Below are 55506 nucleotides of genomic sequence, written 5' to 3'. Positions count from 1 at the left end.
TCGCCGGCGGCGTTGCGGCGATCAAGGACGAGACGTGGTTCGAGGAGACCCGTGCGCGCATCATCGCGAGTCGGGAGAAGCTGGTCCGCGACCTCGCGGGCCTGGGCTTCGAGGTGGTGCCGTCGATGGCGAATTTCGTGTTCGCGCGGCATCCCCGCCATGGCGGCGCCGAGCTCGCAGCCGGACTGCGCAAGCACGGCGTGCTGGTCCGGCATTTCGCCAAACCCCGCATCGGGGATTTCCTGCGCATCACGGTCGGGACCGAGGCGCAGTGCAGCCGCCTGATCGCCGTGGCGCGCGACCTGGTCTGATCCGCATGACCAATTGGCGGCCGCCTCCCTACATCCGACTCGTCGCGCTCGGCCTGCACTGGTGGGACGGGCGGCTGCTGGCGGCCGAGGTGCGCGACGATGCCGAGCGGGTCAAGGGCGTGCGCCCGCTCGGCGGCGAGATCGCGTTCGGCGAGAGCTGGCGGGCGGCACTGCTGCGCGAATTCAGCGAAGAGCTCGGCATTGACGTGACCATCATGGGCGCGCCGCTGGTGATGGAGAACATTTTCGTGCACGAGGGTGCAACCGGGCACGAGGTGATGTTCATCGCCGAGGTCGCGTTTCCGCAACGGGCATTCAGCGGCCAGGACCGCATCGATTTCCGCGAGGACAATGGCGACCGGATCGTCGCGCGCTGGTTCGACCTTGCGCAGCTCGATGTCGAGGGCGGACCGAGCCTTTATCCGACTGGGCTGAAGGATTTGCTGCTCGCGCAAAGGGTTTCTATCCCGTCATCCCCGCGCAACCGCTAAGCGGTTGTCGCTGGAGGTGCGAGCGGCGCAATCCTTACAGCATCGCGCCGGGAGCCTCGAAGGATGAACGGCCCGGATGCAGCCGGGCCGCCGCCCTTCGAGGGCCGCTGAAGAAGCGGCCACCTCAGGGGTGACGGTGTGAGAGCATCCGACATGGCGTGAACCAACGGATCCGTGATGCGGCGGTGACCGCTGATCATGCGAATCTGAAAAGCCGGCGAGGCGATCGATGGTATGTTCATCGTCATTCCAAAGAGAGGTGAACATGCCGCCGTCCAAGCTGTCTCGAAGCCCCATCGGATTCCGACGATTTTCGCGACGCGCCGCGACAGCCGCAGCGCTTCTCGCCGCGACAACGGTCTGGTCCGCCGGACCGGCGCTGGCCGCGGCGAATGACGCGGAGGCGCGAACCATCTTCGAGAAGTTCATCGCCGCGCAGAATGCGCACGACGCCGACGCGGTGAAGGCCCTGCTCTGGAATTCACCGGCGACGCTGTTGTTTGCGCGGGGCATCGAGACGCGCGGACGCGACGCGGTCGCCGCGCGCTTCAAGGACTATTACGAGGGGACCTGGCACCTCGAGCCCGACATGTCGAAATTTCGCAGCGCCGTGATCTCGAACGAGGTCATGCAGATCCTGGTGCCGATCGTCTTCACGCGCGGTCTTCCCGGCAAGCCGGCGCAACAAAATACGTTTCTGATCAGCCAGACCTATGTCCAGGATGCAAACGGGTGGTCGGTTGCGTCGATCATGCCAGTGGCGAACACGGAACTGAAATAGAGGGCTTGCCGAGCCGAAGCTCGCGGCAGCGACCGCCTTCGCCCTTTGGCTTCGGCCTTCGGAGCAAAACGCCCCAGTCCGTCTACGCTCTTCGAGCTACGCCGGACACGCTTCGCGTGATTTTCCAGGCTGTGCCACGCGAAGCCGGAGGCGAAGCGTGGTGGGCGCGACAGGGATCGAACCTGTGACCCCTACCATGTCAAGGTAGTGCTCTCCCGCTGAGCTACGCGCCCGAATAGTCCACTTGCGTTGGGTCGGGTCCCTATAACGGCTCAGGGGAGCCGGTGCAAGGACCGAAGGAGGGCGATTTAGGCCGCCAGCATCTTGTTCACTTCACTGACCAATTCTCGCAAGTGCACGGGCTTGGACAGCACCTTGGCGTTCTTGGGGGCGTCCGAATCCGAGTTCAGGGCGACCGCGGCGAAGCCGGTGATGAACATGATCTTGATGTCGGGGTCGAGTTCCGAGGCCCGGCGGGCGAGCTCGATGCCGTCCATCTCCGGCATCACGATGTCGGTCAGCAGCATCTCGAACGGCTCTTCCCGGAGCCGCTGATAGGCGGCCATGCCGTTGTCGTGGGATGAGACCTGAAAACCGGCGTTTTCCAGCGCCTTGACCAGGAAACGGCGCATGTCGTTGTCGTCTTCGGCGAGCAGGATCTTTGGCATGGCAGGAAACGTCGAATCCCCAGAGGATATCAGCAGAGGTCACTAAGCCCGACAGAGGGTAAATTTGGGGTGAAAATCTTAACCCTGGGACGGCCGCGCTGCCGGCTCCTTGTGAACCCGAACGGCCCGCGAATCAATCGAACCGCTGGGTGCCATCCCCGCCTCGCTGCCCCCAAGGTTAAGACATGTTCCAACGCGGATCACATCTTTTCGCTTGGCAGAATGGTTGTGATTCCGGACAATGACGACACATAAGAGCCGCCAGGCGGCCGAATCAGCGCCCGATCTTGCGGGGCCATGGGACGAAGCCTGAGATGATGGGACGTAGCCTGACAAGATGACCCGGTTTGATGGCGAAGTGTCGCCAGCCTTCGAGATCTTCGAGCCTGCCGAATGGCGCGCGCCGGTCATCTTCAACTCGCCCCATTCCGGCTCGACCTATCCGGACGAATTCCTGGCAGCCTCCCGGATCGACCTGCCGCAGCTGCGGCGGTCTGAAGATTCCTTCATGGACGAGCTGATCGGTCATTTGAGCGACCGCGGCTTTCCGACCGTGCGGGTCAACTTTCCCCGCTCCTATGTCGACGTCAATCGCGAGCCCTATGAGCTCGATCCGCGCATGTTCACCGGCCGGCTGCCGAGCTTTGCTAACACCCGCTCGATGCGGGTTGCCGGCGGCCTCGGGACCATTCCGCGCGTGGTCGGCGACGGGCAGGAGATCTATCGCGACCGCATCGCGGTGGATGATGCGCTGGCGCGGATCGAGACGCTGTACAAGCCCTATCATCGCGCGCTGCGCCGGCTCATCAACAAGGTGCACCAGATGTTCGGCACCGTGGTGCTGGTCGACTGCCACTCGATGCCCTCGGTCGGCGTCTCCAGGGACGAGCCGCGCCGGCCCGACATCGTGATCGGCGACCGCTACGGTACCAGCTGTACGCCGCTGCTGCCTGACCGGGTCGAAGAGACCATGGGCGGGCTCGGCTATTCGATCGGCCGCAACAAGCCCTATGCCGGCGGGTTCATCACCGAACATTACGGCAACCCGGCGAGCGGGCTGCATGCCGTGCAGCTCGAGTTCAACCGCGCGATCTACATGGACGAGCGGCGGCGTGAGCGCGGACCGCGCTTTGGCCAGGTCGCATCCGACTTCGGCGTGCTCGCCGACGTGCTGGCGACCACGATCCCGTTCGGCGATCTCGGCCCGTTCCAGGCCGCAGCGGAATAGACGCGAAACTTCTCTGCGATAGCCTGGATCGTCTGCGATTGGCGCGAACGTATTTTCGCTTCGCGCCTCGACGCGCCCAAACTGAAAACAGAGCGGACAGAAAAAAGGGCCGCTTCTGATGAAGAAGCGGCCCAAGTCTAGGGAGGAAACGCCCAAGGAGGGCAGCGGTAACGCAGAGCGCTACCGCACCGCAACAATATGCGGCCGCGCCGCACAAAGTGCAAGGGCTTTCGAGCCGTTTCCCATGCAATATGCACATGGCTCATTTGCTTCTAGAGAAACCCAGATTCAGTTTCTTTGATAAGGAAATTCAATGGGTTGATAGTCATTTGCATACCAACAAGGCATGTTCGGAACTAAGTTTTCAACTCAATGATCGATATTTGGCCAGCGGATGACTCGAATGAGGCAAGCCCTCGGGGCATCCAAAATACCAGGGTGCAAATGAAGACAGCGCTGCACGCGGCAAGCGAATTGAGCTAGGCAGATGACAGCTTCACCCGACTTTCGCTTTGAGGATACGCCGTGACGGTGATCGACTTCTCCGCCTTCATCGGACGACTGGCCACCGCCTCCGGCGAGACCATTTTGCCGTTCTTCCGCACCTCGCTGTCGATCGACGACAAGAGCAAGACCAAAGATTTCGACCCCGTCACGGAGGCCGACCGCGCCGCGGAAGCGGTGATGCGGCGCCTGATCAAGGCGAGCTTCCCCCAGCACGGCATCGTCGGCGAGGAGTTCGGCAATGAGCGCGAGGACGCCGACTATGTCTGGGTGCTCGACCCCATCGACGGCACGAAATCCTTCATCGGCGGCTTTCCGATCTGGGGCACGCTGATCGCGCTGCTGCACAAGGGCACGCCGGTCTACGGCATGATGCACCAGCCTTTCATCGGCGAGCGCTTTTCCGGCGACAACGGCTCGGCGAATTATAAAGGCCCCACCAGCGAGCGCCGGCTCCAGGTCCGCCGCTGCGCCGCGCTGGCGGAGGCGACGACCTACACCACCTCCCCGCTGCTGATGAACGAGCGCGACCGCGCGATTTTCGGCCGGATCGAGCAGGGCGCGCGGCTGTCGCGCTATGGCGGCGACTGCTACTCCTATTGCATGCTGGCGGCAGGTCACGTCGATCTCGTGGTCGAGACCGAGCTGAAACCTTATGATATCGCTGCCCTGATCCCGATCGTGACCGGCGCCGGCGGCATCGTCACCACCTGGGAAGGCAAGCCGGCGCAAGGCGGCGGCCGCATCATTGCCGCGGGGGACGCCAGAGTTCACGAAGAAGCACTGAAGCTTTTGAACCAATAACAAACGCGGGCGGGAGGCTTGCATGACCATCTCACGCAGGCTGCTCGTTGAATTGTTTCTTGGATTGTTCCTGCTGTTGCCGTCATTGGCGGCGGCCCAGAATTTCCCCGCAAAGCCGATCAAGCTGATCGTGCCGTTCCCGGCCGGCGGACCCAACGACATCATCGCGCGCGTGATCGGCCAGCGCATGTCGGAACTGTCAGGCCAGCCGGTGCTGATCGACAATCGCGGCGGCCAGGGCGGCGTGCTCGGCACCGATGCGGTCGCGAAGGCCGCGCCCGACGGCTACACCATCGCGATCTCCTCGGCCGGCGCGCTCGCGATCAGCCCGAGCATGGAGCGCGTCGCCTACGACACGGCGAGCGACCTCACGCCGGTCACGCTGGTTGCGACCGTGCCGGAAATGCTGGTCGTCGCGACCAATGTGGAGGCGAAAAACGTCGGTGAGCTGATCGCGCTCGCCAGGGCCCAGCCCGGCAAGCTCAACTTCGCCTCCTCCGGCCCCGGCAGCCTGCCGCATCTCGCCGGCGAACTGTTCAAGCTGACGGCCAGGATCGACATCGTGCATGTGCCCTATCGCGGGGCGGCGCCGGCCGTGAACGATCTGCTCGGCCAGCAGGTGCAGATGACGTTCCTCGATCTCCCCGTGCTGCTGCCGCAGGTCAAGGTCGGTGCGCTCAGGCCGATCGCGGTCGGCTCGCCCGAGCGCGCACCGACCGCGCCCGATGTGCCGACCCTTGCGGAAGCCGGCTTTCCCGATCTGCGCGTCGAGAACTGGTACGGCATGGTCGCGCCCAAGGGCACGCCGAAGGACATCGTCACCGCGCTGCATGGCCTCGCGACCAAGGCGATGGCGGACCCGGGCGTGAAGGCGAAGCTCGCCGAGCAGGGCGCAACGCTCGTTGGCGACGAGCCGGAGCATTTTCGCGCCTTCATCGCCGACGAGACGAAGAAGTGGGCGAAGGTGATCAAGGACGCGGGGGTCGAGACGGCAAAGTAAATCGCGTGAAGCGTGATCAGCGATCCACCTCGCCGAACACGATGTCCAGCGATCCCAGGATCGCGGAGACATCGGCGAGCAAATGTCCCCTGCAGAGGAAGTCCATCGCTTGCAGATGGGCAAACCCCGGCGACCTGATCTTGCACTTGTAGGCCTTGTTCGTCCCGTCCGAGACCAGGAAGACGCCAAACTCGCCCTTGGGCGCCTCGACCGCGACATAGATCTCTCCGGCAGGCACGTGAAAGCCTTCGGTGTAGAGCTTGAAGTGGTGAATCAGGGCCTCCATCGAGCGCTTCATTTCGCCGCGGCGCGGCGGGGCCACCTTGTTGTCCTGCACGAGAACGGGACCTCTTCCATCCGGCGACTTCAGCTTCTCGATGCACTGCTTCATGATGCGGACCGACTGCCGCATCTCCTCCATGCGGATGAGATAGCGATCGTAGCAGTCGCCGTTCCTGCCGATCGGGATGTCGAAGTCCATTTCGGCGTAGCAATCGTAAGGCTGCGCCTTCCGCAGATCCCAGGCCGCGCCCGAGCCGCGCACCATCACGCCGGAAAAGCCCCACGCCCAGGCCTGCTCCAGCGTCACCTTGCCGATGTCGACGTTGCGCGCCTTGAAGATGCGATTGAGCGAAAGCAGGCGGTCGAGGTCATCGACGACGCGCAGGAACGGATCGCACCAGGCCTCGATGTCGTCGATCAGCTTCGGCGGAAGATCCTGGTGCACACCGCCCGGCCGATAGTAATTCGCATGCATCCGGCTGCCGGACGCACGCTCGTAGAACACCATGAGCTTCTCGCGCTCCTCGAAGCCCCACAACGGCGGCGTCAGCGCGCCGACGTCCATGGCCTGGGTCGTCACGTTCAGCAGGTGAGACAGGATACGGCTGATCTCGTGATAGAGCACCCTGATGAGCTGTCCGCGCCGTGGCACCTCGATGCCCATCAATCTCTCGATGGCGAGGCAGAAGGCATGCTCCTGGGTCAGCGGAGCCACGTAATCGAGGCGATCGAAATACGGAATGGCCTGGAGGTAGGGCTTCGCCTCGATCAGCTTCTCGGTGCCTCGATGCAGCAATCCGATGTGAGGATCGACGCGCGCGACGACTTCGCCGTCGAGCTCGAGCACGAGCCGCAGCACGCCATGCGCCGCGGGATGCTGAGGACCGAAATTGATGGTGAAGTTTCTGAGGCTGGGAGACTGTTCGGGCATCCGGCTTCCAATCGAAGACCCCATCACCTTAGCTGCGATCTGCGCCGCACGGTTTCACACAGGTTAAGGAGTTCGCGCATGGCGCGGTGCCCGCGCGCTGCGCGGGGAATTTGGAACACCGCTTCGCAGCCGGCGTTCAATGTCGAATTGGAGATTCCGATGAAATATCGTGTGCTCATGGCCGCCGTCGCGATCGCGGCGAGCTTCGGCTCCTCGACAGCCGCAATGGCGCAGGACCGCTATTGCCTTCAGGGCCGCATTTGGGGCTATCCCGGCAACTGCCAGTTCGCCAGCTATGCCCAATGCATGGCGAGCGCATCGGGAACGAACGCCTCTTGCGGTATCAATCCGCGCTATGCTTATGCGCGCCGTTACCGGGGATACCGTTGACCAGGCGGCTGCTCGAAGTCGCGCCTGGCCTCGCTTTATCCCAGCACTGAGCCGTGCCATGGACGTCGAGCGATCCCTCACGGCTGCCGTGTTCTCCGGCGGCCTCGGCCTTGGTGCCTATCACGGCGGAGCATTCGAAGCCCTGAGCGCCGTTGCGCCTTCAATCGACTGGGTGGCCGGCTCGTCCGCAGGCGCGATCACGGCGGCGCTGATCGCGGGAAGCCCAAGCGCCAATCGGCTGCAGAATTTGCGCCTCTATTGGCATGCAGGTGGCCCGTCCGCAGGAGCGAACGACGCTCGCCATCTCTTCGCCTGGCTAAGCTCGATCAACACGCGCCTGTTCGGCCATGCCGGATTCTTCCATCCCCGGCTTCCGGTCCCGGCATCTCATTTCGGCGGCCTCTACGATCTCGGCCCGACACGCGAACGCCTCCGTCGGCTGATCGATTTCGACCGCCTGAACGGCGGCAGTCCCCGCATCACGATCTGCGCCACCGACCTCGAGAGTGGCGATGCGGTGCTGTTCGACTCCGCGTCGGCGCCGATCGAAATGGATCACATTCTGGCCAGTTGCGGCTTCCTCCCGGAATTCGCGCCGGTGCAGATTGCGGGCCGCTGGCTCGGGGACGGCGGGTTCTCGCTAAACGCGCCATTCGATCCAGTTCTCGAAACGTCCGCCGCGCTCCGGCTCTACGTCATCGATCTCTTTGCGCGTGACGGCAAGGTCCCGGACGGCCTCGAGGCCGCGGCCGAGCGCAAGAGCGACCTGACCTTCGGCAACCAGACCTTCCAGCGCCTGGGGCACGCCCTTCAAGCGCGTCAGCTCCGCGCCGAGCTTCAGGGCCTCGATCGCGACGACCAGGTCTATCTCCTGAGCTACCGACCGGGCCGCGAGGAAGCCGGCCCCGAAAAGTCCTTCGACCTGTCGGAAGCTGCCATGGCGCAGCGCTGGCGGGCCGGCTTCCTGGACATGCAGCATGCTGCAAGCGTCACTGCAGTTCGCAAGGGAATTCGCGCCGTGCGGCGATGATGAGGTTCTTCGCCGCGCCGCCGATGGATGTTCAGCAGCAGCCCTGGAGGCGCCGCCCCGGATCGGGAGCCTGCTACCGGCCGCTCGGCGGCAGGGACGCACTCTTTTCCGTTCGCGCCGCGAAGCGGGCGATCAACCGCCGCAGCTCCGCCTTGTGAACCAGACGCGCTGCCGTGTCCGCGGAGACCCAGATCGCCTGCCGCTCGCCTTTTTCGGGCCACCACCGCTCCTGACCCTGAACCTTCATGGGGAAGACGGCAACGTTCATGGTCTGCTTGCGGTCGCCCTTCCGCTTGCGATGCTTGAAGCTGCCCATCGCGCGCGTCGCAATGGCGCCGAAGAGGCCCGCTTCCTCGTAAGCCTCCAGCGCAACCGTGTGATGCGGCTCCTTGTTGCGGATCGGGGACCCCTTCGGGACACTCCACCTGCGCTTGCGCCTGGTCGTGATCAGCATCACCCGAAGCTCGGACTTGTCCAGACGAAACGGCAAGGCGGCGAACTGCTTCTTTCCCATCAAACTCCTCCGGTTCGGAGTTTGATAAGCGAAGGCCGCAGGCATGGTTCCTGCGTGCGGATTTGCGCAGCACCGGCCCAAGGAAGCGCTCGGAATTCCACCAGTAGCTCGGGCATGAGGTCGAGCAGCAGGCGCAGAGAATGCATTCGTAGAGGCCGTCCAGCTTGGCTCGATCCTCGTGGCTTTGCCGCCATTCCTTCTGGGGCATTGGCGAACGGGTCTGCAGCCATGGCTCGACCAGGGCGATCTGCGCATAGAAGTTCGTGAGGTCAGGGACCAGATCCTTCACGACGGGCTGATGCGGCAAAGGCAGCACACGGAGCGGCTCGCCTTCCGGAAGATCTTCGCTCATTGATTTGGTGCAGGCCAGCGTGTTCTGGCCGGCGATGTTCATCGAGCAGGATCCGCACACGCCCTTGCGGCAGGCGCAGCGACACCCATGCAAACGCCGTACGGAACGAGCCATTTCGAATCGGGTTGGTCCTCATCGCCGAGGCCGCGGCGCAACACACATCGTGCAATCTTAAAAGGCGAAGCTATGCCCAAGGCAGTTGAAAACGATCCAAGAGAGACTCCCGCCGACGATCCGCGGCAGCAGACCGACATGCCTACTCACCGGCAGACGAACGAACCCTGGCAGGGCAATCCTGAGAAAGACCAGATCGATCCCGAGCGCCCGCCGCTTGACCTGGAGAAATGGCAGAAATCGAACACGCACTGAAGCGCGATGAGGTGGGACGGGACATCGCTGTGCGCCCGAGGCGACTTCGTCACACCGCCTCCGCCCTCAAATGCTCCACCAGCATCTTGGCCGGCCTTGGCAGCGCCTTGAAACTCCGCGCGCAAATCACGAGCTTGCGGTTCGCCCAGGTGTCGCGCAGGCGGATCATGGCCAGCGGCATCAGTTTTGCGCAGCGGCGGGCGGCGGAGATCGGCACCAGGGCGACGCCGACGTCGGCGGCGACCATCTGGCAGATCGCGTCGAAATCGCGCATCCGCGCCCGGTAGTGCGGGCGCATGCCGAGCCGCGCAGCGTGCTTCGAAATATGCATCTGGAGCGCGGTGGCGCTGGTGAGCCCGACGAAATCGCAGGCCGCCGCCTCCTGGAAATCGATCTGGCGGCGGCCCGCAAACGGGCCGCGCCGCGACGTCACCAGCGTCAGATGGTCCTCGCTGAAAACGAAGCGCTCGATATGGTCGGGCAGCGCGTGCTCGGCGGCGAAGCCGAGATCGGCGGCGCCGGCCGTGATCGCCGCCGCGATATCGGTGCTCTCGCGCTCCTCGATGTCGACGGCGATATCACGATGCTCGCGCAGGAAGCCCGCCAGCGCCTTCGGCAGATGCTCCGACAGCCCCGACGTGTTGACGAGGAAATGCACGCTGGCGCGCACGCCGCTGGCAAAGCCGGCGAGATCGCCGCGCATGGCGTCGATCTGGTGAATGACCACGCGCGCATGGTCGAGCAGGCTCTCGCCCGCCGCGGTCAGTTCGACTCCGCGCCGCCCGCGCTTGAGCAGCGCGACGCCGAGTGCGTCCTCGAGGCCCTTGATGCGCGCGCTGGCGGAGGCCAGCGCCAGATGCGAGCGCTCGGCGCCGCGGGTGATGCTGCGCTGGTCGGCGACCGCGATGAAGAGCTGGAGGTCGACGAGATCGAAACGCATGGCAGGTTGCTCCTTAGCCTTCGTTCAAGACGTAGGCTGTCTCCGTAACCTTCAGATTGTGCCGACGCGCGGCTTCGGTCAATGTGCGCGGCATGATCGACCCTCTCCTCATTCTCATCGCCGCCGTGTTCCTCGTCGCCGGATTCGTCAAGGGCGTGGTCGGGCTCGGCCTGCCGACGGTGTCCATGGGACTGCTCGCGGTGAGCATGGCCCCGAGCCGCGCCATCGCCATCGTGATCGTGCCCGCCATCGTCACCAATATCTGGCAGACGTTTGTCGGCCCTTATTTGCGCGACATTCTGCGGCGGTTGTGGCCGCTGATGATCGGCACCGTGATCGGCTGCTGGCTCAATGCCGGCGCGCTGACCGGCCCGCATGCGCGCTACGGCACCGTGGTGCTCGGCATCCTGCTGGTGATCTACGCGGTCATCGGCCTCAGCAAATTCCAGTTTCGCGTCGCGCCTCGACACGAGAAATGGGTCGGCGGCGTCGTCGGCGTGGTCACCGGGATGATCTCGGCCTCGACCGGCGTGCAGGTCATTCCTTCGATGCCGTTCATGCAGGCGATCGGCATGGAGAAGGACGAGCTGGTGCAGGCGCTCGGCGTGTTCTTCACCACCGCGACATTGGCGCTCGCCTTCAACCTCACTGCCGGCGGATTGCTGACGCCTGCCAATGCCGTTCCGGGCGCAGTCGGCCTCGCGATGGGCTTTGCCGGCATGTTCATCGGCCAGTCGGTGCGGGCGCGGATGCCAGCGGAGGCGTTCCGCCGCTGGTTTTTGATCGCGATGATTTTGCTGGGGCTCTATCTCGCCGGCAGCGCGCTGGCGAAGGAGTTCGCGTGACGATGCGTAGGGTGGGCAAAGCGAAGCGTGCCCACGCATTTTTCATGACCGAGAGAGATGGTGGGCACGGCGCAAGTGCGCCTTTGCCCACCCTACGCGGCTCTCCCCGCATCATCCGTTCGAACGAGCTACCTCGTCTCTAGCATTGCGACGCGGATGCCGAGATAGATGAAGAGTCCGCCGAGCGCGCGGTTGACCCAGGCAATCGCGCCTTCCGAGCTGCGCAGCCGGTGCGCCGCCCGCGCCGCGAACGCCGCCAGCATCAGGCACCACAGCGTTCCCGTGAAGATGAAGATCAGGCCGAGCGTCAGGAAGGCGAGCGGCTTCTGTGGCGCATCGGCTGCGACGAATTGCGGCAGGAAGGCCAGGAAGAACAGTGCGACCTTCGGATTGAGCGCGTTGGTGAAGACGCCCTGGAGGAACACCCGCCGCAGCGAGCTCCGCTCGGCCTTGTCCCTGATAGAAGCCCGCACCGGCCGCGACCACAGCATCTGAAGTCCGGTCACGACCAGATAGGCCGCACCGACCAGCTTCAGGATCGAAAACGCAGTGGACGAGGCCATCAGCAGGGCCGAAAGGCCGACCGCGGCGCCCGCAACGTGGAAAAAACAGCCGCAGCTGATGCCGAAGGCCGCGGCAGCGCCGCCCCGCCAGCCCATCTGCATGCTGCGGCCGATCACGTAAACCGAGTCCGGTCCCGGCGTGATGTTCAGCAGGATGCCCGACAGGATGAAGAGCCAGATTTCGTGAATGCCCAGCATGAGAGCCGCCCCGCCGCCCCGTTCTTCGTCTCAAGCGGCTGGGCTTAGTCGGTCCGCCCGCCGGCGTCCACCACCGGGATTCGGTTAAGTTTACCTCGAATTTGCAATGCGGATCATACTTTCGCTCGGCCTCATCTGCTCTATAAAGGCAGGGTTCTTGCAGATGCGGGATTCGAGGCGACTGCCACGCCGTGGCCGGTCCTTAGGTCCCTTACCAAGTCCCCTTGGAGCTCCGGATTATGGAAAGACGCCTGGCCGCCATCGTCTGCGCCGATGTCGCCGGCTATTCGCGCATGATGGGCAGCGACGAAGCCGGCACCCATGCCGCCTTCAAGGCCCATCGCAGCGCGATCCATCCCATCATCCTCAATCACGGCGGCCGCGTCGTCAAAAACACCGGGGATGGCTTCCTGCTGGAGTTTCCCTCCATCGTCGGCGCCACCGAAGCGGCGGTCGCGATGCAGACGCTGATGGCGGAGCGCAACCGTCATCTGCCGGCCGAGCGCGCCATGCAGTTCCGGCTCGGCATCCACATGGGCGATGTCATCGCCGACGAGGACGAGGTGTTCGGTGACGATGTCAACATTGCCGTCCGCCTCGAATCCGTGGCGAGCCCCGGCGGCTTCGCCATCTCGGCCAAGGCCTATCGCGAGGCGAGCAAGCATCTCACCGTGCCGTTGACCGATGCGGGCAACCATCGCTTCAAGAACATCAAGGATGCGATCGGGGTCTGGACCTGGATGCCCGACGGCGCGCCGGCCCTCGCCCCCGAGCTGCGGGAGACCTCCGCCCTCTCGCAGCAGTACCGCACCGCGATCGTCGGCGTGCTGCCCTTTGCCAATCTCAGCGACGCCCAGGACGAATATTTCTCCGACGGCCTCACCGAGGACCTGATCCACGCGCTCTCGCTGCAATCCTTCTATCGCGTGCTGAGCCGCAACTCGACCTTCCCGTTCAAGGGCAAGAATGTGAGCACGCGCCTGATCGCGCGCGAGATCGACGCCACCTATCTGGTCCAGGGTTCGGTGCGGCGCGCCGGCGCCAAGATCCGCGTCACCGCCGAGCTGATCGCGCCGGAGACCGGCGAGCAGCTCTGGACCGGGCGCTACGACCGCGACATCGGCGATTTGTTCGCGATGCAGGACGAGATCACCACCAATCTGTCCGCCGCCATCGCCACCGAGATCGTCCGGGCCGAGGCCTCGGCACCGGCCCGGCTCTCGACCGACGTCAGCGCCTGGGACCGTTTCCTGAAAGGGCTGTCACACTACTACCGGCAGACCAAGGAGGACCTCGGCGCCGCCGTCGCCCTGTTCCGGGAGGCGATCCAGCTCGATCCTAAACTGTCGATCGCACACGCCTATCTCGCCACGATCCAGATCCAGAGCATCCAGTTCGGCTGGGTCAAGGGCACGCGGGAGATGTGGGCGGAGGCGATGAACCTCGCCGAGACCAGCGTCCGGCTCGACCCGCGCTCCTCGTTCGCGTTCTCGATTCTGTCCTGGGCCCATGCGATGGAAGGACATTACGAGGCGGCGATGGACGCCGCCAAGCGCGCAGTCGCGCTCAACCCGTACGACAATGGCGCGCGCGGCGTGCTCGGCATCTGCCATTTCGTGATCGGCGAGCACCGCGAGGCGATCGAGCTGTTTTCGATGGCCTCGCAGCGCGACAACAGCGATCCGCGCTACCAATGGGCGGCGCTGAACGCCTTCAGCCATTATCTGCTGAGGCAATATGACGCGACGCTGTCATGGGCCCGCGAGCAGCTCTACATCAACCCGAACCACATGCAGGCGCTGGCGATCCGCGCCGCGGCGCTGGCGCAGCTCGGGCGGAACGACGAGGCCTTCGAGGCCGCCCGTGTCCTGATGGGCAACTACCCGAGCCTGAATGTCGACCGCCATTTGCGCAATTTCCACTGGAAGCGGCCCGAGGATCTCGCCCATTACCGCGAAGGCCTGCTGAAGGCCGGCGTGCCGCTCGGCAAGCTGACCCTGGTCCAGAGCAACCTCAAACGCGCCGCCGAGTCCTGACACCTCGCGATCGCCGCCTCCGATCAATCTCGTGACCGCTTTTTCTGGCGACATCACACCGGCCTTTATTGACACGACAGTGAATTCGGCCACACTTCATTGCACGCTGAAGTAGTACAGCCTGCTGTCGGTTTGTTAGGACTTTGCGCGCTTGATCGGCGCGCTTTCATTTTGCGATTCGCTATTTTTCAGGAATCCGGGCCATGAACGACCCCGCGGCGAAGCCCCCCTTCAATCCCTCGATCCCGGTCTCGGCAGACAATCCCTGTCCCTTCCTGCGCGGCCTCGTCGGCGAAGGCTTCATCGACGGCGGCACCGTCCCGCTCCGGACGCTGTCACAGACCATCGCGAATGCGAGCGGCGAGGTCGGGCTGAAGAAGGTCTCGGCCCGCTTCCAGGTCCGCGGCATCGCGCTGATCGCCAACGGCGCCTGCCACATCCTGCAGAGCATCTTCTGGGGCGCGCAGCTCAATCGCCTGCGCGGCGGCCCGCTCGACAAGCTCGGCGCCGGCTCGCGCATCCTCGGCGTCGACGGGATCGTCAACGAGGACCAGATCGCGCGGCTTGCCGGTTTCGGCAGCACCTATGCCAACCCCGACGGCGGCACGGAGGTCGGGCTCAACGCCTCGCAAATCCAGACCTTCATGAAGGACAATCTCAAGCGCGCCGGCCATCAGGCGCGCTGGTATTACCCGATCCTGATGAAATTCGAATGGCCGGTCCTGCTCAGGATCATGGGCAAGGGCGAGGGTGACGACCGCTATCTCAGCGTGGCCGAGGTGAGGACATTGTTCAACGAGCGCAAATTCCCCGACAGGGTCACCCAGCGGATCGTAGCCCAGCCGGTCACGCCGCCTTCGCTGATCCTGCGCGCGATCGGCGGACTCGCCGCCGCACTCTTCATCTTCGGCGTCGTGGCGCTGCGCTTTCCCGATCAATTCCAGCCGATGCTGCCCCACTTCATCGGCCAGCTCGTGGCCCCACCCTTGCCGAAGCTGGTCGAACCCAAGGCGGCGTACTGGCTCGAGCAGAACTGGGCGCTGGAGGACCGGCACTGGTTTCATCACGCGAGCCAGGGCACCGCGACCTTTCCGGTGCCCTATACCTGGTTCATGGCACTCGAGCAGCCGCGGCTGCACTTCTTTGCCAAGCCCGGGATGCTGCACGACAGCGACCATCTGCAGCGCTTCGGCTTCATCCCGAGCCCGCAGACGATCGACACGGACGACACCACGCTGCGCCGGTTCGGCTATGCCAATGTCTACGACAAGACGAAGCCGGTGCCCGCGCGTCTCTGGGATCCGCCGGTCGACTGGGGCAAGCAGGCTGAAAACGTCGACGGCCTGCCCGTCGGCTTTGCCCGCATGACCGGCGTGCCCGATCCTGCCACCGGCCAGATCGGCGAGGACCGGATCGGCCTGACCTGCGCCGCCTGCCACACCGGCCAGATTCATTACAAGGGCATCGACATCCGCTTCGACGGCGGCCCGGCGATGACCGACCTCAGGAGGCTCGAGGTCACGACCGGGCTGTCGATCGCCTATACGCTCTTCGTGCCGGGCCGCTTCACGCGCTTCGCCGACCGCGTGCTCGGCGCCTCCGCCAGCGACGCGGATCGCGATGCGCTGAAGCAGAAGCTGAGCGCGATCGGCACCTTCCTGAAAGACTGGGAAGCGACCTACGACAAGACCATCGCGGGCAAGACGCGGTTCAACGAGAAGACGAAGCAGAACGAGCCGCAGACCGACACCGAGGAAGGATATGGCCGCCTCGACGCGCTCAACCGCATCGGCAACCAGGTCTTCTCGCAGGACATGGCGCTCAGCGGCCTCAGCGGTTTCGAGAAAAACCTGCATGCCAAGGACGCGCCGGTCAGCTTCCCGCCGATCTGGACAGTGCCCTGGCTCAAATACGCGCAATATGACGCCTCGATCGAGCAACCGCTGATCCGCAATGCCGGCGAAGCGCTGGGCGTGACCGCGCTGCTCAATTTGTCCGACAAGACGCCCGAGGACACGCTGTTCCGCTCGTCGATGGACATCAGGAATCTGAACTGGATCGAGGGACTGCTGAAGGGGTCGGCGCCCTATCCGAAAAAGCAGCTCTCCGGACTGACATCGCCGAAATGGCCATCGGACATCATCGGCGATGAAGCCTGGAAGATCGATGGCGACCGCGTCAAGAACGGCCGCAAGCTCTACGCGCAGATCTGCGCCGAATGCCATCTCGGGCCGGTCAACGATCCCGTGTTCGACGCCGAATTCCCGGAGCAGAGCATCTGGTCCTCGCCGCGCTGGAAGGCGATCGGGGACGACAAATTCCTGAATGAGGTCCAGAAGGGCGTCAAAGGCATGGGGACCGATCCCGCCCAGGCCAATGTGCTCGCGACGCGCACGGTCCAAGTGCCCGGCTTTCTCAAGCTCGATCCCACGCAGAAGCTCAATGCCTGGTGGGGCTGCAAGCTGAAGGACTATTCCTCGACCGACATGCCGTACTCGGTCGGCCTGATGGTGCTCGTCGACATCGTCAGCCGCAAGGCGATGAAGGATGCCAACATCAGTGGGAAGGAGCAGGAGGAATGGTGGGGCAAGCGCCAGAACTGCCCCAACCCCGGTCCGCAGCCGCCCGACAAGCCGGAGCCGCCGCCCTGGTATCGCGCCCGCCCGCTCAACGGCGTCTGGGCCACCGCGCCTTACCTGCACAACGGATCGGTGCCCTCGCTCTGGTGGATGCTGAGCCCCGCGGCCGATCGCCCCAAATCATTCTGCATGGGAGGCGGCCGCGACTACGATCCGAAGCAGGTCGGCTTCGCGGTCACCGACGGCGAAAGCTGCAAGACCGGGCAGTCGCGCTTCTCGACGCGCGCGGATGACGGCACCGAGCTGTACGGCAACAGCAATCTTGGCCATTCGTTCGAGGGCAATGGGCCGCCGCACAAGGACGGCGTCGTCGGCCGCAAGCTGGAAGAGGAAGAGCGCAAGGACCTGATCGAGTATCTGAAGAAGCTGTGAGCTGCCTTCTTACCTCGCCCCGCTTGCGGGGAGAGGTCGGATTGCATCGAAGATGCAATCCGGGTGAGGGGGTACAGGCATCACGACGATCTCATTTGCGGAGAGAGGCCCCTCACCCCACCCTCTCGCCGCATCCGCCTTCGCCCGAAGGCGGGCTTCGGCGAGACAACGGGGCGAGGGAGCGCACCCCCTTCGCGGATGTATCTCACCCGAACAGCGGCGTGCCCGGCACGAACGCATCGAACGCGGCCCAGAACTGGGAGCGGTAGCGGTCCTGCTCCTGGAGGATCTCGTGCTTGGAGCCCGCGATCACGAGATGCGAGCCGGCACGTAAGTGATAGGCGAACTCCTCGATCGCCGCGGTCGAGACCACGGTGTCGTTGGAGGCGGCCAGCATCAGGATCGGCTGGCGGATCTCGGAGGGGTAGTTTTTGCCCTTGAAAGTGTGCATCGCGCGGAAGGCGGTATCGGCCCAGGCGACCGTCGGTGACGCCAGCCCGAGCGTCGGGTCTTCCTCCAGGATCGCCGCGTTGCGCGCGTAGCGCACGGGATCGCTGGTCAGGGGATTGTTGATGAAGGGATTGAGCCCGGTGATCTGGTCGCTGCCGCCGGGGACATAGTTGCCGCCCATCCCCATCAGGCGCATCGTCTTCAGCAGCGCCCGCGCCGGCAGCGAGGTGGCGCGGCCGGGCAGGTCGATCATCGGCGCCGAGAGCACCATCCGGTCGAACCAGCGCTTGCCGGCATGCGCCACGCGCAGCATCACCGTGCCGCCCATGGAATGGGCGAGCGCGAAGAACGGCGGCGGGCAATCCGGCAGCACCACCTGCTGCACGAAGGTCTCGACGTCGATCTCGAACTCGGCGAAGTCGCGCACATAGCCCTTGCGCGGATCGCGCAGGCGGCGCGAGGAATGCCCCTGCCCGCGCCAGTCGATCATCGCCACCGCAAATCCGCGGTCGCGCAGGTCGCGCACGGTCTCGAAATATTTCTCGATCTGCTCGCTGCGCCCGGTGAAGACGCAGACCGTGCCCTTGCGGTTCGCCGGCGGCGCCCAGCGCGCGAAGCGCAGCTCGACGCCATCAGGGGTCTTGATGGTACCGCTGACGACGTCTTCAGGAACGGGATTGGACGGGATCGAGACCAGCGTCATGATTGGAAAGTGCCTGGGCCCAAAGTGCTGGGAATCAAGGGGCGGGAGCGCCGAAAAGGGGCCGATGCCGCCCTCTTGAACGCCGTCTGGACCCACCCATATCACCTCAGTGCAGGCCGCTACCAGTGTTTCGGAACCGGAACATCAGGCTGCACACAGACTAAAGCCCGGCCCGATTGGCGGGCGGGTTACCAGCAGTCGCTCAATGGAGGACTTGACCATGCGTACTTACGACCTGACTCCGTTTTACCGTTCCACCGTCGGCTTCGACCGCCTCTTCAACCTGCTCGACCAGGCCAGCTCGGACGGCAGCCCCGGTTATCCCCCCTACAACATCGAGCGCACCGGCGAGAACGCCTACCGCATCACCGTTGCGGTCTCGGGCTTCGCCAAGGACGAGCTCTCGATCGTCGCGAAGGAAAACACGCTGACGATCAAGGGCGAGAAAGTCGCCAATGAGAACTCGAAAGCCGAAGTGCTCTACCGCGGCATCGCCGCCCGCGCGTTCGAGCGCGCCTTCCAGCTTGCCGATTTCGTGCAGGTGAAGGATGCCTCGCTCGAGAACGGCCTGCTTCATGTCGACCTCGTCCGCGAGATTCCCGAGGCCAAGAAGCCGCGCCAGATCGCGATCAACACCAACGCGCCGAAGGCGCAGGTGATCGAGAACTCGGCCGCGCAAGCCGCCGCGTAAATTACGCGACGTCACTTACAGGTTTGAGAAAGCGCCCCGGTGCCCCGGGGCGTTTTTTCGTTTCGCAACGCATCACAGACCGGTGAGGAGGCGTAACGAGGCCGCCTCACGCGCCGTCCTTTGGGCATCGAACCCAGAATGAGACGGAGAATGATCATGACACTTTGGCGCAGCCTTTTCGTCGCCGCGAGCCTCTTGGCAGCCCCGCTCGGCCTTGCTCACGCGCAGACGCCGCAAACGGTGAAGGCGACGAATGTCGTGCTGGTGCACGGCGCCTGGGCCGACGGCTCGAGCTGGTCGGAGGTGATCCCGATCCTCCAGGCCGCCGGCCTGCACGTCACGGCGGTGCAGAATCCGCTGTCATCGCTGGCGGACTCCGTCGAGGCCACCAAGCGCGCGCTGGCCGAGCAGGACGGGCCGACCGTGCTGGTCGCGCATTCCTGGGGCGGCACCGTCATCAGCCAGGTCGGAAACGACCCCAAGGTCACCGGCCTCGTCTACATCGCCGCGCGTGCGCCCGACGCGAACGAGGATTTTGTGGCGCTGTCAAAACAGTTTCCGACCGGACCGGCACGCGCCGGCATCGTCGAGCGCGACGGCTATACGAAGCTGTCGGAAGACGCCTTCCTGAAATATTTCGCCAATGGCGTGAAGCCGGAGCAGGCCAAGGAGCTCTACGCCGTGCAATGGCCGACGGCGGCCTCGATCTTCGCCGGCCGCACCACGGAAGCGGCATGGCATTCCAAGCCGAGCTGGTACGCGGTGTCGAAGAACGACGGCACCATCAATCCCGATTTCGAACGCTTCCTCGCCAAGCGCATGAACGCGACCACTATCGAGCTCGACGCCGGCCACCTCTCGCTGGTGTCGCATCCGAAGGAGGTGGCGAAGCTGATTTTGGAGGCAGCGGGGTATCCGCGGAGCTAGGTTCAGCCGCAGTTACGCAAAAGCGCCCGAAGTTTTTCGGGCGCTTTTTTGTTGTGTCGCCTAGTCCAATCCCTGCGCTGCCGGCATCTCCTGCGTCGGCAGGATGGTTGCTGCCGGCTTGGACTGGCCGACGGTTGCTGGCGGCGTTGCCTCCGCGGGCTTCGCCTGCACGGCCGCCGTCTGCTGCGCGGGTTGAGCCTGCGGCGCCTGTTCGGCCGGCTTCGCGGCCGCGACCGGCGTCTCGGCCCGCTGCGGCGCTGCCTTCGGCAGCGGCACCGCGCGGCTGGCGACATGCGGGATCGGCGCGGGCGGACGCGGCGGGCCGCTGCGGACCAGGGTCGGCGGCGGCAGTGCGCTCTGCGGACGGTAAGGTGCGACCGCAGGCTCCTCATAGGCCGGCGCCATGCCATAAGCGTCGGCATTCGGCATGAAGCGGATGATCCGTCCGTCGCGAGCGTCGATCACGAGGCGGCCGTCGTCGCCGCGGCGGTCGATCACCGCGATGGTGTAAACGCTGCCGCGCAGGCGCGGGATACCGAGCGGCGAGAAACCGTTTTCGCGCAGCACCGCGTAGACCTCGGTCGACGGCAGCAGCGCCGGGGCGGGGCCGCGTTCGTCGTAGCCATAGCCGTAGCCGTAACGCGGCGGCGGTGGCGTGGCGGCCTCCGGAGGCGCGTAGGGTCCGTCGAAATCCGACACCGCGATCATGGCCCCGCCCGCGATACCGCTCGGTGGAACTTGTGCCTGAACCGCAGTCGCAGCCAGCACCAGCGCGGCGGCGGCCACACATCCTGTGAAAAACTTCATGGTCGAGACGCTCCTGTCAGGCCCCAATGCGGTGCGCTCTTTCGCTTCTTGCGGCGTGGCGCGCCTTTCGAAGGGGCGTTCCGAAGCTTCATTCGGGATTTCGGCGCCTGAAGGGCCGGATCAGGGCGCGTTTGCTTCAAAACCGGGGCTGCGCAACTTTCGGAAAGCGATCGATTGACAGATGAGGAATCGGGACTTTCGCGCGCTTGTGTGATAGACAAAAATTTGGCAAGGTGGTGTTTAGGACAGGAAGACTGTCTCAATTTTGCTTGCGGTTCCGGCATAGGGATTGCAACGAAAGTCGGTGCTTCCGAGCACCAAGAAGGCAACAGGCAAAGCCGTTCTCGGGGACGTAGAACGCCTAGGCCTGAATTTAAGAAAATGCGGCTCGCAACGGACGAGCGGTGACCCAGAGGCGGGTGCCGCGGAACGCCCAAGGTGCGCCGTAGGGAGCGGTGAGGCAGCTTGCCGCATGGAGAGGATTGGAACAATGAACGGGTCGCAATTCGAGCGCGGAAACATCGAGGCAGAGCAGCTGTCGGCGACGGTCGCCTCGAAAACGACCGATCCGATTCAGGAACACAATTCGCGCCCGCCGGCCGAAGGCCTCTACGATCCGAGCCTCGAGAAGGACAGCTGCGGCGTCGGCTTCATCGCCAACATCAAGGGCAAGAAGTCGCACGAGATCGTCGCGGACGCGCTCAACATTCTCTGCAATCTCGAGCACCGCGGCGCCGTCGGCGCCGACCCGCGCGCCGGTGACGGCGCCGGCATCCTGGTGCAGATCCCGCACGCCTTCTTCGCCCGCAAGGCCAAGGAGAACAAGTTCGAGCTGCCGGCTCCTGGCGAATACGCCATCGGCGCGCTGTTCATGCCGCGCGACACCGCCTGGCGCAACGTCATCAAGAGCATCATCGCCGACCAGATCAAGGAAGAGGGCCTGACTCTGCTCGGCTGGCGCGACGTGCCGACCGACAATTCCTCGCTCGGCGTCACCGTGAAGCCGACCGAGCCCGCCTGCATGCAGGTGTTCATCGGCCGCAACGGCACCGCCAAGACCGAGGACGAGTTCGAGCGCCGGCTCTACATCCTGCGCAAGTCGATCTCGCAGGCGATCTACCAGCGCCGCGACCGCGGCGGCGCCGGCTATTATCCCTGCTCGATGTCGTGCCGCACGGTCATCTACAAGGGCATGTTCCTCGCCGACCAGCTCGGCAAGTACTATCCCGACCTGCACGAGCCGGATTTCGAGAGCGCGCTCGCGCTGGTTCACCAGCGCTTCTCGACCAACACCTTCCCGGCGTGGTCGCTGGCGCATCCCTATCGCATGATCGCGCATAACGGCGAGATCAACACATTGCGCGGCAACGTCAACTGGATGGCGGCGCGCCAGGCATCGGTGAGCTCCGAGCTCTACGGCAAGGACATCAACCGGCTCTGGCCGATCTCCTATGAAGGCCAGTCGGACACCGCCTGCTTCGACAACGCGCTCGAATTCCTGGTGCAGGGCGGCTACTCGCTGCCGCACGCCGTCATGATGATGATCCCGGAGGCGTGGGCCGGCAATCCCCTGATGGATGAGAAGCGCCGCGCCTTCTACGAATATCACGCCGCGCTGATGGAGCCGTGGGACGGCCCCGCCGCGATCGCCTTCACCGACGGCCGCCAGATCGGCGCCACGCTCGACCGCAACGGCTTGCGGCCGGCGCGCTATCTCGTCACCAAGGACGACCGCATCGTCATGGCGTCCGAGATGGGCGTGCTGACGATCCCCGAGGACCAGATCATCACCAAGTGGCGCCTGCAGCCCGGCAAGATGCTGCTGGTCGACCTCGAGCAGGGCCGTCTCATCCCCGACGACGAGATCAAGGCCGAACTCGCCCGCAGCCATCCCTACAAGGAGTGGCTGGAGCGGACCCAGATCGTGCTGGAAGAGCTGCCGAAGGTGGCGACGACGGGCGTGCGCTCGAACCTGTCGCTTTTGGATCGCCAGCAGGCGTTCGGCTACAGCCAGGAAGACATCACCATCCTGATGACGCCGATGGCGGCTACCGGCGAGGAGGCAGCCGGCTCGATGGGCAACGACACGCCGATCTCGGCACTGTCGGACAAGGCCAAGCCGCTGTTCACCTACTTCAAGCAGAACTTCGCGCAGGTCACCAACCCGCCGATCGACCCGATCCGCGAGGAGCTGGTGATGAGCCTCGTCTCCATCATCGGGCCGCGGCCGAACCTGTTCGACCTGCAGGGCCTTGCGACCACCAAGCGCCTCGAAGCGCGCCAGCCGATCCTCACCGATGCGGACCTCGAGAAGATCCGCTCGATCTCCGATGTGGCGGACACGCACTTCAAGTCGCGCACGCTGGACACGACCTTCCACTCCGGCCTCGGTGCCGCCGGCATGGACCAGGTGCTCGATGAGCTCTGCGCACGCGCCGAAGCTGCGGTGCGCGAGGGCGTCAACATCATCATCCTGTCCGACCGCATGGTCGGCACCGACCGGGTGCCAATCCCGTCGCTGCTGGCCTGCGCCGCCGTGCATCATCATTTGATCCGCACCGGCTTGCGCACCTCGGTTGGTCTCGTCGTCGAATCCGGCGAGCCACGCGAGGTGCATCACTTTGCGTGTCTGGCCGGCTACGGCGCCGAAGCGATCAATCCCTATCTCGCGTTCGAGACCATCATCGCGATGAAGGACCGCCTGCCCGGCTCGCTCGACGACTACGAGATCGTCAAGCGCTACATCAAGTCGATCGGCAAGGGCCTGCTCAAGGTGATGTCCAAGATGGGCATCTCGACCTACCAGTCCTATTGCGGCGCGCAGATCTTCGACGCGGTCGGCCTCAAGGCCGATTTCGTCGCAAAGTTCTTCGCAGGCACGCATACCCGCGTCGAAGGCGTCGGCCTTGCCGAGATCGCCGAGGAAGCCGTGCGCCGTCATGCCGACGCGTTCGGCGAGGCGCTGGTCTACAAGACCGCGCTCGATGTCGGCGGCGAATACGCCTATCGCAGCCGCGGCGAGGACCATGCATGGACCGCCGAGTCGGTCGGCCTGCTGCAGCACGCCGCCCGCGGCAATTCGCTGGAGCGCTATCGCGCCTTCGCCAAGATCCTGAACGAGCAGTCGGAGCGCCTGCTGACGCTGCGCGGCCTGTTCCGGATCAAGAGCGCGGACGAAGAGAAGCGCAAGCCGATCCCGCTCGACCAGGTCGAGCCGGCCAAGGACATCGTCAAGCGTTTCGCCACGGGCGCGATGAGCTTCGGCTCGATCTCGCGCGAGGCGCACACCACGCTCGCGATCGCCATGAACCGAATCGGCGGCAAGTCGAACACCGGTGAAGGCGGCGAGGAAGCCGACCGCTTCAAGCCGATGCCGAATGGCGACAGCATGCGCTCGGCAATCAAGCAGGTCGCCTCGGGCCGCTTCGGCGTCACCACGGAGTATCTCGTCAACTCCGACATGATGCAGATCAAGATGGCGCAGGGTGCCAAGCCCGGCGAAGGCGGCCAGTTGCCCGGCCACAAGGTCGACGCGACCATCGCCAAGGTGCGTCACTCGACCCCGGGCGTCGGCCTGATCTCGCCGCCGCCGCACCACGACATCTATTCGATCGAGGATCTGGCGCAGCTCATTTACGATCTCAAGAACGTCAACCCGACCGGCGACGTCTCGGTCAAGCTCGTTTCCGAGATCGGCGTCGGCACGGTCGCCGCGGGCGTCGCCAAGGCACGCGCCGACCATGTCACCATCGCGGGTTTCGAGGGCGGCACCGGCGCTTCGCCGCTGACCTCGATCAAGCACGCCGGTTCGCCCTGGGAGATCGGCCTTGCCGAAACCCACCAGACGCTGGTGCGCGAGCGGCTGCGCAGCCGCATCGTGGTCCAGGTCGACGGCGGCTTCCGCACCGGCCGCGACGTCGTGATCGGCGCGCTGCTCGGGGCCGACGAGTTCGGCTTCGCCACCGCGCCCTTGATTGCGGCCGGCTGCATCATGATGCGCAAGTGCCATCTCAACACCTGCCCGGTCGGCGTCGCGACGCAGGACCCCGTCCTGCGCAAGCGCTTCACCGGCCAGCCCGAGCACGTGATCAACTACTTCTTCTTCGTCGCGGAGGAAGTGCGCGAGATCATGGCCTCGCTCGGTTTCCGCACCTTCAACGAGATGATCGGCCAGGTGCAGCTGCTCGACCAGACCAAGCTGGTCGCGCATTGGAAGGCCAAGGGCCTCGACTTCTCGAAGCTGTTCGTCAAGCAGAAGGAAGAGAAGGGCCAGAAGATCTATCACTCCGAGCGCCAGAACCATCATCTGGAGGCGGTGCTCGACCGCACGCTGATCGAGAAGGCGCAAGCAGCGCTCGACCGCGGCGCGCCGGTGAAGATCGAGGCCGCGATCAACAGCACCAACCGCTCCGCCGGCGCCATGCTGTCGGGCGCGGTCGCCAAAATCTACGGCCATGCCGGCCTGCCGCACGACACCATCCAGGTCAGCCTCAAGGGCACCGCCGGCCAGGCCTTTGGCGCGTGGCTCGCCCATGGCGTCACCTTCGAGCTCGAAGGCGAAGGCAACGACTATGTCGGCAAGGGCCTCTCGGGCGGCAAGATCATCGTCAAGCCGCCGAAGAACTCCGCGATCGTGCCGGAAGAGAGCATCATCGTCGGCAACACCGTGATGTACGGCGCGATCGAGGGTGAGTGCTACTTCCGCGGCATCGCCGGCGAACGCTTTGCCGTGCGCAACTCGGGCGCCGTCGCGGTGGTCGAGGGCGCGGGCGATCATTGCTGCGAATACATGACCGGCGGCATCGTGGTCGTGCTCGGCAAGACCGGGCGCAACTTCGCGGCCGGCATGTCCGGCGGCATCGCCTACGTGCTCGACGAGACCGGCGACTTCGACAAGCTGTGCAACATGGCGATGGTCGAGCTCGAGCCGGTACTGTCGGAAGAGATGATCAACGCCGACGCGTATCACGCCTCCGGCGATCTCGAGGCGCATGGCAGGGTCGACGTGTTCAAGAACCTGCTCGCCTCCGACGTCGAGCGGCTGCACGTGCTGATCTCGCGCCATGCGAAAGCGACCGGCTCCAAGCGCGCCGCGGACATCCTTGCCAATTGGAAGGACTGGCTGCCCAAATTCCGCAAGGTGATGCCGGTCGAGTACCGGCGCGCGCTGCGCGAGATGGCCGCCAACGCGGACGCCGAGCCGAAAATCGCGATCGGGGCGTAAGGCAACACACTCCGTCATTGCAAGCGAAGCGAAGCAATCCAGACTTTCTAACTCAATGCGGACTGGATTGCTTCGTCGCTTCGCTCCTCGCAACGACGAGAAGAAACAAAACGAATTTAAGCGGCAGGGACTTCGGGTTTAATGGGCAAGATCACGGGTTTTCTCGAAATCGAACGGCACGACCGCAAGTACACCCCGGTCGCCGAGCGCGTGAAGCATTTTGGCGAGTTCGTCGTTCCCTTGACCGAGAAGGAAACGCGCGACCAGGCCGCGCGCTGCATGAATTGCGGCATCCCCTATTGCCACGGCACCGGCTCGGTCGCGCCGGGCACGCCCGGCTGCCCGGTCAACAACCAGATCCCTGATTTCAACGACCTCGTCTATCAGGGCAATTGGGAAGAAGCCTCGCGCAACCTGCACTCGACCAACAATTTCCCGGAGTTCACCGGCCGCATCTGCCCGGCGCCGTGCGAAGCGTCCTGCACGCTCAACATCGACGACAACCCCGTCACCATCAAGACGATCGAATGCGCGATCGTCGACCGCGCCTGGGACAATGGCTGGCTGAAGCCTGAGGTCGCAGCCCACAAGACCGGCAAGAAGATCGCCGTGATCGGCTCCGGCCCGGCCGGCATGGCCTGCGCCCAGCAGCTCGCGCGCGCCGGTCACGACGTGCACGTCTACGAGAAGTACGCCAAGGCCGGCGGTCTTCTTCGTTACGGCATTCCCGACTTCAAGATGGAGAAGGGCATCATCGATCGCCGCGTCAAGCAGATGGAGGCCGAAGGCGTTACCTTCCACTACAACAGCCATGTCGGCGCCGATGGCAACGTCGATCCGCGCGAGATGCTCAACGAGTACGACGCCGTCGCGCTGACCGGCGGCGCGGAAGCCCCGCGCGACCTGCCGATCCCCGGCCGCGACCTCGCCGGCATCCACTACGCCATGGACTTCCTGCCGCAACAGAACCGCCGCGTCTCGAGCGAGCCGCTAGGCGGCGTCCAGGAGATCCTTGCCGGCGGCAAGCACGTTGTCGTCATCGGCGGCGGCGACACCGGAAGCGACTGCATCGGCACCTCGCTGCGCCAGGGGGCGCTCTCGGTGACCCAGCTCGAAATCATGCCCGCCCCGCCCGAGCGCGAGAACAAGGGCCTGACCTGGCCGAACTGGCCGCTGAAGATGCGGACGTCCTCGAGCCAGGCCGAGGGCGCGATCCGCGAATTCGCCGTGCTGACCCAGACGTTTTCCGGCGAGAACGGCCGGGTCAAGAAGCTGCACTGCGTGCGCGTCGACGACAAGTTCAAGCCGATTGCCGGCACCGAGTTCGAGCTGAACGCCGACCTCGTCCTGCTCGCGATGGGCTTTGTCCATCCCGTGCACGAGGGGCTCTTGAAGCTGCTGTCAGTCGAGCTCGACCCGCGCGGCAACGTCAAGGCCAACACGCTCGACTACCAGACCTCGCGCCCGAACGTTTTCTCCGCCGGCGACATGCGCCGCGGCCAGTCGCTGGTGGTGTGGGCGATCCGCGAGGGCCGGCTGTGCGCAAGGTCGATCGATACGTTTTTGATGGGAAAGACGGATCTGCCGCGGTAGGCGACGGCTCGCTCCATCTCCAGCTCAGCAAACGCTGTCATCGCCCGCGAAAGCGGGCGATCCAGTATTCCAGAGACCGTTGTGGTCAATTGAGTAGCCGCGGCGTACTGGATGCCCCGGTCAAGCCGGGGCATGACACCGGAGCGGGTGGCGAGAGCGGAGCGAGCTAAGCCGCACGCGCTCGAACGCAACCGACGGCGCCCGCTAATTCTGCAATCTCACCCCCAGCATCACCACCGTGCCCTGCGAGCTCGAGCCCGCCTGGTTCGAATCCAGGATGTCGTGGCGCAGCGTGCCCTTGATCCAGATGTTGCGGTTGAGCTTGTAGATCAGGTTGCCTTCGAGCGAGTAGGTTTTGTCGTTGCGGCCCTGGTTCTGGTAGTCGTAGGTACCGTAGGTGAACTTGCCCACTGCCGTGAGCCAGCGGCGGAAGTCGTGATCGACTTCGATGCCGTAGGTGTGCACCAGGACGCCTGAGGAGCCGGCGACGGTGGTCTCGGCGATCTGCGTGTCGGTGGCCAATTTCACCGTGGTCAGGCCGCTGGCGTTCCAGATCAGCGAGCCCGCGGTCAGGAAGCCGGAGAGCTGGCTGAGCCGCGGGTCGGTGTAGCTGCGCGCGGAATAGCCGACAGAGACTTCGCCGGTGAGGATGCGCGAGAATTCGAAGGACGAGCCGACCTTGGCGTAGCCGCCGTTGGAATCGCGGAAGTAGCCGTTGCGGTCGGCGGCCTGGTCGTGGACGCGGGTGTCGCCCTGGACCTCGACGAACGGTTTCAGCCCCGGCTTCAGCTCGTAGGAGAAGCGGCCGACGCCGCCATACTGGTTGAAGTCGCGATCGTTGTTGCTGAAGGTCGAACCGTCGGTGAGCTTCGAATCCGTGTAGGCGGTGCGATCAACGGTGGCGCCGGCGGCGACCTGGAAGCGGTTGAAGGTCTGGTCGAAGCCGAGCGTGGTGCCGTAGGCGGCGTAAACGGGGTATTTCTGCAGGCCGGCCTGCACGTTCGGGCTGCCGGGATTGTCGGTGGCGAGCCGCAGGCGCAGTTGCGAGGTCAGCTTGAGATCGCGGTTGACGTCGATGCGGCCGTCGACATGGCCGTTGAAATCGGGGCGGTCGACCTCGACCGGCGAGGGCGAGGCAAGGCCATCGATCGTCGCCGGCATGTTGTTGGTGTAGCCGTTGAACGAGCCGCGCAGATCCGCGACCAGCGCGTGACGCTCCCAATCGGACTGGATGAGCAGATCGGGCGCGACGACGTAAGCCGGCGAGCCCACGGGCTTGTTCAGGCGCGCCGGGTTGGTGTCATAGCCGGCGGATAGCTCGAGCCCGCCCTTGATCAGGAAACTGCCGGCGTAATCGCCGACCGCGCCGAACGCATCGTCATCGGCCTTGAGGCGGCGGCGGAGCGGCTGGCCGGGTACGTTGCCGGCCATCGCCGGGGCGACCGGCGTCTTGTGCGCGGTCTCGGACGGCGGCGGCGCAATGCGCGGCGGGCCGAGCGTCGTCACGGGTGTTCCGGGCGGCGGCGGCGAGCCGGGCCCGGGCGGGCGCTTCGGCTTGGGCTGGCCGGGATAGAGCTTTGGCTGCTGCCGTTTGCGATTGAGCGAATCGTAGCCAGAGCCGCTGGCGCCATTGGCCGCCGGCAACCCGTAGGTCGGGACCTGGCCGACGCGCGAGGTCGCGGGCGCCTGCTGCTGGCGCCTGCGCGGATCGGCATTGGGATCGGGCAGCGCCGGCAGCGCGTCCGAGGGCGCCTGCGGCACGCCCGCCGTGCGGCGAGTCGGCAGCGTCTCGGGCGCGGCAAAGCCGCCGCGGTTGGGATTGAACAGGTCGGGCGTGAGGCTCTGGGCAACCGCTGGAGCGCTTTCCAGGGCCGTCAGCGCGAGGCAGGGGACAAGACACGGCAAAACGGCGCGCAGGAATTGCGCGCGTTTGCTCCGGCCCGTGCCTGGAGACGACCCCACGATGGAATAACTCCAACGAAATCAATTACTTTCGAGATGGCCTGCGCCGGCTGGCGGGAACCATCGTTAATGGAGTTAAAACAATTATGGTTAATGACCCGTTGAGGGCCTTGGATGCCCTCGTCGCCTCGCCCGCCGGGCCGTGCTAAGCAGGCGCCACTCTCCGCCCCTTTCCTCCTGGACGTGATCATGCCGAGCTCGAAACCGCTGATGACCGCATCATCCGCCCCCATCCCTGACAGCGTCCAATCCGCGCTCCGCACGCTGGAGACGGAGAGCAGCGGCATCAACGCCCTCGCCGCGGCGCTGCGCGGCCCGCTCAGCGAGACCTTCGCCAAGGCGGTCGACCTCATCCGCAACGCCAAGGGCCGCGTCATCGTCACCGGCCTCGGCAAATCAGGCCACATGGCGCGCAAGATCGCAGCGACGCTGGCCTCGACCGGCACGCCCGCCTTCTTCGTCCACACCGCCGAAGCCGCCCATGGCGACCTCGGCATGATCACCACCGACGACGTCATCATGGCGCTGTCCTGGTCCGGCGAGCAGCCGGAAATGAAGACGCTGGTGAACTATTCGGCGCGGTTTGCGATCCCGATGATCGCGGTGACGTCGAATGCGGCATCATCGCTCGGCCAGGCCGCCGACATCGTGATCGAGCTGCCGAAGGCGCGCGAGGCGTGCCCGCACAATCTGGCGCCGACGACGTCGACGATGATGCAAGTCGCGATCGGCGATGCCATCGCGATCGCGCTGCTGGAGGGACGCGGCTTCACCGCGCTGGAGTTCGCGCATTTCCACCCCGGCGGCAAGCTGGGTGCGATGCTGAAATTCGTCCGCGACTACATGCGCACCGGCGCGGAGATCCCGCTCAAGCCCGAGGGCACGCTGATGTCGGACGCCGTGGTGGAGATGTCGGCCAAGGGACTGGGCTGTGTCTGCATCGTCAACGCGGCGAACGAGGCCGTCGGCATCATCACCGACGGCGATCTGCGCCGTAACATGCGGCCCGATCTGCTGACGGCGTCGGTGGACGACATCATGACCCGGCAACCCAAGACCGTGCCGCCCTCGATGCTCGCCAGCGAGATGATCGAGGTGCTGAACACGCGCAAGATTACCACGCTGCTGGTGACCGAGGCGAACAAGGTGGTGGGGATCGTGCACCTGCACGACCTGCTGCGGGCGGGTGTGGCCTGATTTCTTCGCCTCTCCCCGCAAGCGGGGCGAGGGAGCCTACTGTGGAAACCGCGCCGCCTGCTCCTCCAGCGGCAGCTTCAGCCCATTCGCCAGATACGACACCGTGCGGTAGAAGCCGCACAGCAGCATGATCTCCAAAATCTGCGCCTCGTCGTGATGCGCCGACAGCGCGGCGAACTCCTCGTCGCTCAATGCCGCACGAAGATGCAACGCGTCGACGGCGGCGATCAGCGCCTGCTCGCCCGGTGACCAGCAGGCTGAATTCGCATCGCCCAGCACGGTCGCGCGCACCTCGTCCTCCGTGAGCTTCGCCGCGCGTGAGAAGATCGCGACATGCACGCCCCATTCATACTCGCATCTGTTCAGCGCGCAGGTGCGGTCGATGACGATCTCGCGCTGGCGCAGCGAGAGTGGACCTGGATCGAGGAGCCCGCCGGCGCGGAACTTGTCCCAGGCGCGGGCATGGCTCGCCATCACCCGGAAGAGCAGCAGCGGCGGCGCGCCGCGCATGATGCGGTCGAATTGCTGCTGGATCTCCGGGGGATAAGGCGGGGCGAGCGGCGCCATGCGCGGTAAAGCCTCGGACATCAGCCGTCTCCGTCGCTACAATAATCGTAGCAATATGCTACATTATCTGTAGCACCACGCAAGAGGGATTTCGATGGCGAAACAGGCCGGCCAGACACGCAGCGTCCGCGGCTCACGCAGCGGACGGCCGATCATGGCGCTGCTCGACCTGCTCGGCCGCCGCTGGGCCTTGCGGATCTTATGGGAGTTGCGCGAGGCGCCCCTCACCTCGCGCGCCCTGCGCACGGCCTGCGACGAGGCCTCGCCGACGGTGTTGCAGGCGCGGCTGACGGAGCTGCGCGAGGCGGGGTTCGTGGAGCTGGGCGACGGCGGGGGTTACGGGCTGACGACGCTCGGGCGGGAGCTGTGCGAGATGGTGATGCCGCTGCACCGGTTTGCCGAGAGGTGGAAGAGGTAGCCTGAAGAAGCAATCGCGCACTATTTCTTCCTTCTCCCCTTGTGGGAGAAGGTGGCGCGAAGCGCCGGATGAGGGGTTCTCTCCACGAACTCAAGTGAGAGATGTGCTCGCGGAGAGAACCCCTCACCCGTCTCGGAGAGGGGAAGAGTCGTTACGCCGCCGCCACAGTCAGATTCGCGCCATCGACCCGCACCACCTTCACCCGCGTCCCGGCCGGCGTATCGGGCCCGGCCACACGCCAGACCGTGTCGCCGATGCGCACCGTGCCGCTGCCGTCGATGATCGGCTTCTCCAGCGTGAACTCGCGGCCGAGCAGCGCCTCGGTGCGCTTGTTGAGGAAGGGGCTGGCGCCGGCATCGCTCTTCGGCCGGGCGAGGCGGCGCCACACCGGCACGGCGGCGGCGGCGAAGATCGCGAACATCACGAGCTGGATCTGCCAGGACACGACCAGCCCGAACGAGACCAGGCCGACGAGCAGCGCAGCAAGCCCAAGCCAGAACAGGAACACGCCCGGCGCCAGCACCTCCAGCGCCATCAGGATGAAGCCGAAGATAAGCCAGTTCCAGTTACCGAGCGATACGAACATGTCGGTCATGACACGACCTCTCTCAATGATGCCGTCACGGCACCGCCGGCGGTGTCGGTGGCGTCGGACCTGACGGCGGCACCGAGCCAGTGCGGCGCGCGGCGGCAGCCGCGGACGCTGCACTCTCACCGAATGTCGCCTTCGCGATCTCACCGATACCGGCGAGCGAGCCGAGCATGGAGGTGGCCTCCATCGGCAGCATGATGATCTTCTGGTTCGGCGCATCCGCGAACTGGCCGAATGCCTTGATATATTTGTCGGCGATAAAATAGTTCAGCGCGGCGACGTCGCCCTTGGCAATGGCTTCGGAGACGGCCTGCGTCGCCTTGGCCTCGGCTTCGGCCAGACGCTCGCGCGCCTCGGCGTCGCGGAAGGCGGCCTCGCGGCGGCCTTCCGCCTGCAGGATCTGGCCCTGCTTAGCGCCCTCGGCCCGCAGGATCTCCGACTGGCGCTGGCCTTCTGCGGCGAGAATGTCGGCGCGCTTGACGCGCTCGGCCTTCATCTGCCGGCCCATGGCTTCGACGAGGTCGGCCGGCGGCACGATGTCCTTGATCTCGATGCGGTTGACCTTGACGCCCCAGGGCGAGACCGCAGCATCGACGACGCGCAAGAGCCGCTCGTTGATCTCGTCGCGATGCGACAGCACCTGGTCGAGATCCATCGAGCCCATCACCGAGCGGATGTTGGTCATGGTCAGCACGGTGATCGCCTGGTTGAGATTGGCGACCTCGTAGCTCGCCTTCGCGGCGTCGAACACCTGGTAGAAGGCGACGCCGTCCACCGTCACGGTGGCGTTGTCCTTGGTGATGACCTCCTGCTCGGGAATGTCGATCACCTGCTCCATCATGTTGATCTTGCGCCCGACGCGATCGAAATAGGGCACAATCAAATTGAGCCCGGGGCTCAGCGTCTGGGTGTATTTGCCGAAACGTTCGATGGTCCAGTCATAGCCCTGCGGCACCGTCTTCACGCCGGCAACCAGCGTGACGATGACGAGCAAGACGAGAACAATCGCGAAAATGTCGAAACCGCTCATAGCTCCTCCAAGGCGGGAAAGAAGCCGGGAAAGGCCCTTTCCGGCGCTGTCATTGGTCGGGATCACGACCCTACCGGTTCAGCGGTCGCAATTCACGTCGGTATCGACGCGATTCTGCACAAGACACAGCGGGAGGGAACGGCTGAGATATGTATTTGCGACGGGCTCTTGAAAGCGCGCGGCGCAGACCTACCGGCAAACGTTAAGAAATTGCAACGCTATTCGATGACGTCGTTCGCGATGGCGAGCAGGCCGGGAGACAGCGTGACGCCAAGCGCCTTGGCCGTCTTGAGGTTGACCGCGAGCTCGAACTTGGTGGGGTTCTGCACCGGCAGGTCGGCGGCCTTCGCGCCCTTCAGGATGCGATCGATGTAGCTCGCGGCACGGCGAAGCTGCTCGGCGCTGTCGGTGCTGTAGGACATCAGCCCGCCCTCTTCGACGAAGAGCCGGCTCCAGAACACCGCGGGCACGCGCGCCTCGCCGATCGCCGCAAGCAGTTGCGCGCGGTTGGCCATGGTGAAGAAGTCAGGCAGGACCAGGACGCCACCATCCCTGCGCGAGGCCAGCGCCGCGATGGAGGCGATGTCATCGACCGGCGCGGGCTCGACCGTCACGTGAAGGGTACGCGCGGCGTCCTCGATCGTGCGCAGCATCAGGGGCGCGAACGGCGCCGTGGCGGGATTGTAGACGACGAGCACGCGGGACAGTTTTGGCGTGACCTGCGCCAGCATCTCCAGCCATTTGCCGGCGAGCGGTCCGTCATAATCGGTGAAGCCGGTGAGGTTGCCGCCGGGATGGGCGAGGTTTTTGACAAAACCCTGGCTGACGGGATCGGTGACGACGGCGAACACGATCGGGATCGTATTGGTGCGCTGGCACAACTCCTCGACCGAGGGCGTGCCGATCGCGAGCAGGACGTCGGGCTTGAGCGCGATCAGCTCGTCGGCGAACCCGGCGATCCGCGCCCGGTCGCCGGCGCCACTGCGCCAGTCGATCTTGAGCTGCTCCTTCCAGTCATCGGCGGCAAGCGCCTCGGCGAGGCGGGCCTGCCCGATCACCTCGTCGGCGATCACCGAGAGCACGCCGAGCCGCCGCACTGGCTGCTGCGCCAGTACGGGAGCCGGCAGCGCGGCGATCGTCCCAAGAAGCGCCAGACAGTCGCGGCGGTTCATGGGAGACACCATCAGATCCAGCCCTGAAGCTCGCGCAGCACAAGGGTGCGGATCACGTCCATGCCGGGGTCGCTGTCGTTGAGGCAGGGGATCGCGGAAAACTCTTCTCCGCCACTGTGCTTGAAGATCTCGGCGTTCTCCTGCGCGATCTCCTCCAATGTCTCGAGACAGTCGGCGGAAAAGCCCGGCGTCACCACCGCGATCCGGCGCACGCCTTCTTTGGCGAGCCGCTCCATGGTCTTGTCGGTGTAGGGCTGCAGCCACTCGTCATTGCCGAAGCGCGACTGGAAGGTCAGCAGCAGCTTTGTCTCGTCCATGCCGAGCCGGCGGCGCAGCGCTTCCGTCGTGGCGATGCAGTGGCTCTGATAGGGATCGCCCTTGTCGACATAGGATTTTGGCATGCCGTGGAAGGACGCGACGATCAGCTCAGGCTTGAACGGCAACGTGGCCAGGTGCGTCTCGATCGAAACGGCGAGCGCCTCGATATAGGCTTCGTCCTCGTAGTAAGGCGGCGTCACCCGCAGCGTCGGCTGGTTGCGCAAGGTGGCGAGCACCCGAAACACTTCGTCACAGACGGTCGCCGAGGTCGAGGCGGAATATTGCGGATAGAGCGGGACGGCGAGGATGCGGTCGCAGCCTTTCGCGATCAGCGCGTCGATGCCTGATTTGATCGAGGGATTGCCATAGCGCATCGCCCAGTCGACGACGACATGCGCGCTGTCGGACAGCGCGGCCGCGAGCTTGTCGCTCTGCGAGCGCGTGATGGTCTTCAGCGGCGACTCGTTCTTCTCGGTGTTCCAGATCTTCAGATAATCGCGGGCCTTGGTCCGGGGCCGGGTACGCAGGATGATGCCGTTGAGAACCAGTTTCCAGATCAGGCCCTGGTCCTCGATGACGCGGGCGTCCGACAGGAACTCCTTGAGGTAGACCCGCACGCCCGGCGCATCGGCCGTATCGGGCGTGCCGAGATTGACCAGCAGCACGCCGGCGCGCTTCGGGGCGGATTGGGCGGCCGGTTTGGCGGTCTCGATGGGGACGACGTTGGTCATGGCTCTGTGGGTCGCGCGTTGGTCCGAACTTGTCAAGATCAGGCCGGAATCGCTAGGGTCGCACCCAAGCGGGAGGGGCGGATGACACTCGCGGAATGGTGCGTTCTTGGAACGCTGCTGCTTTACTTGTTTACGATCGTCGCGATCAAATGGATCAGGTTTCGCGGATTCGACAATTCACGCCCGCGCGATCCCGCTTTCTACCAGGACGCCATCGCCCAGCGCGCTCTGGGCGCCCACCAGAACGGCATCGAGACCTTCCCGTTCTTCGCCTTCGCGGTGCTGCTCGCCGAATTCAGGGACTCGCCGCAACGCCTGATCGACGAGCTCGCCGCGCTGTTCCTGATCGTGCGGGTCGCCTACGTGCTCACCTATCTCGGCAACCGCCCGACGCTGCGCTCGATCCTCTGGAGCATCGGCTTTGCGATCAATCTCGGCATCTTCTTCATGCCGATGTTGAAGAGGTTTCTGCCGGTGTAAGGCGGGCGGCCCCTCTCAATCCGTCATCCTGAGGTGCTCGGCTTGCGTTGCAAGGCGAGCACCTCAGGGTGACGGTGATGGATTGATCGTCGTTCGCTCAAAAACACGTCGTCCGTTCGGCCGCAATATAGCCGAACAACAGTCCGGCGCCGAACAGCAGCACGAGGGCGGCGGCGCCGAACTCGATGCCGCGCATGAACAGCGCACCGCCGCCGTCGCGCCCGGCGCTGAGGCGGGCGGCGATGTCCTTGGCGGAGACGGCGATCACTGCGATGACCGCGACCGTGATCGCGGTGCCCAATCCCATCAGGAAGGTCGCGGCGATGCCAGCCCAGAACAGACCCTGGGCGAGAGCGAACACCAGCACCAGGATCGCCCCCGAGCAGGGCCGGATGCCGACGGTCAGGATCGCCGCAAAGCCGCGCCGCCAGCCGCCGGGCCCCGCGAGCTCGCTCGGCGTGGGCCCGTGGGAATGGCCGCAATGCTCGTCATGGACATGATCGTGCGCATGGTGGTGATGGGCGTGCCCATGGTCGTGATGATGGTGATCGTGGTCGTGATGATCATGCGCATCATGATGGTGATGGCCGTGATCATGATGGTTATGCGGCACGCCCGCCATGGCCGGCACCGGCTGTGCCGCCTGGAGCGCGCGGAGGAAGGTACGGCCCTTGACCCAGACGAGACGCAGGCCAAACAGCGCGATCAGGGCGTAGCTTGCGATCTCGATCACCCCTTCCGCCTTGCACATGGTTTTCGCGGTCGCATTCAGGATCCAGGCCGAGATGCCGACGATCAGGATCGCCACCAGCGACTGCATCAGCGCGGAGGCAAACGACAGCGCGATGCCGCGACGCGCGGTCTCGCGGTTGGCGACGAGATAAGAGGCGATCACCGCCTTGCCGTGGCCGGGCCCCGCGGCGTGGAAGATGCCGTAGGCAAAGGAGATGAAGAGCAGCGTCCACACCGCCGAGCCGTCGGACTTGGCGGCGCGAATGGTCGAAGACATCTGACGATAGAATTCCGACTGTTTTGCGAGCAGCCAGCCAATCAAGCCACTGGCCTCGGGCTCGGCCGGCTGTGCCGACTTAGGCGCACCGAACGGATTCTGCGCAAAGACATCATGGAGTGCGGCATCAGCCACGCCGGCAAGGAGGAGAACAGCGGCGCAGACGATGAGCCCGCGCGCGAGAGGCGAGAGATGCGGCTTCAAGGGCAATCCACCGTGATCTTGTTGGCGAACATCATGCCGAAATTGGCGTTGGGGCCGTCCAGGAAGGTCTGCTCGTTGAGCTTCTGCGCGGTCGCCGTGCCGTCGCTGGGACGATCGAGCTTCATCTGGCAGCCGGCAGGCGCACCGACCAGCTTGACCGGATTGTCCTTGGCCATCTGGAAGTCGATGAAGAAGGAACGGTCGAACACCTCGAGCACCAATTGCTTCGGCTTGACGGGGTTCTTCAGCGGCAGCGTGAAGTGCAGCGTCAGCACCGTATCCTTGTAGTCGAGGAAATAGTCGATCGGCTCCTGGAAGCGTTCCTTCTTCCCGTCGGCTCGCGCGAAGGTGAAGTAGGCATATTCCTTCAGGGATTCGACATTGGTCTGCGCCAGTGGGACCAGCTCCTCGCGCGTATAGGTCCCCTTCTTCTTGCTCTCGAGCCCCTGCACCGCATAGGCCGAGAACATGTCGTCGAAGGTCCAGGCATGGCGCACGCCGGTGATGCTGCCGTCCTCGGCGTAGAGCAATTCGCTGGTCGCCGTGATCCAGACATGAGGATGCGCGCTTGCCGCCCCCGCCGCGAACATCATCGCGGCGGCGAGCAGCAGGCCGAACAGGGCACGCGTGCCCATCAGGCGGCCTTGGCGTCGTCGAGCAGGCCGCGACGGCGGAGCAGCGCGTCGGGCTCGGGCGGGCGGCCGCGGAAGGCTTCATAGGCCGCTTCCGGATCGACCGAGCCGCCGGTCGAGTAGATGTCGTCGTGCAGGCGTTTTGCCACGGCGGGGTCGAAGATGTTGCCGGCTTCCTCGAAGGCGCCGAAGGCGTCGGCGTCCATCACCTCCGACCACATGTAGCTGTAATAGCCCGCGGCATAATGGTCGCCGGAGAAGATGTGGCCGAACTGGGTGGGCCGGTGACGCAGCGAGATCTCCTCGGGCATGCCGATCTTCTCCAACTCCTTCTTCTCGAAGGCGCGAACATCCTGCGCGGCCGCAGCCGGCTGGGTGTGGAATTCGAGATCGATCAGCGCCGACGACACGAACTCGACGGTGGCAAAGCCCTGGTTGAACTTTCGCGCGGCGAGAAAGCGCTTGAGCAGGTCGTCCGGCAGCGGCTCGCCGGTCTGGTAGTGGCGGGCGAACTGCTGCAGCACTTCGGGCCGCTCCTGCCAGTGCTCGTAGAGCTGCGAGGGCAGCTCGACGAAATCGGTGAACACGGAGGTGCCCGACAGCGAGGGATAGGTCACGTTGGAGAGCATGCCGTGGAGACCGTGGCCGAACTCGTGGAACAGCGTGCGGGCATCGTCGGGCGACAGCAGCGAGGGCTCGCCATTCGCCCCCTTGGCGAAGTTGCAGACATTGATGATCAGCGGCGCGACCTCCCCATCCAGTTTTTGCTGATCGCGCAGCGAGGTCATCCAGGCGCCGGAGCGCTTTGACGGCCGGGCGTGGTAGTCGCCGTAGAACAGCGCCTTGTGCTTGCCGTCAGGGCCCTTGACCTCCCAGACTCGGACGTCCGGGTGCCAGGCCGGGACGTCCGTGCGCTCTTCGAAGGTGATGCCGAACAGCCGGGTGGCGCAGTCGAAGGCGGCGGCGATCATGTGGTCGAGCGTCAGATACGGCTTGATCGCGGCATCGTCGAAATTGGCGCGCTGGAGGCGGAGCTTCTCGGCGTAGAAGCGCCAGTCCCACGGCGCGAGCTTGAAATTGCCGCCCTCTTCCGTGATCAGCGCCTGCATCTCGTCGCGGTCGGCGAGCGCGCGGGCGCGGGCCGGCTTCCAGACCCGCTCCAGCAGGCCGCGCACCGCGTCCGGCGTCTTGGCCATGGAATCCTCGAGCCGATAGGCAGCGAAGGTCGGATAGCCCAGCAGTTGAGCGCTCTCCTCGCGCAGCTTCAGGATCTCGACGATGGTCGCGTTGTTGTCGTTGCCATTGCCGTTGTCGCCGCGCGCGGTGAAGGCCTTGTAGACCTTCTCGCGCAGGTCACGCCGCGCCGAGCTCTTCAGGAATGGCTCGACCGAGGAGCGCGACAGCGTCACGATGGCCTTGCCCGCCATGCCGCGCTCTTCTGCCGCAGCCTTGGCGGCGGCGACGAAGCTTTCCGGCAGGCCCTGGCGATCGGCCTCCCCCAGCTCCATGAACCATTCCTGCTCGTCGCCGAGCAGATGGTGGCTGAAGCTCGTGCCGAGCTGGGCGAGCTTTTCGTTGATCTCGGCCATCCGTTTCTTGGCCTCTTCCGAGAGGCCGGCGCCGGAGCGGTGGAAGCGGGTATAGGTGCGCTCGAGCAGGCGGAGCTGCTCAGGCGAAAGACCGAGCGCCGCGCGATTCTCGTGCAGCTGGGCGATGCGGCCAAACAGCACGGCGTTCATCATGATCGGGTTCCAGTGCCGTGCCATCCGCAACGAGACCTCCTTGTCGATCTCCAGGATGGCCGGGTTGGAATGCGCCGAGACGAGGTCGTAGAACACCGCGGCGACCTTGTTCAGCAGCTTGCCGGATCTCTCAAGCGCCGTGATGGTGTTGGCGAAGTCGGCCGCGGCGGGATCGTTGGTGATCGCCGCGATCTCGGCGGAGTGATCGGCGAAGGCCTGCTCGAAGGCCGGCAGGAAGTGCTCCGGCCTGATCTCGTCGAAGGGCGGGGTCGCGAACGGCGTCACCCAGGCCTTCAGCAGCGGATTGGTCTCGGAGTCCGTAGTTTGGCGGGGGTCTGACATCGCGCGTCTCGTTTTTGAGCCTGATTTGTTGCGGCCAGCTATAGCACGCGATGGGGCTTTTTTGGGCCATTTGGCCTTGCTCCCGCCCGGCTTTTCGGAGAGATTGCGGCCCTCGAAGACAGGACCCCTGAGCCTCATGAACGCGCCTTCCTCGTCATCCCGCCAGATCGCCTGGCCCAGCGTCATCACCGTCATCAGCGCCGCGATCCTGATCGGCGCCGAGGTGTTCGGCGCGGCCTTCGCCGGCGGCTGGGCGCTCGCGATCCTGTTCGGGCTCGGCGACCAGGGCACGCACATCCTTCAGGCCGTTCTGTTCGCACTCGGCGTGCTCGTGATGACCGCGTTCATCCGCGCCGCGCAGCGCGTCGAGCCTTTCACGAAGCGCGGCTGACGCGCGCACGACGCAGAAAACTTAACGCGCGTTCATCTTCCGCGTCGCTCGCGCAACACTGCGCAAGCAGATGTTAGGCAATTCTGTTCTCAGCCTAAAAAAATTCTTGCGAAGCAGAGTCAAAAGCCTTATGTGCGCTCTTGCCCAATTTCGCACGTGCCTGTGGTCGTGTGTCAGTCGGTAGGTATCCGGACAAGAGGCCGGACAGCCGCCAAGGGGTGAAGAAGCCGAGGGGCTCTTCGGAAGTGCGGAAATCGGAAGGCTCATAGCCGGACGACGAACGTAAACCCGGAGCGTCCAGCATCTCTCTCAAAGAGATGCCTTGTCGAAGGTGACTTCGCTCTTTGCAACCGTGACTGGCAGCCGGAGGCGAACCGGCGCACCCCGCTCTCAACGGGGGACGCGACTTAAAGCAACGACGGATCGGGCTTTTTTGGTCTCTACCGGCATTCCACCGCCGGCGCGGGCTACTGAAAAGGCTTGTCCTTCATTGCCAGGTGAGCGGGCGGGAAACTCTCCCAACCAATCCACGGCAGCACAGTCTGGTTTGAGTCTTTTGGCTTCAGCGCGCCTCCATCGCGCGATGTGGCCGGAGCACTCTTATCCGACGTCATGTTGATGCGGATCCCGTCGCTGGGACCGTTGGAGAGTGCCATGACCGAACGCATCCAGGAATTCCTGCGCAACCGCCGCAAGGAGGGTCTCGACACCGAGCCGTGCCTCGTCGTCGACCTCGAAGTCGTGCGCGACAATTACCAGACCTTCGCCAAGGCGCTGCCCGACAGCCGCGTGTTCTATGCCGTCAAGGCGAACCCGGCGCCGGAAGTGCTGTCGCTGCTGGCCTCCATGGGCTCCTGCTTCGACACCGCGACGGTCGCCGAGATCGAGATGGCGCTGGCCGCTGGCGCGACGCCCGACCGCATCTCCTTCGGTAACACGATCAAGAAGGAGCGCGACATCGCGCGCGCCTTCGCGCTCGGCATCCGGCTGTTCGCCGTGGACTGCGTCCCCGAGGTCGAGAAGGTCGCCCGTGCCGCTCCCGGCGCGAAGGTGTTCTGCCGTATCCTCTATGACTGCGCCGGCGCCGAGTGGCCGCTGTCGCGCAAGTTCGGCTGCGACCCGGAAATGGCCGTCGAGGTGCTCGACGCCGCCAAGCGTCTGGGCCTGGAGCCGTGCGGCATCTCCTTCCATGTCGGCTCGCAGCAGCGCAAGGTGAAGGCGTGGGACCGTGCGCTGGCGATGGCCTCGCAGGTGTTCCGCGACTGCGCCGAGCGCGGCATCAACCTGACCATGGTCAACATGGGCGGCGGCTTCCCGACCAAGTACCTGAAGGACGTGCCGCCGGTCGTCACCTACGGCCGCTCGATCTTCCGCGCGCTGCGCAAGCACTTCGGCAACCAGATTCCGGAGACCATCATCGAGCCGGGCCGCGGCATGGTGGGCAACGCCGGCATCATCGAATCCGAGGTCGTGCTCATCTCGAAGAAGAGCGACGAGGACGAGGTGCGCTGGGTGTACCTTGACATCGGCAAGTTCGGCGGTCTCGCCGAGACCATGGACGAGTCGATCCGTTACGCCATCCGCACCGCCCATGACGGCGCGGACATGACCCCGTGCGTGCTCGCCGGCCCGACCTGCGACAGCGCCGACGTGCTGTACGAGAAGACCCCGTATCCGCTTCCCGTCACGCTGGAGATCGGCGACAAGCTGCTGATCGAGGGCACCGGGGCCTATACGTCGACCTACTCGTCGGTGGCCTTCAACGGCATCCCGCCGCTGAAGACCTACCACATCTGATCCGCCTCTCTTTCGAGGCCTGACGAACCCGGGAGCCGGCTTGCCGGCTCCTTCCTCACATCTCCGATTTCTGACGACGCCTTGAACCGGCGCGCTGCGCGCACGCCGGGTCAAGCGGGGACTGACGCGCCATGACTGCTTTTCGGAAGCCACAAGTCGCCCTCACTTCGCATGCCGTTCCGTTCGTGATCCGTGCGGAACGTGCATCCGACGTCGCCGCCCGTGAAGCGCTGCTGGATGCCTGTTTTGGCGAGAACCGCCATGACCGCACCTGCCAGCGCCTGCGCGACGGACGCGCACCTGCCGCAGGCCTTGCGCTGTCGGCTGTGCGCGAGGGGACACTCGTGGGAACCGTGCGGCTGTGGCACGTCAGCGCCGGAGGCAGGCCCGCTCTGGTCCTCGGACCATTGGCGGTCGACCCTGCCTGCCGCGAGCTCGGGATCGGCGCCGCGCTGATGCAACAAGCGCTGGCCGCCGCCCGGGCGCGCGGGCATGAATCCGTGATCCTGCTCGGCGATGCGCCCTATTACGCCCGCTTCGGCTTCACGGCCGAGAAGACCGGCGCACTGATGCTGCCCGGCCCGTTCGAACGCGACCGCCTGCTGGCGGTCGAATTCCAGGCCGGCGCACTGGACGGCGCCGAGGGGATGATCGTTCCGACCGGCGCGGCTCTTTCCAAACGGAGGGTAGTTCGTCCCCTCCAGGCGCACGCGGCCTAAGACTTCGTCATGACCGCGACGACCGAAGCCGCGCCTTGCGGCGACGGTCGGCTGCGGCATTTGCTTTGGGGTTGCACCGCACCCGGAAACGCCCTTTAACCCACGAAATTCCCCCTTTCAGTCGAGGCCGAACCCATGTCCCGTCGCCTGATCTCCACCGGCTCCCCCCTCGAGAAGAGCGTCGGCTACAGCCGCGCCGTGGTCGACGGCGATTTCTGCTTCGTCGCGGGAACCACCGGCTATGACTACGCGACGATGACGATGCCTGATGATGTCACGAGCCAGTCACGCAACTGCTTCAAGACCATCGCAGCCGCCCTGAAGGAGGGCGGATTCGAGATGGCCGACATCGTCCGTGCGACCTACTACGTCACCGACGCCAGCTTCATCGATGCCCACTTCGCCGTCTGCGGCGAGGTTCTCGGCGACATCCGGCCGGCGGCGACCTTGCTGGTCGTCTCAGCCCTCGCCAAGCCCGAGATGAAGGTCGAGATCGAAGTCACCGCGAAGCGCCGCAGCCTCTGACAAGCGCCGCAGCGCCTGATACCCCTAACAATGGTCCGCCAGCACGTTCCGGAGAAACCATCCATGAGCCCTCCCTCGCAGATCTACGCGAAGATCACCGGTCCCATCGTCATGGTCGGCTTCGGCTCCATCGGCAAAGGCACCTTGCCGCTGATCGAGCGGCACCTCGATTACGACAAGTCGCGCGTCACCGTGATCGATCCCAAGGACGAGGGCCGCAAGGCGCATTGCGAGAAGCAGAACGTCCGCTTCATCCAGAAGGCCGTGACCAAAGACAATTATCGCGAATTGCTGACCCCGCTGCTGACCGAGGGCGGCGGCCAGGGCTTTTGCGTCAATCTCTCCGTCGACACCGGCTCGACCGACATCATGGAGCTCTGCAACGAGCTCGGCGCGCTCTATATCGACACCGTCAACGAGCCCTGGCTCGGCTTCTATTTCGATGCCTCGAAGGGTCCGGAAGCACGCTCCAACTACGCGCTCCGCGAAGTGACGCTGGCCGCCAAGCGGGCGCGCCCGGCGGGCTCGACCACGGCTGTCTCGTGCTGCGGCGCCAATCCAGGCATGGTCTCGTTCTTCGTCAAGCAGGCGCTGCTCAACGTCGCCGCCGATCTGAAGCTCAATGCCCCCAAGCCGAAGACGAAGGCCGAATGGGCCGACCTGATGCGGCAGGCCGGCATCAAGGGCATCCACATCGCCGAGCGCGACACCCAGCGCGCCAAGAAGCCGAAGGAGCCTGACGTTTTCGTCAACACTTGGTCGGTGGAGGGTTTCCTGTCGGAAGGCATGCAGCCGTCGGAGCTTGGCTGGGGCACCCATGAGAAGTGGATGCCCGAGAATGCGCATAGCCACGAAGCCGGCTGCGGCGCTGCGATCTATCTGATGCAGCCCGGGGCCAACACGCGCGTGCGCACCTGGTGCCCGACCCGCGGCGCGCAATACGGCTTCCTCGTCACCCACAACGAGTCGATCTCGATCGCCGATTATTTCACAGTGCGCGACGCCTCGGGCAAGGCGATCTACCGGCCGACCTGCCACTACGCCTATCATCCGGCCGACGACGCCGTGCTGTCGCTGCACGAGCTGTTCGGCCGCGCCGGGAAGATGCAGGAGAAGCACCACATCCTCGAAGAGGACGAGATCGTCGACGGCATCGACGAGCTCGGCGTGCTCTTGTTCGGCCATGACAAGAATGCGTACTGGTACGGCTCGCAGCTCTCGATCGAAGAGACCCGCGCACTCGCCCCCTACCAGAACGCCACCGCCCTGCAAGTGACCTCCGCCGTGCTCGGCGGCATGGTGTGGGCGCTGGAGAACCCGAACGAAGGCATCGTCGAAGCCGACGAGATGGATTTCGATCGCCTGCTGGAAATCCAGCTGCCGTATCTCGGCCCGGTGAAGGGTTTCTACACCGACTGGACCCCGCTGACGGATCGTCCGGGCCTGTTCCCGGAGGACATCGACACCAGCGATCCCTGGCAGTTCAAGAACGTTCTGGTGCGCTAAGGGGCGCGCTGCCAAAAAGCGAAAACAACCCCATGCACAGTAGACAGCGCAATGGCGGGCCACTGCGCGCCTGGGGCTAAAAGGCGAGTGCTGTCTACTGCTTGTCCTTGATCGGCGGCGCGATCTTCTCGGCCGGGGCCGGCGGCAGCGCGGGCTTGGCCGCTCCTGCCGCGCCCTGCGTCTGCGGATCCGGGCGCGCGGGCTCGGGCGCCGGCGTGGTCGGCCGGTCGCCGCCGGGTTTTGCCTCGGCGGGCGTCTTGTCCTGATCGTTGGACGGCGTGCCCTGAAGCGGCTGCGTCGCCTGCGCCAGCTCGGTCCTGCTCTCGGCGCGGATTTGCGCCAGCGACATCACGGACACCACGACGCCAGCTGCGAACAGCGAACAGGCGATTGTGAGGTCGAGCTTCAGGTTGCGCTTGTCGTTTGGGCCGGGCATGTCGATCACCGCCTTTGTCCGGGGATCAACGAATTTGTCCGGTTGCAGTTCCCTTGCCGGAGGGGAACCGCAGGCTTGCGGGCCGGAAGCCGGATCACTCAGTCGTGCTGACTTCCCAGGTGGCGTGGCGGACGCCCGGCATATGCTGGAGATCGGTCGCCACCGCGTTCAGCTCGTTCGGATCGACCGCGCTCGCCACCAGCTTGGCGGCGATCTCCATGACGTCCTCGCCGATCTCGGCGACCTCGATATCGGCGACCGGGTATTTCGCGGCCTCGAGCTTATCGACGAGACGGTCGCGCATGTCGGGCAGCGCGTCGGTCGCGACCGCCAGCTTGAAATAGTAGGTCGCCTCCAGCGCCTTCTCGTTCAGCGGGATGCGGTTGATGGCGTTGACCAGCGGGCGCAGCATGGTGTTGCCGGCGATGACGAACACGGTGAGCGCTGCCGCCTGCGCGACCATGTCGGCGCCGGCGCAAGAGCCCACGGCGGCCGAGGACCACAACGTCGCCGCGGTGTTGAGGCCGCGGACGTCCATGCCCTGCTTCATGATGACGCCGGCGCCCAGGAAGCCGATGCCGGAGACGACATAGGCGATCACGCGCACCGCGCCGTCGGCGCCGTCCAGATGCATCGCGAGATCGACGAACGCCGCGGCGCCGACCGCGACCAGCACATTGGTGCGCAGACCCGCAGTGCGCTGGCGATATTGCCGCTCGGCGCCGATCAGCGTGCCCAGCACGAAGGCCGTGAACAGGCTGACCAGCGTGTCGGCGAAGTCGGCAAGCTGGAAAGTCGTGAGGAACCGCATGGCGTCGTCATACGGTGGAATGCGACGACCGTCAAAGATCAAGGACCAGCGTTGCTGGTCTCATCGGCCTCATAAGGCTATAGGCGAGATGGCCTTGCTCGGTGCACCGGCAGCGGGATCCGAATGGAAGTCGTGTTACCTGCGGTGCTCCGGTTTGCTTGACGGCGCTGGAGGTACGGCGGAAACGGCAAAGGTCACCCAGGTGCTCCATGTCGAAGCCCGGTTATCGACCTCGACGTCCTTGTAGCCTTTAATGTTGAGATATCCCTGGTAGCCGTCCGACATCGGAATGATGAAGCCGACCTGGGGGCCGATCCCGATCGCGCGTCCGCGAAAGCCGCCCAGCTTGGCGCCCGGTCCGGAGTCATCGGTGAGCTGCTGATAGAAATAGCCAGCAACGCCGACCTGGAAATTCTTATTCAGAAACTGCGAAGCCGCCCAGTCGACGTGGAAATCGATGCCGTTCTGGTACTGCAGATATGGGTTGGGTAAACTGTAGGTCACGCCCGCAACCGCGGAAAATTCGTGCCCGGTTTTCGGGTCGAAATAGGTGTAGCCGCCGCCGACATCCCAGGCCACGAAGCCGAGATTGAGGTTCGCGAGCCGGTTCGGGTCGTAGGTGCCGCTCGGGATGTTGCTGGTGATGTAGACCATCTCGTTATGGACGCCTTGATTCCACTTCAGCGTGCCTTGATAAAACACGTCCGAGAGCGTGGTCCGATTGTCGGTTCTGCCTCCCGAAATAGCGTTTCCGGCAGGTCCGGTCAGCGTGGCGTCAATTCCGACGCCGACATTGCCAGGCGCGGCGATCAACGAGATCGCGGCCTGTCCGCCAAGCACGGGCGTCGGTGAGACGTAGGTGATTCCCAGAGCAAGAGCATCGGCGTGCGCGTTCAGCCCGGTAACCACGGAGCCGGTACCTCCGCTGCTCGTCACAAAATTCTTGGTGGCCCCCGCATTGGCCTGCAGGTGCAAATAGATCGAGGCGTAAGCCCAACCCGGCACGGTGGGCGCAGCGGCCAGGCTGCCGAAAATGCCCGGCAGCCAGAAGCCGACGCCGCCGGCGTCGGCCCAAGCTTGGGAAGGAAGCTGAAGGATCGCCCATCCGAGGGTCGCCGCGGCCGCGAATGTTGCCGTTGTTCTCACGGTGCCCTCCAATTCAGAACGGAACGACGTAGTTGAGGATTGCGATCTGCCGCAGCAGCACTCTCCGGATGAGGTGACTGGCGGCGACGCGATCGGTGAAGACCGCGGCCGCTCCCGTCGCGCCGGCCGGCAGTGACTTCGCGACAGCAGCGTCATCGAGAGCCACGCGGACGACGAACGGCACGGTCTCGATGCCCTTGGGCATGACGGCCTGGCCCGAGACCTGCGCCTGACCTGTCGCGACCGCCTGAAGAATGCTTTCGACCTTCCCGCTGAAGATCCGCCCCGGAGCGAACTTGAAGGCGACCTCCACCTCCTGCCCGGGGGCGATGTATCGCGCGTCAATCTGGTCGATTTCGACAACGACATGGGTCACCGAGGTATCGATAAACGCCATCGCTGGCGAGACTGACAGGTTTCCCACGCGCGCGCCCTTCCGGAGCGCCACGTTCGTCACGTAGCCGTCGGCTGGGGCACGTAGAACAGTCTTGTCCAGGTTCCATTGCGCGCTCTGCAATTGTGCTTTCAACTGATCAACTTCCGACTGCCACTGCTCGACATCGAAGCTGCGGCCGGCGTCCCGTTCGTACAGCGAGGTCATCTGGGTCAGGCGCGTGCTCGACAGCTTGAGCTGCGCCTCAATCGCCTTCACCTGCGCATCGTAGGGAGTCGGGTCGATCCGGAAGAGGATGTCGCCTTCCTTCAGCGGCTTGTTGGGCGAGACCGGCACGTCCACCACCTCGCCGGCGACATCCGGAACGATGGAGACGGAGTTGCGATAGACCAGCGCCTTGCCCTGTGGCGCGCCCCACCCCATAGGGATGAACAGGCCGACGTTAAGGAGCAGAAGCACGATCAGGGGCGAGGCCTTCCAGAACGCGTTGAGGCTGATGGCACCGAGCCAGACCAGCGAAGACAGCAGCGCAAGATAGAGCGTCATGAGCGCGATCATCATGGCTGGCGCTCCGCGCGCTTCGCCGGCACGTCGACATAGGCCCAGATCATCGCGATCGGCCACAGCGCTAAGCCAAAGATCAGCGTGATCCAGCCAGCCACGCTCACCGCGTCGGCCCAGGGATGACCACGCCGCCTGGCTACGTTCCCCGGCATCGCCCCCATCAACCAAACGACGAGGACGACGACCGCCAGCAGGATCGCAAGCACGACCCACGCTAGAAGATCGTATCCGCTCATGCGACTCTCTGAGCCATCATACAATCCGTCCTTTTCAAGTCGGCGGTCACCCGTTCAACCTGCAGTTCAGGGATTCGCGGGGAGCGGCCCCCGTCTCGGCGGACACCCCTGTCCGTGCAGGAGCCTCCTGCTCCATCAACGGCCGCCTGCCGCGCCGTCGAAGCTCTGCTGCATCTTCGCGACGATCTGGTCGACGCTGAAGCTCTGCGGGCGCTGACTTGGCGGGAAATCCTTGAACGAGGCAAGAAATTGGCTCACCACCGACTGGGCCGCCAGGACCACGTAGCCTTGCGAGAGCAGCCAGTCGTAGTAGGTGTTCGATGTGACATCGGCCTTCTCGTACGGGTCGGCACGCAAATCGTACAGCTTCGGCATGCGCAGCTTGGTGAAGGGCTCGGCCCACACCTGAAGGGTGCCCGGCGACCGCTGTTCCTCGAACACCATCTTCCAGTTTTCGTAGCGCGCCGCGACAAGATCGCCGTCGTCGTTAAAGTAGATGAACTCCTTGCGCGCTCCGGCCTCCTGCTGGCCGGTGAGGTGGGGAAGCTGGTTGTAGCCGTCGAGATGGACCTTGAAAGTCTTGCCGGCCGCCTGATACCCGGACAGCAGCTTGCTCTTTATGTCCGGCTCGCCGGCGGCTGCCATCAGCGTGGGGATCCAGTCGAGAGAGCTGAATATCTCGTTCGACACCGATCCCGGCTGAATTCGCCCCGGCCAGCGGACCATGCCTGGCACCCGATAGGCGCCTTCCCAATTCGTGGTCTTCTCGCTGCGGAATGGCGTGGTGGCGCCGTCCGGCCAAGAGTTCGCATGAGGTCCATTGTCTGTCGTGTAAATGACGATGGTGTTGTCGGCGATTTCCAGATCGTCCAGCGCCTTGAGCAGAGTGCCGACGATCGCATCGTGTTCGACCATTCCATCGGCGTACTCGGTCTTCGCGTTCAGGCCGGGCGGGCTGCGGTGTTCGTCGCGGACATGCGTGCGGAAGTGCATCCGGGTCGCGTTGAACCAGCAGAAGAACGGCTGCTTCGCGCGCGCCTGCCGTTGCATGTAGTCGATGGCGGCAGCCGACGTTTCATCATCGATCGTCTCCATCCGCTTCTTCGTTAGTGGGCCGGTATCCTCGATGGTCTGCTTGCCGACCCTGCCCCAACGGGGCTGCTCGGTCGGATCGTCGCGGTCCGTCGCCCTGCAGCGCAAAACGCCGCGAGGACCGAGCGTTTCGCGGAAACGTGGATCGCGCGGATAGGTGCGCTGCTCAGGCTCCTCTTCCGCGTTGAGGTGATAGAGATTGCCGAAGAACTCGTCGAAGCCGTGCACCGTCGGCAGGAACTCGTTGCGATCGCCGAGATGGTTCTTTCCGAATTGTCCGGTCGCGTAGCCTAAAGGCTTCAGCAACTCCGCGAGGGTTGCGTCCTTCGCCTGAATGCCGATCGTGGCACCGGGGATTCCGACCTTGGACAGGCCGGTTCGCAGCGTCGCCTGGCCCGTAATGAAGGAAGATCTTCCCGCCGTACAGCTCTGGTCGGCGTAGTAGTCGGTGAACATCATGCCTTCGCGTGCGATGCGATCGATATTCGGGGTGCGATAGCCCATCAGACCGAAGGAATAGACGCTGATGTTGGCCTGTCCGATGTCATCGCCGAAAATGACGAGGATATTGGGCTTGCGGCCGCTCGCCGTCGCTGCGGTCGGTGCTGTAGCAGGCGCGGCCTTTTGCACCTGCGCCAGCGTGTTTGTTGTCAGCGTTGCGGCCGCGACTATTGTCGACGTACCCAGCAGAAGGTTTCTGCGATCGATGGCGCGATTGTTCGAAGGCGCTTCGTGCTTCTTCGCTTCATTGCTCATTTCGACGACCTCACATTGCAGGCGGAGCCTCATGACGACGGAAGAGATGCGATGGCCGCCGCGACACGCAGCGAAATCCGACGTGGCTTGTCGAGGTATCGACCGGCTCGGCATGTCGGGCGGCGGGGCGATAGCGGCGGCAATAGTTCGGCGCGCAGAGATGCGAGCCGCCCTTCAGCACCTTTCGCGGAATGCGGATGCCGGGTTGATGCGGATCGTAGCTCGCGGCCTCCGGACCTCCTCTCGGATTTTGCGGGATGCAGCATGGTTTCGACGCGTCAGCTTCGTGCTTCGTCGACCACCAGTCGGAGGTCCATTCCCAGACGTTGCCGATCATGTCGTAGACGCCATAGCCGTTCGGCGGGAACGAGGTCACCGGCGAGGTTCGCGCAAAGCCGTCCTCGCAACGGTTCTCGACCGGAAAGATCCCTTGCCAGGTGTTGGCCATGTGTCGGCCGGATGGCGTGAAGGCGTTGCCCCAGGCGTAGTCTTCGCGGTCGAGGCCGCCGCGCGCGGCGAATTCCCACTCGGCTTCGGTCGGCAACTCCTTGCCGGCCCAGAGCGCGTAGGCGAGCGCATCAGCGTAGGAGACGTGGACCACGGGATGATCGTCCAGATCCTTGATGTTCGTCTTCGGGCCATAGGGGCGGCGCCAGTTGGCGCCCTTCATGAAGGTCCACCACTGGCTCCAGTCACGCATGTCGGAGAGGCGCGAAGGCGGCGCGAACACGAGCGAGCCCGCGTAGAGCATGCGGGGCAGCGCGCCGGGATAATCCTTGGGATCCGGCACGATCTGAGCCGTGGTCACGTGACCTGTGGCGTTGACGAAATTCTTGAATTGGCGGTTCGTGACCGGCGCGCGGTCGATCCAAAAACCGTCGACCGAGACGTGGTGCGCGGGAGCCTCTTCCGGATAGTGATGATCGGACCCCATGCGGAAGGTTCCGCCGGGAATCCAGATCATGTCGCCCGTCGATGGTTCGTCGTTTTGGCTGAAATGGGTGCCCGACTGCAGCATGATGGCGTCCCCACATTCCGCCGCCGGGCTACCGGCAATAATCCTAGAAGCCCTGGGTACGCGAGGGACCCGCGTAGGACCGGCACATCCCAGGCGCCCGCGCCGCGACTGTCGGAGCGGTTACGAGGCCAAATGCGGCGAGGAGCGAGGCCAAGATCGAACGAGAGACGGTGGTCCAAACAGTGTCGCGCATGCTTCCAATTCCCTCCGGAAGGGCCTCCCGGGCCGAATTGGCGTTCTGAGACGCCTGGTCACGCAAAGCGAACGGGAACAGGTTAGCCTCGGAATCGATCGCGGCGTTATGCGAAACGTGCCAAATCGGATGGAACCGCAGCTTGAGACTCCGGCCGTTTCCTGGACGCGTTGCGCCCCAGCGTCTCGCTCGGATATTCGCCGAACAGCGCCCGATACTGCTGCGCGAAGCGACCGAATTCCAGAAAGCCGAACTCGCTGGCAATATCGAGGACGCCGGTCTCGGCGGGACTTGCCTGTCGCAGGCGGACATGCACCATCGACAATCGCTTCGTCCTGAGGAACTCGATCGGTCCGATCCCGAGGGCCTCGTTGAACGCGCGATACAGGGTTCGCCGTCTCACCTTGATCTGCCGGCAGATCTCAGAGACGTGGACCGCTCGATTGCCACTTTCTTTTAGGTACCGTTCGGCGTCGTGCACGATCCTCGTCGACGAAGGGATGGGCCTCTCCTTGCCCGCCCCGGGCTCCATCGCGACGGGACCGACGAAGGCATCGAGGATTGTGCGCTTCCAATAATCTGCGGCAGCGCCTGATGGGATGCCCCCGTGGTGCAGCCTGCCTGCCAGCAAGGCCAACAACGCTCCAAGCTCACCCGTGCGCCGATCCGAAAGGCGGAAGTGCCGCCGTTTGGTCCAGAACTCACGATCCGAGACCTGCTGCTCGGCCGCGAACAGATTCAAAATCTCGGCGGGATCGCACATCACGCCTGCGAAGCGTGCGGCGCCCTCGTAGAGCCTGTCATGCTCGGCTCCGGGCGGATGCACGAGGACGTCCCCTGGCAAGACGGGGGCGCCCAGGCTGCGCGATGCTCCGGAGCAGGCCAGAAGGATTCCAACGACCGTCTTAGCCGGGCTGAATACGCCGGTGGCGCGTACCCCAAGGGAGAACTGCCCGCGGCTGAAGGCGATGTCCTTGATCTGTCCGTGCAGGATTTCGCCTGAAAGCATTCCTCGACCGAGTTGGACGATTTCGATCTGGGAATTGCCGATCGGGTTCTTCAGATGCTCGATGCCGTCGAAGCGCTCCGTGCGAACTTCGTCTCGCGTCGTCCAGGCCCGTCCCACTTCGCCTCTCCCAATCGATAGGTCGCGTCGTGTTATTGCGATCCCGCGCAAGGCGAGTTCGCTTGTCCTGAGATTTCGAGTTCTCCGTTCTGGAGATCGGAGCGGCAGCTAAGGCTGCCTCCTCGCCGAAAAGCGCTACGGTGCTGCGTCTGCCGGCGGTCATCTCCGTGGCAGGAGATTTTCTCCCAAACGATACGAAATCGCTTTCGTTGTATTCGCTGGTGACCTCGACCTTAGGGGGATTAGCCTATCTTGGCAATGAGCCAGTTAGTCGCGCTTTTAGCGGACGCGCGAGAAGAGTTTCGCTTCCAGCCATTGGCGGATATGCGGATAGGTTCGCACGGCAACTCTACGGGAACATGCCCCGGCTCGACTCGTTCGCTAGAGTTCCAGCAGCCCCGCCTCACCCGCTTCATCGGAAAACGCCAGCAGCGTGCCCTTGGCGTTCCAGGCGATCGCTGCGACCGGCGGTGTGCCGTTGCGGCGGACCAGGATCTCGGCGCCGTCCTCCATGCGCACCATGAGGATGGTGCCGTCGCTGTAACCGGCGGCGAGGATGTCGTTCTTCGGATGGCAGGCGACCACCGACACCCGCGCCTGCAGCGGCGCCAGCATCGCTGGCTCCTTGCCCATCGGGCCGTCCTTGCTGGCGAATGGCCAGATGATGACGGTGTCGGCGCCTGATGTCGCAAGCCCTTTGCCGCCCGCGCTCCAGGACATCGAGCGGACGCGGCCGGGATAGCCGGTCATCCGCATATGCCTGTTGTCGGCGAGGCGCCAGCCGTGCAGGGCGGCCTCGTGCATGCTCGTGACCAGAAACTTGTTATCGGGGCTGAAGGTGACGCCGAGATGCGAGCCGGCCCAGGGCAGGAATTCGGCCGAGCCTTCCATGTTGGGAAACCACAGCGTCGCGCCGTTGTAATGCGCGATCGCGAGCCGCAGGCCTTTCGGCGCGAACGCAAGCCCGCCGACGGTCGAGGGCACCTCGAGCGATTTTTCCTCGGCCTTGCCGCTCCTGACGGTCGCAACCTTGCCGGCCGACCAGGCGAAGGCGCCGTCGGGATGCAGCGCCACCGCGTCGATCCAGCGCCGCTTCGGATCGGTGGCGAGCGGCGTCACCTCGCCCTTGGCGTCGAGCGAGACGACCTTGCCGTCATCACCGCCCATGATGAGGCGCTTGCCGTCACTGGCGGTCGACAGAATGCCGCCGCTGTGCACGGGGACGGTGGTGACTTCGCCCTTGTCATCGACGAGCGCGACGTTCTCCTCGCCGCCGACGAAGGCGGCGCGGGGCCCAAGGAAATGCACCGACGTCACCGCCATGCCAAGCGTCACAGGCTTGATGCGGTCGGTGACGGAGACGATCGAGGCGGAATCGGGCGCCGGCGTGAACTCTTTCATCACGAGACGATGCAGCTCTCGAAACCCTCACGAATAGCCTTCTCGGGCAATTCGCGGCCGATGAAGACGAGGCGGCTCTCGCGCTTCTCGCCCTCCTTCCACTTCCGCTGGTGGTCGCCCTCCAGCATCATGTGGACGCCCTGGAAGACATAGCGGTCGTCGTCGTCGTGGAAGGCGAGGATGCCCTTGGAGCGCAGGATCTTGCCGCCCTCGACCTGCACCAGGTTCTGCAGCCATGGCATGAACACGTTCGGATCGAGCGGCTTGTCGGTCTTGAGCGACAGCGACTGCATGTCCTCGTCGTGATAGTGCTTCAGGCCGTGACCGTGATCATGGTGATGATGGTCGTGGCCGTGATGGTGGTGATGATCATGGTCGTGGTCGTGATCGTCGCCGGCTTCGAGGAAATCCGGCTCGATGTCGAGGATGCGGTCGAGGTCGAACGCGCCGCGATCGAGCACGTCGGCCAGCGCCACCGAGCAGCGCTCGGTGCGGTGGAGCTTCGCATAGGGGTTGATGCCGCGGATGCGGGCCTCGACCTCGGCGAGCTCCGGCTTCGTCACGAGATCGGTCTTGTTCAATACGATGACGTCGGCAAACGCGATCTGATTCTTGGCCTCGGGCGCGTCCTTCAGCCGGTCGGACAGCCATTTGGCGTCGGCAACGGTGACGACGGCGTCGAGCCGCGCGTTCTTCTGCACGTCCTCATCGACGAAGAAGGTCTGGGCGACCGGAGCCGGATCGGCAAGGCCGGTGGTCTCGACGATGATGGCGTCGAACTTGCCCTTACGCTTCATCAGCCCGTCCATGATGCGGACGAGGTCGCCGCGCACGGTGCAGCAGATGCAGCCGTTGTTCATCTCGAACACTTCCTCATCGGCGCCAATGATGAGGTCGTTGTCGATGCCGATCTCGCCGAATTCGTTGACGATGACGGCGTATTTCTTGCCGTGGTTCTCCGACAGGATGCGGTTGAGCAGCGTGGTCTTGCCGGCACCGAGATAGCCGGTCAGGACGGTCACGGGAATTTTGGAGGCGGTCGCTTCAGACATGAGAACTCCGGACGTAGGCTGGTCGCGCGACGCGAGGCGGGGTGGCCCCCTGCCCTAATGCTCAAGCGCGCTGGTCAGGGCCTTTATATTGTGCCTGACCATGTCAATGTAAGTGGGTGCAGGCCCCTTTTCGCCGGTCAAACCGTCCGAAATCAGGGTCCCGCCGACCTTGGCGCCGGTCTCGGCCGCGATCCGCCGGATCAGCCGGTCGTCGCTGATATTTTCCAGAAATACCGCCGGGATTTTTTGGGCCTTGATCTGGCCGATGATGGCGGCAATGTCCCGCGCGCTGGGCTCGGTTTCC

Annotated in this window: 53 protein-coding genes, 1 tRNA gene and 1 pseudogene (1 of these 55 only partly in view); 25 read left to right on the top strand and 30 right to left on the bottom strand. The window is 64.7% G+C overall.

Going from position 1 to position 55506, the window contains the following annotated elements; translation table 11 throughout:
- The 3 genes from hisC to HYH08_RS23220 all read left to right on the top strand — a co-directional run.
- A protein-coding gene (hisC, locus tag HYH08_RS23230; RefSeq protein WP_220012151.1) for a histidinol-phosphate transaminase crosses the window boundary here: on the top strand, window positions 1-311 show its final stretch. It extends 742 nt beyond the left edge of the window; only the last 311 of its 1053 coding nucleotides appear in the window; its start codon lies beyond the left edge, outside the window; it ends in the stop codon at window positions 309-311.
- Window positions 312-316: 5 nt separating this feature from the next.
- Window positions 317-802, top strand: a complete 486-nt coding sequence (locus HYH08_RS23225; RefSeq protein WP_220012150.1) for an NUDIX hydrolase — start codon at window positions 317-319, stop codon at window positions 800-802.
- A gap of 265 nt (window positions 803-1067) precedes the next feature.
- Entirely contained in the window at window positions 1068-1583 is a 516-nt protein-coding gene (locus HYH08_RS23220; protein ID WP_220012149.1) for a Cif family virulence factor, read from the top strand.
- 158 nt (window positions 1584-1741) lie between these two features.
- Here the strand turns inward: HYH08_RS23220 and HYH08_RS23215 are convergent.
- Both HYH08_RS23215 and cpdR read right to left on the bottom strand, forming a co-directional pair.
- A tRNA-Val gene (locus HYH08_RS23215) sits at window positions 1742-1816 on the bottom strand.
- A 75-nt stretch (window positions 1817-1891) separates the two neighbouring features.
- Window positions 1892-2251, bottom strand: coding sequence for a cell cycle two-component system response regulator CpdR (cpdR, locus tag HYH08_RS23210; protein WP_007597092.1), 360 nt, complete (start codon window positions 2249-2251; stop codon window positions 1892-1894).
- A 337-nt stretch (window positions 2252-2588) separates the two neighbouring features.
- Here cpdR and HYH08_RS23205 point away from each other — a divergent pair, with 337 nt between their 5' ends.
- From HYH08_RS23205 to HYH08_RS23195, 3 genes are all read left to right on the top strand, one after another.
- A complete protein-coding gene (locus HYH08_RS23205; RefSeq protein ID WP_220012148.1) occupies window positions 2589-3479 on the top strand; it encodes an N-formylglutamate amidohydrolase in 891 nt (296 codons plus the stop codon).
- 525 nt (window positions 3480-4004) lie between these two features.
- Window positions 4005-4787, top strand: a complete 783-nt coding sequence (hisN, locus tag HYH08_RS23200) for a histidinol-phosphatase (protein ID WP_220012147.1) — start codon at window positions 4005-4007, stop codon at window positions 4785-4787.
- A gap of 22 nt (window positions 4788-4809) precedes the next feature.
- Window positions 4810-5787 carry a Bug family tripartite tricarboxylate transporter substrate binding protein gene (locus HYH08_RS23195; protein WP_220012146.1) on the top strand — a complete coding sequence of 326 codons (978 nt, stop codon included), beginning with the start codon at window positions 4810-4812 and terminating at the stop codon, window positions 5785-5787.
- 16 nt (window positions 5788-5803) lie between these two features.
- Here the strand turns inward: HYH08_RS23195 and HYH08_RS23190 are convergent, their stop codons facing one another.
- Window positions 5804-7000, bottom strand: coding sequence for an NADH-quinone oxidoreductase subunit D (locus tag HYH08_RS23190; protein ID WP_220012145.1), 1197 nt, complete (start codon window positions 6998-7000; stop codon window positions 5804-5806).
- Between the two features lie 159 nt (window positions 7001-7159).
- Between HYH08_RS23190 and HYH08_RS23185 the strand changes: the two genes are divergently transcribed.
- Window positions 7160-7390: a DUF3551 domain-containing protein gene (locus HYH08_RS23185; protein WP_220012144.1), complete on the top strand. Its 231-nt coding sequence runs from the start codon at window positions 7160-7162 to the stop codon at window positions 7388-7390.
- Between the two features lie 58 nt (window positions 7391-7448).
- Window positions 7449-8420, top strand: coding sequence for a patatin-like phospholipase family protein (locus tag HYH08_RS23180; RefSeq protein WP_220012143.1), 972 nt, complete (start codon window positions 7449-7451; stop codon window positions 8418-8420).
- A 73-nt stretch (window positions 8421-8493) separates the two neighbouring features.
- Here HYH08_RS23180 and HYH08_RS23175 read toward each other — a convergent pair whose 3' ends face one another.
- A complete protein-coding gene (locus HYH08_RS23175; RefSeq protein ID WP_220012142.1) occupies window positions 8494-8934 on the bottom strand; it encodes an NUDIX hydrolase in 441 nt (146 codons plus the stop codon).
- Between the two features lie 13 nt (window positions 8935-8947).
- Window positions 8948-9367, bottom strand: a pseudogene (locus HYH08_RS23170) (2Fe-2S iron-sulfur cluster-binding protein); the annotation flags it as partial.
- 105 nt (window positions 9368-9472) lie between these two features.
- On the opposite strand from HYH08_RS23170, the gene HYH08_RS23165 reads away from it, so the two are divergent.
- Window positions 9473-9655 (top strand): hypothetical protein, encoded by a 183-nt coding sequence (locus HYH08_RS23165; RefSeq protein WP_220012141.1) that lies wholly within the window; start codon window positions 9473-9475, stop codon window positions 9653-9655.
- Window positions 9656-9704: 49 nt separating this feature from the next.
- Here the strand turns inward: HYH08_RS23165 and HYH08_RS23160 are convergent, their stop codons facing one another.
- Window positions 9705-10595, bottom strand: a complete 891-nt coding sequence (locus HYH08_RS23160; RefSeq protein WP_220012140.1) for a LysR substrate-binding domain-containing protein — start codon at window positions 10593-10595, stop codon at window positions 9705-9707.
- A 92-nt stretch (window positions 10596-10687) separates the two neighbouring features.
- Here HYH08_RS23160 and HYH08_RS23155 point away from each other — a divergent pair, with 92 nt between their 5' ends.
- Window positions 10688-11440 (top strand): sulfite exporter TauE/SafE family protein, encoded by a 753-nt coding sequence (locus HYH08_RS23155; RefSeq protein ID WP_220012139.1) that lies wholly within the window; start codon window positions 10688-10690, stop codon window positions 11438-11440.
- Between the two features lie 128 nt (window positions 11441-11568).
- Here HYH08_RS23155 and HYH08_RS23150 read toward each other — a convergent pair whose 3' ends face one another.
- Window positions 11569-12201 carry a LysE family translocator gene (locus tag HYH08_RS23150; protein ID WP_220012138.1) on the bottom strand — a complete coding sequence of 211 codons (633 nt, stop codon included), beginning with the start codon at window positions 12199-12201 and terminating at the stop codon, window positions 11569-11571.
- Window positions 12202-12440: 239 nt separating this feature from the next.
- Between HYH08_RS23150 and HYH08_RS23145 the strand changes: the two genes are divergently transcribed.
- A complete protein-coding gene (locus HYH08_RS23145; protein WP_220012137.1) occupies window positions 12441-14237 on the top strand; it encodes an adenylate/guanylate cyclase domain-containing protein in 1797 nt (598 codons plus the stop codon).
- Between the two features lie 203 nt (window positions 14238-14440).
- A complete protein-coding gene (locus HYH08_RS23140) occupies window positions 14441-17248 on the top strand; it encodes a di-heme-cytochrome C peroxidase (RefSeq protein WP_220012136.1) in 2808 nt (935 codons plus the stop codon).
- Window positions 17249-17453: 205 nt separating this feature from the next.
- Here the strand turns inward: HYH08_RS23140 and HYH08_RS23135 are convergent, their stop codons facing one another.
- The gene (locus tag HYH08_RS23135) at window positions 17454-18401 is read right to left on the bottom strand and encodes an alpha/beta fold hydrolase (RefSeq protein ID WP_220012135.1); all 948 of its coding nucleotides are present in this window, start codon (window positions 18399-18401) and stop codon (window positions 17454-17456) included.
- A gap of 220 nt (window positions 18402-18621) precedes the next feature.
- Here HYH08_RS23135 and HYH08_RS23130 point away from each other — a divergent pair, with 220 nt between their 5' ends.
- Both HYH08_RS23130 and HYH08_RS23125 read left to right on the top strand, forming a co-directional pair.
- Complete coding sequence (locus HYH08_RS23130; RefSeq protein WP_220012134.1) at window positions 18622-19092, top strand: Hsp20 family protein; 471 nt, start codon at window positions 18622-18624, stop codon at window positions 19090-19092.
- Window positions 19093-19248: 156 nt separating this feature from the next.
- Window positions 19249-20019: an alpha/beta fold hydrolase gene (locus HYH08_RS23125; protein WP_220012133.1), complete on the top strand. Its 771-nt coding sequence runs from the start codon at window positions 19249-19251 to the stop codon at window positions 20017-20019.
- 60 nt (window positions 20020-20079) lie between these two features.
- On the opposite strand, the gene HYH08_RS23120 is transcribed toward HYH08_RS23125, so the two are convergent.
- Window positions 20080-20826: a hypothetical protein gene (locus HYH08_RS23120; protein WP_220012132.1), complete on the bottom strand. Its 747-nt coding sequence runs from the start codon at window positions 20824-20826 to the stop codon at window positions 20080-20082.
- Here HYH08_RS23120 and HYH08_RS23115 point away from each other — a divergent pair.
- The 3 genes from HYH08_RS23115 to HYH08_RS23105 all read left to right on the top strand — a co-directional run bounded on the left by HYH08_RS23115 (window position 20825) and on the right by HYH08_RS23105 (window position 27643).
- Window positions 20825-21004: a hypothetical protein gene (locus tag HYH08_RS23115; RefSeq protein ID WP_220012131.1), complete on the top strand. Its 180-nt coding sequence runs from the start codon at window positions 20825-20827 to the stop codon at window positions 21002-21004. The two genes, HYH08_RS23120 and HYH08_RS23115, sit on opposite strands and share 2 nt — an antisense overlap.
- 312 nt (window positions 21005-21316) lie before the next feature.
- Window positions 21317-26050, top strand: coding sequence for a glutamate synthase large subunit (gltB, locus tag HYH08_RS23110; protein ID WP_220012130.1), 4734 nt, complete (start codon window positions 21317-21319; stop codon window positions 26048-26050).
- 141 nt (window positions 26051-26191) lie between these two features.
- Complete coding sequence (locus HYH08_RS23105) at window positions 26192-27643, top strand: glutamate synthase subunit beta (RefSeq protein WP_220012129.1); 1452 nt, start codon at window positions 26192-26194, stop codon at window positions 27641-27643.
- Between the two features lie 204 nt (window positions 27644-27847).
- Here the strand turns inward: HYH08_RS23105 and HYH08_RS23100 are convergent, their stop codons facing one another.
- Window positions 27848-29605 carry an outer membrane beta-barrel protein gene (locus tag HYH08_RS23100; RefSeq protein ID WP_220012128.1) on the bottom strand — a complete coding sequence of 586 codons (1758 nt, stop codon included), beginning with the start codon at window positions 29603-29605 and terminating at the stop codon, window positions 27848-27850.
- Window positions 29606-29794: 189 nt separating this feature from the next.
- On the opposite strand from HYH08_RS23100, the gene HYH08_RS23095 reads away from it, so the two are divergent.
- Entirely contained in the window at window positions 29795-30802 is a 1008-nt protein-coding gene (locus HYH08_RS23095) for a KpsF/GutQ family sugar-phosphate isomerase (RefSeq protein ID WP_220012127.1), read from the top strand.
- A gap of 36 nt (window positions 30803-30838) precedes the next feature.
- Here HYH08_RS23095 and HYH08_RS23090 read toward each other — a convergent pair whose 3' ends face one another.
- A complete protein-coding gene (locus HYH08_RS23090; RefSeq protein ID WP_220012126.1) occupies window positions 30839-31390 on the bottom strand; it encodes a carboxymuconolactone decarboxylase family protein in 552 nt (183 codons plus the stop codon).
- A gap of 73 nt (window positions 31391-31463) precedes the next feature.
- Here HYH08_RS23090 and HYH08_RS23085 point away from each other — a divergent pair, with 73 nt between their 5' ends.
- A complete protein-coding gene (locus HYH08_RS23085) occupies window positions 31464-31787 on the top strand; it encodes a winged helix-turn-helix transcriptional regulator (protein WP_220012125.1) in 324 nt (107 codons plus the stop codon).
- A gap of 151 nt (window positions 31788-31938) precedes the next feature.
- Here HYH08_RS23085 and HYH08_RS23080 read toward each other — a convergent pair whose 3' ends face one another.
- The 4 genes from HYH08_RS23080 to hemH all read right to left on the bottom strand — a co-directional run bounded on the left by HYH08_RS23080 (window position 31939) and on the right by hemH (window position 35630).
- Window positions 31939-32382, bottom strand: a complete 444-nt coding sequence (locus HYH08_RS23080; RefSeq protein ID WP_220012124.1) for an NfeD family protein — start codon at window positions 32380-32382, stop codon at window positions 31939-31941.
- A 25-nt stretch (window positions 32383-32407) separates the two neighbouring features.
- A complete protein-coding gene (locus tag HYH08_RS23075; RefSeq protein WP_220012123.1) occupies window positions 32408-33409 on the bottom strand; it encodes an SPFH domain-containing protein in 1002 nt (333 codons plus the stop codon).
- A gap of 218 nt (window positions 33410-33627) precedes the next feature.
- On the bottom strand, window positions 33628-34581 hold the full coding sequence (locus HYH08_RS23070) for an ABC transporter substrate-binding protein (protein WP_220012122.1): 954 nt from the start codon (window positions 34579-34581) through the stop codon (window positions 33628-33630).
- 11 nt (window positions 34582-34592) lie between these two features.
- Entirely contained in the window at window positions 34593-35630 is a 1038-nt protein-coding gene (hemH, locus tag HYH08_RS23065; RefSeq protein WP_220012121.1) for a ferrochelatase, read from the bottom strand.
- Window positions 35631-35711: 81 nt separating this feature from the next.
- On the opposite strand from hemH, the gene HYH08_RS23060 reads away from it, so the two are divergent.
- Window positions 35712-36110 carry an MAPEG family protein gene (locus tag HYH08_RS23060; RefSeq protein ID WP_220012120.1) on the top strand — a complete coding sequence of 133 codons (399 nt, stop codon included), beginning with the start codon at window positions 35712-35714 and terminating at the stop codon, window positions 36108-36110.
- Between the two features lie 97 nt (window positions 36111-36207).
- Here the strand turns inward: HYH08_RS23060 and HYH08_RS23055 are convergent, their stop codons facing one another.
- From HYH08_RS23055 to HYH08_RS23045, 3 genes are read right to left on the bottom strand one after another with little or no spacing between them, the layout of a single operon-like run.
- On the bottom strand, window positions 36208-37323 hold the full coding sequence (locus tag HYH08_RS23055) for a nickel/cobalt transporter (protein ID WP_220012119.1): 1116 nt from the start codon (window positions 37321-37323) through the stop codon (window positions 36208-36210).
- Window positions 37320-37958 carry a DUF1007 family protein gene (locus HYH08_RS23050; RefSeq protein ID WP_220012118.1) on the bottom strand — a complete coding sequence of 213 codons (639 nt, stop codon included), beginning with the start codon at window positions 37956-37958 and terminating at the stop codon, window positions 37320-37322. Before HYH08_RS23050 ends, HYH08_RS23055 begins: the two co-directional genes overlap by 4 nt.
- A complete protein-coding gene (locus tag HYH08_RS23045; RefSeq protein ID WP_220012117.1) occupies window positions 37958-40039 on the bottom strand; it encodes a M3 family metallopeptidase in 2082 nt (693 codons plus the stop codon). The genes HYH08_RS23050 and HYH08_RS23045 overlap by 1 nt, the downstream gene beginning before the upstream one ends.
- Window positions 40040-40175: 136 nt before the next feature.
- Between HYH08_RS23045 and HYH08_RS23040 the strand changes: the two genes are divergently transcribed.
- Window positions 40176-40430, top strand: coding sequence for a hypothetical protein (locus HYH08_RS23040; protein ID WP_220012116.1), 255 nt, complete (start codon window positions 40176-40178; stop codon window positions 40428-40430).
- A gap of 467 nt (window positions 40431-40897) precedes the next feature.
- Here HYH08_RS23040 and HYH08_RS23035 read toward each other — a convergent pair whose 3' ends face one another.
- Entirely contained in the window at window positions 40898-41086 is a 189-nt protein-coding gene (locus HYH08_RS23035) for a hypothetical protein (RefSeq protein ID WP_220012115.1), read from the bottom strand.
- Between HYH08_RS23035 and HYH08_RS23030 the strand changes: the two genes are divergently transcribed.
- The 4 genes from HYH08_RS23030 to HYH08_RS23015 all read left to right on the top strand — a co-directional run bounded on the left by HYH08_RS23030 (window position 41085) and on the right by HYH08_RS23015 (window position 44977).
- On the top strand, window positions 41085-42227 hold the full coding sequence (locus HYH08_RS23030) for a type III PLP-dependent enzyme (RefSeq protein ID WP_220012114.1): 1143 nt from the start codon (window positions 41085-41087) through the stop codon (window positions 42225-42227). The two genes, HYH08_RS23035 and HYH08_RS23030, sit on opposite strands and share 2 nt — an antisense overlap.
- 131 nt (window positions 42228-42358) lie before the next feature.
- Window positions 42359-42946, top strand: coding sequence for a GNAT family N-acetyltransferase (locus HYH08_RS23025; RefSeq protein WP_220012113.1), 588 nt, complete (start codon window positions 42359-42361; stop codon window positions 42944-42946).
- 135 nt (window positions 42947-43081) lie between these two features.
- A complete protein-coding gene (locus HYH08_RS23020) occupies window positions 43082-43471 on the top strand; it encodes a RidA family protein (RefSeq protein ID WP_220012112.1) in 390 nt (129 codons plus the stop codon).
- A gap of 63 nt (window positions 43472-43534) precedes the next feature.
- A complete protein-coding gene (locus tag HYH08_RS23015; protein WP_220012111.1) occupies window positions 43535-44977 on the top strand; it encodes a homospermidine synthase in 1443 nt (480 codons plus the stop codon).
- Window positions 44978-45071: 94 nt separating this feature from the next.
- On the opposite strand, the gene HYH08_RS23010 is transcribed toward HYH08_RS23015, so the two are convergent.
- The 11 genes from HYH08_RS23010 to HYH08_RS22960 all read right to left on the bottom strand — a co-directional run.
- A complete protein-coding gene (locus HYH08_RS23010) occupies window positions 45072-45413 on the bottom strand; it encodes a hypothetical protein (RefSeq protein ID WP_220012110.1) in 342 nt (113 codons plus the stop codon).
- 94 nt (window positions 45414-45507) lie between these two features.
- Window positions 45508-46224 (bottom strand): MgtC/SapB family protein, encoded by a 717-nt coding sequence (locus tag HYH08_RS23005; protein ID WP_220012109.1) that lies wholly within the window; start codon window positions 46222-46224, stop codon window positions 45508-45510.
- Window positions 46225-46359: 135 nt separating this feature from the next.
- Window positions 46360-47382, bottom strand: a complete 1023-nt coding sequence (locus HYH08_RS23000) for a SphA family protein (RefSeq protein ID WP_228748016.1) — start codon at window positions 47380-47382, stop codon at window positions 46360-46362.
- 1 nt (window position 47383) lies between these two features.
- Window positions 47384-48325 carry an HlyD family secretion protein gene (locus HYH08_RS22995; protein WP_220012108.1) on the bottom strand — a complete coding sequence of 314 codons (942 nt, stop codon included), beginning with the start codon at window positions 48323-48325 and terminating at the stop codon, window positions 47384-47386.
- A complete protein-coding gene (locus HYH08_RS22990) occupies window positions 48322-48564 on the bottom strand; it encodes a DUF3302 domain-containing protein (RefSeq protein ID WP_220012107.1) in 243 nt (80 codons plus the stop codon). Before HYH08_RS22990 ends, HYH08_RS22995 begins: the two co-directional genes overlap by 4 nt.
- Window positions 48565-48699: 135 nt before the next feature.
- On the bottom strand, window positions 48700-50412 hold the full coding sequence (locus tag HYH08_RS22985; protein ID WP_220012106.1) for an arylsulfatase: 1713 nt from the start codon (window positions 50410-50412) through the stop codon (window positions 48700-48702).
- Window positions 50413-50422: 10 nt separating this feature from the next.
- On the bottom strand, window positions 50423-51430 hold the full coding sequence (locus HYH08_RS22980; RefSeq protein WP_228748015.1) for a formylglycine-generating enzyme family protein: 1008 nt from the start codon (window positions 51428-51430) through the stop codon (window positions 50423-50425).
- A gap of 299 nt (window positions 51431-51729) precedes the next feature.
- Window positions 51730-52749, bottom strand: a complete 1020-nt coding sequence (locus HYH08_RS22975; RefSeq protein WP_220012105.1) for a helix-turn-helix domain-containing protein — start codon at window positions 52747-52749, stop codon at window positions 51730-51732.
- Window positions 52750-53130: 381 nt separating this feature from the next.
- Window positions 53131-54150 carry a WD40 repeat domain-containing protein gene (locus HYH08_RS22970; protein ID WP_220012104.1) on the bottom strand — a complete coding sequence of 340 codons (1020 nt, stop codon included), beginning with the start codon at window positions 54148-54150 and terminating at the stop codon, window positions 53131-53133.
- Window positions 54150-55202 (bottom strand): CobW family GTP-binding protein, encoded by a 1053-nt coding sequence (locus HYH08_RS22965; protein WP_220012103.1) that lies wholly within the window; start codon window positions 55200-55202, stop codon window positions 54150-54152. Before HYH08_RS22965 ends, HYH08_RS22970 begins: the two co-directional genes overlap by 1 nt.
- 54 nt (window positions 55203-55256) lie before the next feature.
- On the bottom strand, window positions 55257-55506 hold a 250-nt coding region (locus HYH08_RS22960), incomplete at its 5' end, for a metal ABC transporter solute-binding protein, Zn/Mn family (RefSeq protein ID WP_220012102.1).

It is taken from the genome of Bradyrhizobium sp. BR 10289 (assembly GCF_019455385.1).
Lineage (GTDB): Bacteria > Pseudomonadota > Alphaproteobacteria > Rhizobiales > Xanthobacteraceae > Bradyrhizobium.
The sequence above is the reverse complement of the archived record's forward strand: the minus strand, read 5'-3'. Positions and strand labels throughout refer to the sequence as shown.

What these genes read in the sequence shown, in the direction of transcription:
- HYH08_RS23225 (WP_220012150.1), top strand. Translation starts at nt 317, where the DNA reads ATGACCAATTGGCGGCCGCCTCCCTACATCCGACTCGTCGCGCTCGGC.
- HYH08_RS23220 (WP_220012149.1), top strand. Translation starts at nt 1,068, where the DNA reads ATGCCGCCGTCCAAGCTGTCTCGAAGCCCCATCGGATTCCGACGATTT.
- cpdR (WP_007597092.1), bottom strand. Translation starts at nt 2,251, where the DNA reads ATGCCAAAGATCCTGCTCGCCGAAGACGACAACGACATGCGCCGTTTC.
- HYH08_RS23205 (WP_220012148.1), top strand. Translation starts at nt 2,589, where the DNA reads ATGACCCGGTTTGATGGCGAAGTGTCGCCAGCCTTCGAGATCTTCGAG.
- HYH08_RS23195 (WP_220012146.1), top strand. Translation starts at nt 4,810, where the DNA reads ATGACCATCTCACGCAGGCTGCTCGTTGAATTGTTTCTTGGATTGTTC.
- HYH08_RS23190 (WP_220012145.1), bottom strand. Translation starts at nt 7,000, where the DNA reads ATGCCCGAACAGTCTCCCAGCCTCAGAAACTTCACCATCAATTTCGGT.
- HYH08_RS23185 (WP_220012144.1), top strand. Translation starts at nt 7,160, where the DNA reads ATGAAATATCGTGTGCTCATGGCCGCCGTCGCGATCGCGGCGAGCTTC.
- HYH08_RS23180 (WP_220012143.1), top strand. Translation starts at nt 7,449, where the DNA reads ATGGACGTCGAGCGATCCCTCACGGCTGCCGTGTTCTCCGGCGGCCTC.
- HYH08_RS23175 (WP_220012142.1), bottom strand. Translation starts at nt 8,934, where the DNA reads ATGGGAAAGAAGCAGTTCGCCGCCTTGCCGTTTCGTCTGGACAAGTCC.
- HYH08_RS23165 (WP_220012141.1), top strand. Translation starts at nt 9,473, where the DNA reads ATGCCCAAGGCAGTTGAAAACGATCCAAGAGAGACTCCCGCCGACGAT.
- HYH08_RS23160 (WP_220012140.1), bottom strand. Translation starts at nt 10,595, where the DNA reads ATGCGTTTCGATCTCGTCGACCTCCAGCTCTTCATCGCGGTCGCCGAC.
- HYH08_RS23155 (WP_220012139.1), top strand. Translation starts at nt 10,688, where the DNA reads ATGATCGACCCTCTCCTCATTCTCATCGCCGCCGTGTTCCTCGTCGCC.
- HYH08_RS23150 (WP_220012138.1), bottom strand. Translation starts at nt 12,201, where the DNA reads ATGCTGGGCATTCACGAAATCTGGCTCTTCATCCTGTCGGGCATCCTG.
- HYH08_RS23145 (WP_220012137.1), top strand. Translation starts at nt 12,441, where the DNA reads ATGGAAAGACGCCTGGCCGCCATCGTCTGCGCCGATGTCGCCGGCTAT.
- HYH08_RS23140 (WP_220012136.1), top strand. Translation starts at nt 14,441, where the DNA reads ATGAACGACCCCGCGGCGAAGCCCCCCTTCAATCCCTCGATCCCGGTC.
- HYH08_RS23135 (WP_220012135.1), bottom strand. Translation starts at nt 18,401, where the DNA reads ATGACGCTGGTCTCGATCCCGTCCAATCCCGTTCCTGAAGACGTCGTC.
- HYH08_RS23130 (WP_220012134.1), top strand. Translation starts at nt 18,622, where the DNA reads ATGCGTACTTACGACCTGACTCCGTTTTACCGTTCCACCGTCGGCTTC.
- HYH08_RS23125 (WP_220012133.1), top strand. Translation starts at nt 19,249, where the DNA reads ATGACACTTTGGCGCAGCCTTTTCGTCGCCGCGAGCCTCTTGGCAGCC.
- HYH08_RS23115 (WP_220012131.1), top strand. Translation starts at nt 20,825, where the DNA reads ATGGTCGAGACGCTCCTGTCAGGCCCCAATGCGGTGCGCTCTTTCGCT.
- HYH08_RS23120 (WP_220012132.1), bottom strand. Translation starts at nt 20,826, where the DNA reads ATGAAGTTTTTCACAGGATGTGTGGCCGCCGCCGCGCTGGTGCTGGCT.
- gltB (WP_220012130.1), top strand. Translation starts at nt 21,317, where the DNA reads ATGAACGGGTCGCAATTCGAGCGCGGAAACATCGAGGCAGAGCAGCTG.
- HYH08_RS23105 (WP_220012129.1), top strand. Translation starts at nt 26,192, where the DNA reads ATGGGCAAGATCACGGGTTTTCTCGAAATCGAACGGCACGACCGCAAG.
- HYH08_RS23095 (WP_220012127.1), top strand. Translation starts at nt 29,795, where the DNA reads ATGCCGAGCTCGAAACCGCTGATGACCGCATCATCCGCCCCCATCCCT.
- HYH08_RS23090 (WP_220012126.1), bottom strand. Translation starts at nt 31,390, where the DNA reads ATGTCCGAGGCTTTACCGCGCATGGCGCCGCTCGCCCCGCCTTATCCC.
- HYH08_RS23085 (WP_220012125.1), top strand. Translation starts at nt 31,464, where the DNA reads ATGGCGAAACAGGCCGGCCAGACACGCAGCGTCCGCGGCTCACGCAGC.
- HYH08_RS23080 (WP_220012124.1), bottom strand. Translation starts at nt 32,382, where the DNA reads ATGACCGACATGTTCGTATCGCTCGGTAACTGGAACTGGCTTATCTTC.
- HYH08_RS23075 (WP_220012123.1), bottom strand. Translation starts at nt 33,409, where the DNA reads ATGAGCGGTTTCGACATTTTCGCGATTGTTCTCGTCTTGCTCGTCATC.
- HYH08_RS23070 (WP_220012122.1), bottom strand. Translation starts at nt 34,581, where the DNA reads ATGAACCGCCGCGACTGTCTGGCGCTTCTTGGGACGATCGCCGCGCTG.
- hemH (WP_220012121.1), bottom strand. Translation starts at nt 35,630, where the DNA reads ATGACCAACGTCGTCCCCATCGAGACCGCCAAACCGGCCGCCCAATCC.
- HYH08_RS23060 (WP_220012120.1), top strand. Translation starts at nt 35,712, where the DNA reads ATGACACTCGCGGAATGGTGCGTTCTTGGAACGCTGCTGCTTTACTTG.
- HYH08_RS23050 (WP_220012118.1), bottom strand. Translation starts at nt 37,958, where the DNA reads ATGGGCACGCGTGCCCTGTTCGGCCTGCTGCTCGCCGCCGCGATGATG.
- HYH08_RS23045 (WP_220012117.1), bottom strand. Translation starts at nt 40,039, where the DNA reads ATGTCAGACCCCCGCCAAACTACGGACTCCGAGACCAATCCGCTGCTG.
- HYH08_RS23040 (WP_220012116.1), top strand. Translation starts at nt 40,176, where the DNA reads ATGAACGCGCCTTCCTCGTCATCCCGCCAGATCGCCTGGCCCAGCGTC.
- HYH08_RS23030 (WP_220012114.1), top strand. Translation starts at nt 41,085, where the DNA reads ATGACCGAACGCATCCAGGAATTCCTGCGCAACCGCCGCAAGGAGGGT.
- HYH08_RS23035 (WP_220012115.1), bottom strand. Translation starts at nt 41,086, where the DNA reads ATGGCACTCTCCAACGGTCCCAGCGACGGGATCCGCATCAACATGACG.
- HYH08_RS23025 (WP_220012113.1), top strand. Translation starts at nt 42,359, where the DNA reads ATGACTGCTTTTCGGAAGCCACAAGTCGCCCTCACTTCGCATGCCGTT.
- HYH08_RS23020 (WP_220012112.1), top strand. Translation starts at nt 43,082, where the DNA reads ATGTCCCGTCGCCTGATCTCCACCGGCTCCCCCCTCGAGAAGAGCGTC.
- HYH08_RS23015 (WP_220012111.1), top strand. Translation starts at nt 43,535, where the DNA reads ATGAGCCCTCCCTCGCAGATCTACGCGAAGATCACCGGTCCCATCGTC.
- HYH08_RS23010 (WP_220012110.1), bottom strand. Translation starts at nt 45,413, where the DNA reads ATGCCCGGCCCAAACGACAAGCGCAACCTGAAGCTCGACCTCACAATC.
- HYH08_RS23005 (WP_220012109.1), bottom strand. Translation starts at nt 46,224, where the DNA reads ATGCGGTTCCTCACGACTTTCCAGCTTGCCGACTTCGCCGACACGCTG.
- HYH08_RS22995 (WP_220012108.1), bottom strand. Translation starts at nt 48,325, where the DNA reads ATGATGATCGCGCTCATGACGCTCTATCTTGCGCTGCTGTCTTCGCTG.
- HYH08_RS22990 (WP_220012107.1), bottom strand. Translation starts at nt 48,564, where the DNA reads ATGAGCGGATACGATCTTCTAGCGTGGGTCGTGCTTGCGATCCTGCTG.
- HYH08_RS22985 (WP_220012106.1), bottom strand. Translation starts at nt 50,412, where the DNA reads ATGAGCAATGAAGCGAAGAAGCACGAAGCGCCTTCGAACAATCGCGCC.
- HYH08_RS22980 (WP_228748015.1), bottom strand. Translation starts at nt 51,430, where the DNA reads ATGCTGCAGTCGGGCACCCATTTCAGCCAAAACGACGAACCATCGACG.
- HYH08_RS22970 (WP_220012104.1), bottom strand. Translation starts at nt 54,150, where the DNA reads ATGAAAGAGTTCACGCCGGCGCCCGATTCCGCCTCGATCGTCTCCGTC.
- HYH08_RS22965 (WP_220012103.1), bottom strand. Translation starts at nt 55,202, where the DNA reads ATGTCTGAAGCGACCGCCTCCAAAATTCCCGTGACCGTCCTGACCGGC.